Annotated in this window: 50 protein-coding genes, 1 tRNA gene and 1 pseudogene (1 of these 52 only partly in view); 23 read left to right on the top strand and 29 right to left on the bottom strand. The window is 55.7% G+C overall.

The window, feature by feature from the left end:
* The 5 genes from LPW13_RS17830 to LPW13_RS17810 form a co-directional block, all read right to left on the bottom strand.
* A protein-coding gene (locus LPW13_RS17830) for an ABC transporter ATP-binding protein (protein ID WP_230437343.1) crosses the window boundary here: on the bottom strand, positions 1–558 show its 5' portion. Its footprint begins 15 nt before the window's first position; only the first 558 of its 573 coding nucleotides appear in the window; the start codon lies at positions 556–558; the stop codon falls past the left edge of the window.
* Positions 559–876: 318 nt separating this feature from the next.
* Entirely contained in the window at positions 877–1,176 is a 300-nt protein-coding gene (locus tag LPW13_RS17825; RefSeq protein WP_230437342.1) for a hypothetical protein, read from the bottom strand.
* Between the two features lie 108 nt (positions 1,177–1,284).
* Positions 1,285–2,109 (bottom strand): CPBP family intramembrane glutamic endopeptidase, encoded by an 825-nt coding sequence (locus LPW13_RS17820; RefSeq protein WP_230437341.1) that lies wholly within the window; start codon positions 2,107–2,109, stop codon positions 1,285–1,287.
* A 225-nt stretch (positions 2,110–2,334) separates the two neighbouring features.
* The gene (locus LPW13_RS17815; protein WP_230437340.1) at positions 2,335–3,270 is read right to left on the bottom strand and encodes an anti-sigma factor family protein; all 936 of its coding nucleotides are present in this window, start codon (positions 3,268–3,270) and stop codon (positions 2,335–2,337) included.
* Positions 3,271–3,335: 65 nt separating this feature from the next.
* The gene (locus tag LPW13_RS17810) at positions 3,336–3,878 is read right to left on the bottom strand and encodes an RNA polymerase sigma factor (protein ID WP_230437339.1); all 543 of its coding nucleotides are present in this window, start codon (positions 3,876–3,878) and stop codon (positions 3,336–3,338) included.
* Between the two features lie 258 nt (positions 3,879–4,136).
* Between LPW13_RS17810 and LPW13_RS17805 the strand changes: the two genes are divergently transcribed.
* Positions 4,137–4,532: a DUF4168 domain-containing protein gene (locus tag LPW13_RS17805; protein WP_230437338.1), complete on the top strand. Its 396-nt coding sequence runs from the start codon at positions 4,137–4,139 to the stop codon at positions 4,530–4,532.
* 100 nt (positions 4,533–4,632) lie between these two features.
* Here the strand turns inward: LPW13_RS17805 and galE are convergent, their stop codons facing one another.
* The gene (gene galE, locus LPW13_RS17800) at positions 4,633–5,658 is read right to left on the bottom strand and encodes a UDP-glucose 4-epimerase GalE (RefSeq protein WP_230437337.1); all 1,026 of its coding nucleotides are present in this window, start codon (positions 5,656–5,658) and stop codon (positions 4,633–4,635) included.
* Positions 5,659–6,040: 382 nt separating this feature from the next.
* Here galE and LPW13_RS17795 point away from each other — a divergent pair, with 382 nt between their 5' ends.
* The 3 genes from LPW13_RS17795 to LPW13_RS17785 all read left to right on the top strand — a co-directional run bounded on the left by LPW13_RS17795 (position 6,041) and on the right by LPW13_RS17785 (position 10,892).
* On the top strand, positions 6,041–7,963 hold the full coding sequence (locus LPW13_RS17795; RefSeq protein ID WP_230437336.1) for a PrkA family serine protein kinase: 1,923 nt from the start codon (positions 6,041–6,043) through the stop codon (positions 7,961–7,963).
* A gap of 86 nt (positions 7,964–8,049) precedes the next feature.
* Positions 8,050–9,330: a YeaH/YhbH family protein gene (locus LPW13_RS17790; protein WP_230437335.1), complete on the top strand. Its 1,281-nt coding sequence runs from the start codon at positions 8,050–8,052 to the stop codon at positions 9,328–9,330.
* On the top strand, positions 9,330–10,892 hold the full coding sequence (locus LPW13_RS17785; protein ID WP_230437334.1) for a SpoVR family protein: 1,563 nt from the start codon (positions 9,330–9,332) through the stop codon (positions 10,890–10,892). The genes LPW13_RS17790 and LPW13_RS17785 overlap by 1 nt, the downstream gene beginning before the upstream one ends.
* Positions 10,893–10,973: 81 nt before the next feature.
* On the opposite strand, the gene LPW13_RS17780 is transcribed toward LPW13_RS17785, so the two are convergent.
* The gene (locus LPW13_RS17780) at positions 10,974–11,537 is read right to left on the bottom strand and encodes a response regulator (protein WP_230437333.1); all 564 of its coding nucleotides are present in this window, start codon (positions 11,535–11,537) and stop codon (positions 10,974–10,976) included.
* Positions 11,538–12,026: 489 nt separating this feature from the next.
* Here LPW13_RS17780 and LPW13_RS17775 point away from each other — a divergent pair, with 489 nt between their 5' ends.
* The 3 genes from LPW13_RS17775 to LPW13_RS17765 all read left to right on the top strand — a co-directional run bounded on the left by LPW13_RS17775 (position 12,027) and on the right by LPW13_RS17765 (position 14,674).
* Positions 12,027–13,259: a multifunctional CCA addition/repair protein gene (locus LPW13_RS17775; protein WP_230437332.1), complete on the top strand. Its 1,233-nt coding sequence runs from the start codon at positions 12,027–12,029 to the stop codon at positions 13,257–13,259.
* A gap of 73 nt (positions 13,260–13,332) precedes the next feature.
* Positions 13,333–14,058, top strand: coding sequence for a pteridine reductase (locus LPW13_RS17770; RefSeq protein ID WP_230437331.1), 726 nt, complete (start codon positions 13,333–13,335; stop codon positions 14,056–14,058).
* 40 nt (positions 14,059–14,098) lie between these two features.
* Positions 14,099–14,674: a phosphoribosyltransferase gene (locus tag LPW13_RS17765; RefSeq protein WP_377563992.1), complete on the top strand. Its 576-nt coding sequence runs from the start codon at positions 14,099–14,101 to the stop codon at positions 14,672–14,674.
* A gap of 32 nt (positions 14,675–14,706) precedes the next feature.
* Here the strand turns inward: LPW13_RS17765 and LPW13_RS17760 are convergent, their stop codons facing one another.
* The gene (locus LPW13_RS17760; RefSeq protein ID WP_230437329.1) at positions 14,707–15,183 is read right to left on the bottom strand and encodes a winged helix-turn-helix transcriptional regulator; all 477 of its coding nucleotides are present in this window, start codon (positions 15,181–15,183) and stop codon (positions 14,707–14,709) included.
* Between the two features lie 128 nt (positions 15,184–15,311).
* Here LPW13_RS17760 and LPW13_RS17755 point away from each other — a divergent pair, with 128 nt between their 5' ends.
* The 4 genes from LPW13_RS17755 (at position 15,312) to LPW13_RS17740 (ending at position 19,726) form a co-directional block, all read left to right on the top strand.
* Positions 15,312–16,424: an NADH:flavin oxidoreductase gene (locus LPW13_RS17755; protein ID WP_230437328.1), complete on the top strand. Its 1,113-nt coding sequence runs from the start codon at positions 15,312–15,314 to the stop codon at positions 16,422–16,424.
* 126 nt (positions 16,425–16,550) lie between these two features.
* The gene (locus LPW13_RS17750) at positions 16,551–17,255 is read left to right on the top strand and encodes a response regulator transcription factor (protein ID WP_230437327.1); all 705 of its coding nucleotides are present in this window, start codon (positions 16,551–16,553) and stop codon (positions 17,253–17,255) included.
* Positions 17,256–17,382: 127 nt separating this feature from the next.
* Positions 17,383–18,555 (top strand): sensor histidine kinase, encoded by a 1,173-nt coding sequence (locus LPW13_RS17745; protein WP_230437326.1) that lies wholly within the window; start codon positions 17,383–17,385, stop codon positions 18,553–18,555.
* 70 nt (positions 18,556–18,625) lie between these two features.
* Entirely contained in the window at positions 18,626–19,726 is a 1,101-nt protein-coding gene (locus LPW13_RS17740) for a type 1 glutamine amidotransferase domain-containing protein (RefSeq protein WP_230437325.1), read from the top strand.
* Positions 19,727–19,740: 14 nt separating this feature from the next.
* Here the strand turns inward: LPW13_RS17740 and LPW13_RS17735 are convergent, their stop codons facing one another.
* The 5 genes from LPW13_RS17735 to tsaD form a co-directional block, all read right to left on the bottom strand.
* Complete coding sequence (locus LPW13_RS17735; protein WP_230437324.1) at positions 19,741–21,765, bottom strand: CocE/NonD family hydrolase; 2,025 nt, start codon at positions 21,763–21,765, stop codon at positions 19,741–19,743.
* Positions 21,766–21,778: 13 nt separating this feature from the next.
* On the bottom strand, positions 21,779–23,098 hold the full coding sequence (locus tag LPW13_RS17730; protein ID WP_230437323.1) for an ATP-grasp domain-containing protein: 1,320 nt from the start codon (positions 23,096–23,098) through the stop codon (positions 21,779–21,781).
* A 108-nt stretch (positions 23,099–23,206) separates the two neighbouring features.
* Positions 23,207–23,698: a 2-amino-4-hydroxy-6-hydroxymethyldihydropteridine diphosphokinase gene (gene folK / locus LPW13_RS17725; protein WP_230437322.1), complete on the bottom strand. Its 492-nt coding sequence runs from the start codon at positions 23,696–23,698 to the stop codon at positions 23,207–23,209.
* 2 nt (positions 23,699–23,700) lie between these two features.
* On the bottom strand, positions 23,701–24,069 hold the full coding sequence (gene folB, locus LPW13_RS17720) for a dihydroneopterin aldolase (protein ID WP_230437321.1): 369 nt from the start codon (positions 24,067–24,069) through the stop codon (positions 23,701–23,703).
* Between the two features lie 53 nt (positions 24,070–24,122).
* Complete coding sequence (gene tsaD, locus LPW13_RS17715) at positions 24,123–25,142, bottom strand: tRNA (adenosine(37)-N6)-threonylcarbamoyltransferase complex transferase subunit TsaD (RefSeq protein ID WP_230437320.1); 1,020 nt, start codon at positions 25,140–25,142, stop codon at positions 24,123–24,125.
* A gap of 402 nt (positions 25,143–25,544) precedes the next feature.
* Here tsaD and rpsU point away from each other — a divergent pair, with 402 nt between their 5' ends.
* The 9 genes from rpsU (at position 25,545) to LPW13_RS17670 (ending at position 34,903) form a co-directional block, all read left to right on the top strand.
* A complete protein-coding gene (rpsU, locus tag LPW13_RS17710) occupies positions 25,545–25,760 on the top strand; it encodes a 30S ribosomal protein S21 (RefSeq protein WP_020411530.1) in 216 nt (71 codons plus the stop codon).
* 210 nt (positions 25,761–25,970) lie between these two features.
* Complete coding sequence (locus LPW13_RS17705) at positions 25,971–26,417, top strand: GatB/YqeY domain-containing protein (protein ID WP_230437319.1); 447 nt, start codon at positions 25,971–25,973, stop codon at positions 26,415–26,417.
* Positions 26,418–26,429: 12 nt separating this feature from the next.
* Entirely contained in the window at positions 26,430–28,493 is a 2,064-nt protein-coding gene (gene dnaG / locus LPW13_RS17700) for a DNA primase (protein ID WP_230437318.1), read from the top strand.
* 280 nt (positions 28,494–28,773) lie between these two features.
* Positions 28,774–30,633: an RNA polymerase sigma factor RpoD gene (rpoD, locus tag LPW13_RS17695; RefSeq protein ID WP_230437317.1), complete on the top strand. Its 1,860-nt coding sequence runs from the start codon at positions 28,774–28,776 to the stop codon at positions 30,631–30,633.
* Positions 30,634–30,885: 252 nt separating this feature from the next.
* A complete protein-coding gene (locus tag LPW13_RS17690; protein WP_230437316.1) occupies positions 30,886–31,275 on the top strand; it encodes a diacylglycerol kinase in 390 nt (129 codons plus the stop codon).
* A gap of 201 nt (positions 31,276–31,476) precedes the next feature.
* Entirely contained in the window at positions 31,477–33,420 is a 1,944-nt protein-coding gene (locus LPW13_RS17685; RefSeq protein WP_230437315.1) for an autotransporter family protein, read from the top strand.
* 262 nt (positions 33,421–33,682) lie between these two features.
* Positions 33,683–33,759 (top strand) — tRNA-Ile (locus LPW13_RS17680).
* A gap of 99 nt (positions 33,760–33,858) precedes the next feature.
* Positions 33,859–34,293, top strand: coding sequence for a Panacea domain-containing protein (locus LPW13_RS17675; protein ID WP_230437314.1), 435 nt, complete (start codon positions 33,859–33,861; stop codon positions 34,291–34,293).
* A 10-nt stretch (positions 34,294–34,303) separates the two neighbouring features.
* Positions 34,304–34,903: a hypothetical protein gene (locus LPW13_RS17670; RefSeq protein ID WP_230437313.1), complete on the top strand. Its 600-nt coding sequence runs from the start codon at positions 34,304–34,306 to the stop codon at positions 34,901–34,903.
* Positions 34,904–35,026: 123 nt separating this feature from the next.
* Here LPW13_RS17670 and LPW13_RS18295 read toward each other — a convergent pair whose 3' ends face one another.
* Positions 35,027–35,278 (bottom strand): helix-turn-helix domain-containing protein, encoded by a 252-nt coding sequence (locus LPW13_RS18295; protein ID WP_377563983.1) that lies wholly within the window; start codon positions 35,276–35,278, stop codon positions 35,027–35,029.
* An 83-nt stretch (positions 35,279–35,361) separates the two neighbouring features.
* Here LPW13_RS18295 and LPW13_RS17665 point away from each other — a divergent pair, with 83 nt between their 5' ends.
* On the top strand, positions 35,362–36,276 hold the full coding sequence (locus tag LPW13_RS17665; protein ID WP_230437312.1) for an InlB B-repeat-containing protein: 915 nt from the start codon (positions 35,362–35,364) through the stop codon (positions 36,274–36,276).
* A 386-nt stretch (positions 36,277–36,662) separates the two neighbouring features.
* On the opposite strand, the gene LPW13_RS17660 is transcribed toward LPW13_RS17665, so the two are convergent.
* The 9 genes from LPW13_RS17660 to LPW13_RS17620 form a co-directional block, all read right to left on the bottom strand.
* On the bottom strand, positions 36,663–37,040 hold the full coding sequence (locus tag LPW13_RS17660) for a hypothetical protein (protein ID WP_230437311.1): 378 nt from the start codon (positions 37,038–37,040) through the stop codon (positions 36,663–36,665).
* Positions 37,041–37,244: 204 nt separating this feature from the next.
* Positions 37,245–37,454 carry a hypothetical protein gene (locus tag LPW13_RS17655; protein WP_230437310.1) on the bottom strand — a complete coding sequence of 70 codons (210 nt, stop codon included), beginning with the start codon at positions 37,452–37,454 and terminating at the stop codon, positions 37,245–37,247.
* Positions 37,454–37,927, bottom strand: a complete 474-nt coding sequence (locus tag LPW13_RS17650) for a DUF5681 domain-containing protein (protein WP_230437309.1) — start codon at positions 37,925–37,927, stop codon at positions 37,454–37,456. The genes LPW13_RS17655 and LPW13_RS17650 overlap by 1 nt, the downstream gene beginning before the upstream one ends.
* A 36-nt stretch (positions 37,928–37,963) precedes the next feature.
* Complete coding sequence (locus LPW13_RS17645) at positions 37,964–38,128, bottom strand: hypothetical protein (RefSeq protein ID WP_230437308.1); 165 nt, start codon at positions 38,126–38,128, stop codon at positions 37,964–37,966.
* Positions 38,129–38,228: 100 nt separating this feature from the next.
* Positions 38,229–39,775 (bottom strand): IS3 family transposase gene (locus LPW13_RS17640; RefSeq protein WP_407941944.1). Its coding sequence is split into 2 segments (ribosomal slippage): positions 38,229–39,304 and positions 39,304–39,775, totalling 1,548 coding nucleotides; the frame shifts between segments, so codons are not numbered across the junction.
* Between the two features lie 36 nt (positions 39,776–39,811).
* A complete protein-coding gene (locus LPW13_RS17635) occupies positions 39,812–40,357 on the bottom strand; it encodes a hypothetical protein (RefSeq protein WP_230437307.1) in 546 nt (181 codons plus the stop codon).
* Between the two features lie 625 nt (positions 40,358–40,982).
* Complete coding sequence (locus LPW13_RS17630) at positions 40,983–42,353, bottom strand: DUF3987 domain-containing protein (RefSeq protein WP_230437306.1); 1,371 nt, start codon at positions 42,351–42,353, stop codon at positions 40,983–40,985.
* Between the two features lie 375 nt (positions 42,354–42,728).
* Positions 42,729–42,938 (bottom strand): helix-turn-helix domain-containing protein, encoded by a 210-nt coding sequence (locus LPW13_RS17625; RefSeq protein ID WP_230437305.1) that lies wholly within the window; start codon positions 42,936–42,938, stop codon positions 42,729–42,731.
* Between the two features lie 289 nt (positions 42,939–43,227).
* On the bottom strand, positions 43,228–44,511 hold the full coding sequence (locus tag LPW13_RS17620) for a tyrosine-type recombinase/integrase (protein WP_230437304.1): 1,284 nt from the start codon (positions 44,509–44,511) through the stop codon (positions 43,228–43,230).
* A gap of 636 nt (positions 44,512–45,147) precedes the next feature.
* On the opposite strand from LPW13_RS17620, the gene LPW13_RS17615 reads away from it, so the two are divergent.
* Positions 45,148–45,879 (top strand): NUDIX hydrolase, encoded by a 732-nt coding sequence (locus tag LPW13_RS17615; RefSeq protein WP_230437303.1) that lies wholly within the window; start codon positions 45,148–45,150, stop codon positions 45,877–45,879.
* A 203-nt stretch (positions 45,880–46,082) separates the two neighbouring features.
* On the opposite strand, the gene LPW13_RS17610 is transcribed toward LPW13_RS17615, so the two are convergent.
* The 4 genes and pseudogenes from LPW13_RS17610 to LPW13_RS17595 all read right to left on the bottom strand — a co-directional run bounded on the left by LPW13_RS17610 (position 46,083) and on the right by LPW13_RS17595 (position 51,165).
* The gene (locus tag LPW13_RS17610; RefSeq protein ID WP_230437302.1) at positions 46,083–47,498 is read right to left on the bottom strand and encodes a nicotinate phosphoribosyltransferase; all 1,416 of its coding nucleotides are present in this window, start codon (positions 47,496–47,498) and stop codon (positions 46,083–46,085) included.
* 358 nt (positions 47,499–47,856) lie between these two features.
* Positions 47,857–48,918 (bottom strand): annotated as a pseudogene (locus tag LPW13_RS17605) (bifunctional nicotinamide-nucleotide adenylyltransferase/Nudix hydroxylase); the annotation flags it as partial.
* 134 nt (positions 48,919–49,052) lie between these two features.
* Positions 49,053–50,306, bottom strand: a complete 1,254-nt coding sequence (locus tag LPW13_RS17600; protein ID WP_230437300.1) for an MFS transporter — start codon at positions 50,304–50,306, stop codon at positions 49,053–49,055.
* 73 nt (positions 50,307–50,379) lie between these two features.
* Complete coding sequence (locus LPW13_RS17595) at positions 50,380–51,165, bottom strand: DUF3298 and DUF4163 domain-containing protein (protein WP_230437299.1); 786 nt, start codon at positions 51,163–51,165, stop codon at positions 50,380–50,382.
* A 168-nt stretch (positions 51,166–51,333) separates the two neighbouring features.
* Here LPW13_RS17595 and LPW13_RS17590 point away from each other — a divergent pair, with 168 nt between their 5' ends.
* The gene (locus LPW13_RS17590) at positions 51,334–54,555 is read left to right on the top strand and encodes a DEAD/DEAH box helicase (protein ID WP_230437298.1); all 3,222 of its coding nucleotides are present in this window, start codon (positions 51,334–51,336) and stop codon (positions 54,553–54,555) included.
* Positions 54,556–54,602: 47 nt separating this feature from the next.
* Here the strand turns inward: LPW13_RS17590 and LPW13_RS17585 are convergent, their stop codons facing one another.
* Positions 54,603–55,121, bottom strand: a complete 519-nt coding sequence (locus LPW13_RS17585) for a hypothetical protein (protein ID WP_230437297.1) — start codon at positions 55,119–55,121, stop codon at positions 54,603–54,605.
* 365 nt (positions 55,122–55,486) lie between these two features.
* A complete protein-coding gene (locus LPW13_RS17580; RefSeq protein ID WP_230437296.1) occupies positions 55,487–56,686 on the bottom strand; it encodes a hypothetical protein in 1,200 nt (399 codons plus the stop codon).
* Positions 56,687–57,671 lie beyond the last annotated feature (985 nt).

Genomic DNA, 57,671 nt, shown 5'->3' with positions numbered 1-57,671 from the left:
CTCTTCCGGAGGAGCCACCCCTCTATGATCCACATAAATCAATTTCCCTTCATAACTTTCTAAGTAATTCTCTATCGCAGCAACAGACCTGCCATCCAATGCATTGAACGGCTCATCCATAATCAAAACCCCGCGCTCCTTGCGCACCGCACAAACAATCGAGACCCGTCTCTTTTGTCCCTCTGACAGTCCTTCATACTTCTCACTAAAATTTATTCCCCTTAGAAGCGAAGATTCAAGCTCCTCAAAGTGACACCCACTCCTAGGATCAAAAAAAGATAGCGTCTGCGCAACAGTCAAATACCCCGGAACTTGAATTGCAGACGAAAAAAACCCGCATAGTTTACGCCTATTCGACGGCCGCACACTACCTTCCAAAAAAATAGAGCCAGATGCCACCGGAATCAGCCCAGCCAACGCTAACAGCAATGTCGTTTTTCCGGCCCCATTTACGCCCGTCACCCTAACCCTTGAACTACTGGACACAAAGTTCAATCCACGAACAACGCTTTTTCCAGACCGTTTTATCTCTAGGGATGTTAAGTTAATACTTGTCATAATCTGGCCTTTTGAATTCAGGTAATAACTGCAATTCTTTACGCGGAGGGCGGATCATGTCGCTAGCCTACAAATAGTTCAATCGGTGATTTTCCGCTTCTGGTTTCTCTCGACCTGTTGCTCAGCCAGTTGATAAAAAAGAGCCAGCCTCTCAGAAGCAGCGAATGTGTATACCTTAGGCGCAATGAAAATTCAGGATGCAGATGAAGAAAATCCAATACCGAGAAAATATAGTGGACCATGCGCAAATTTCTGTAACAGTTCACTGCGCCTTGGTTAAAGAGTCCCACGCACAACTCATTAACTGTGATCAGGAGGTTATCGAACTGTGACGCGACTGGAGGGCGATGTACTTTTCTGCGCGGATTGCGCACTGTAAGCGGCGAGATCACCAATATCCGACAGGATTAATCGATGAATGACACCAGCAGCCCACCACAGATAGGCGGCACCTGCTGGCAGTAGGGGGATCCAGAATAATGTCCCCGATTGCCCTTGCGCCTGCTGGATAAAGTTGAATATCCATAGAGCGCCGAGGGCAAAAAATATCAGGCATGCGGAAAGTAGTAAAAACAGGATTTCATACTTCAGCCTTACGGTATCTCTCCAATCCTTCAAAGCCACCTCCTTGTACTTTTCTATCTTATTGTCTTATACCGCGGTTATTTTCTTATACCACTATTCCCGATATTAGCGCACGCACTTGGAATTTTCTTTTTAATACTTTTAAAGAATCCCAAAGTAAATTACCACGACCGCGCTGGTCAGGTTATTGAGCAGATGGAGCAACATCGGCAGTAGTACTGAACCACTTTTTTCACGCGCTACCCCGAGAATAAGTGCGAGCACAAAAATAAAGCTCAATTGAATCCAGTGATACTGGCCCGCATGCAATAATGCGAAGAGGATGGAGGTCAGTAACAGCGTGCCGCTGAACCCAAGCCGGGAGTGACGCCAGGCGCGGAAGAGATAGCCACGAAAAACCAACTCTTCCAATAGCGGCGCGGCAAATACGATGATCAACGCCAGTAGCAGATGCTTGCTGCCGGCAAGGGTCTCCATAAATTGGCCCGGCTCGATATCAAACCATTGAACCGCAGCCACTTCCAGCGCGATAAAGGCAAGCAGCACACCAATCCACGGCAGTAATTGCTTTCTGGGAAAGGCCTTAACGGCCAGGGTATCCAGCGCCGGTTGTGTCCTGAACCGCGCCACCAAAAGCAGAACCGGCAAAATAAACACAAACTGGACAAGATACATTCCGGCCATCGCCGTCGGTGTTGTGATATGCGCGGCCACTTCGGCCTGGATGGCCGCGGGGTCCACTACTTGGCCAGCAGCCCCCAGTTTGGCACCGAGATATCCACCGTAACCTGCGATGTACAGAAAAACACCGACAAAATGCAGCAGGGCAAAAACCATAAGCCAGCCGGTTGCACGCCAGGGCTTGGGGAGTTGTTCCACAGCCGAATGGACTCTCGCCGCAGCGCCTCTTTCCGCGTTATCGCTTACCGTATTTTCCTTATCAGAAGCTCCCACAGCAGGTTCCATTGCCATCTCCTTTCCATCCAGTCTGACAACCTGACGCAGTATTCGCCAAGCACAATTTGCATCCTATATGACGCATAATTGATTGATCTGGATTAAGAATCAATAGCAAGCCATTACAGACCATTACACTTCACCACGACACTTCACGACGAGGCACGCCAACACCAGACAATCTGCAGCTGCAGTTACCCCTCTTTGGTATCGAGCAAGACTTCCACGAAGTGATCAGAGACTGTGCAATGGTGCTTCCGAGCGTACCGAGGCTGACTCGGTCGTTGCCGTCGGTTGCTCGGCAGTGGTGCCGGGAGTTGCCTGCAATCCTGCGCCCGCTGCACCGGTGCCATTGCCAGCGTTTTGCGTCTGCAGCTTCATTGCCACAAGCAATAACCCTGCCGGATCGAGATTACCGGTTAGTGTCAGGACATTCTCGCCCTGTATCCATCGGACTTCGTCCGTACCGCCGATGGAAGGGGCTTCGATTGCGGTTTCATCCACGGCACTGGCGAGGCGTGATTTGATCAGCGTCAGCTGGACACCATCGGCACCCGTGAAATGGAACGTCTGGGATTGCGGCGGAGGGGAAAGCTGACTTTTCGGCAGCATGTCAGGTTCGGGCAGACTCAACGCAGGCTCGTTAGACAATGTAGCCACACTGGGCTTGGGCGGCACTGGAGCGCCTTCCTGCTGCAGGGCGGGGATTTCCCCGGCATCACTGACCGTTATTGGTGCAACCGCCTGTTTTTGGGGAACAGCTGGGGCCATTTCAACCAGAGGACCTCCCACGCCGTCATCGCCTGATGTCGAAGCGGGGGCTTCGCCAAGCCCGGGGATAAGGTCTGACGCACCGCCAACCACGATACCGGAAACAAATAGTACGGATGCGGCTACGGCGCGAAACCAGCCCAGGTCCGGATTCCGCAGGCGCGGTGGTAACTCACTGTCGCGCGCTGCCGATGTTTCATCGTCCAGACCAGAGAAGCTGCCCATCAGCTCAGCGTCCTGACACCAATACTGGTAAACCACGTCGGCACTATCCCGGTGGCGACGCAGATGTTCAGCCACGACTCGCGCCCGCGATGGGGAGAGAGCCCCGTCGGCGAACGCACTCAGATCCTCCATCTGCACTGCTGGTTTTTCCTGCGCTTGGTTCCGGCCAAACATAGTGTTGCCTCTTCTGACGACCCTTTCCTGATTACTGTCTGCGCACTATCAATTACGCTGGCGATTTACTTTACGCGACGTAACATCGCTCCCTCAGAGCCTGATACGGCACTTGCCGTGCGGGGGGCACGGTCTGCAGGCTGGCAATATTCGCGTACAAACTCCCGGGCCCGGGATAGCCGCGAGCGCAGCGTTCCCACTTTGATTCCCAAGATATCTGCTGCCTCTTCATAGCTGGGGTTTTCCAGCACGATCAGCATCAGTGCTGCACGCTGCTCCACCGGCAACCGCTCAATGGCTGAAGCGGCATCCCTGCACAGTAATTGCGCGTCGTGATCCGCTGTCACGTGAAGGTCCTCCCCCGGGTTGGTTGAGGAGACTTCTCTTCGGGTCGCCGCACTGCTGCGGTGATTCAGGAAAATTCGATATAGCATCCGAAATAACCAGGCGCGGACATTGCCGCTGCGGCGCCAAAGTAAGCGCTTGCGCAATGCGCGCTCCAGGCAATCCTGTACAAGGTCTTCAGCAGCAACCGAATCATTGGTCAGGCTCTGTGCGTACCGACGCAAATGGGGTATTTGCTTGCACACGTTTTGTTCAAAATTCATAGAGCGCTCGCTGCCAGTTTGCTGTCATCTGTAAAAGCTAATGAGCTCTCACACAGTACCACTAACAGGTATCTATGAATAAAGTTCCCGAAACTCCGAAATATGGTTGCTTTTCAACCAATACAGAGGGAAATCGGGTTTATCAGAATTTTTTGGAACCGGATGGAAGCTGTCTTGTTTGTGTAAGTGATGGCGGCAGCAAAAGTTGCCGCAGATCAAATTAAGACAAGTTAACTGCAATAATTGGAGTCATCCGAAATGAAAAAGTGGACGTCCACGATTACCTGTCACCTGGCTACCGCACTGTTACTGACTTTCGGCATGTCCGTTCACGCCCAGCAATCCGACACCAACGCAGATGCCGGTGCCTACGCACAACCGTCCCAGGCAGCGACGCCTACCACTTTCACCGATAGCGACCTGACCGCATTCAATGAGGCCCAGAGCAAGGTGGATGCGATTCGCACCGAGATTTCTGCCAAGTTACAAACCACCCAGGATCCAGAGGAAGCGCAAAAGCTGCGTGAGGAAGCCAACTCCAGAATGATTTCCGCTGTGGAATCCGCCGGACTTTCACGCTCAAAATACAATCAGATTGTCCAGGCTGTGATGAAAGATCCCAAACTGGCTGAAAAACTTGCACAACTGAAATAACGTCTTCCCTGCTTGGCAGGGCGTGTTACGGGATCCTAGCGCGCCCTGCTGATTACAGCCTGAGCCAGTGAGCCGGGCTCAGGCTGTAATCTCACATCAATCAGCTTTTGTACCCGTTTGGATTCTGCGACTGCCAGCGCCAGGTATCTTCCACCATACGTTTTAGATCGAGCTCGGTTTTCCAGCCCAGCTCCTGTTCGGCATAGGTCGGGTCTGCGTAACACTCGGCAATATCTCCGGGCCGGCGGGGTACGATCTTGTAGGGAATTTCTTTGCCGGACGCCTCGGCAAACGCGCGCACGATTTCCAGCACAGAGCTACCACGGCCAGTGCCCAGGTTGTAGGTATAACAACCGGCGTCCGTATCTTCCTGTTTAAGCTTGTTGAGTGCCGCCAGATGTCCGCGAGCCAGGTCCACCACATGGATATAGTCGCGCACGCCCGTACCATCCGCAGTTGCATAGTCGTCACCAAATACCTGTAGTTGTGGGAGGCGACCGACGGCGACTTGTGCCACGTAGGGCAGCAGGTTGTTGGGGATACCTGCAGGATCTTCGCCGATGGTGCCGCTCTTATGGGCACCGATGGGGTTGAAGTAGCGCAGCAGGCTCACTTTCCACTGACTATCCGGTGCCTGACACAGATCCCTGAGCATATCCTCCACCATCAGCTTACTGGCCCCATAGGGGTTGGTAGCGCCGGTAGCGAAGTCTTCGCGGATGGGCACAGAGGCCGGATCGCCATAAACGGTAGCGGATGAGCTGAATATCAGCTGGCGTACACCAAAGGACTCCATCACTTCACAGAGGGTGAGCGTGCCTGCGACATTATTCTGGTAATAACGCAAAGGTTGAGCAACAGATTCTCCAACCGCCTTGAGGCCGGCAAAGTGGATCACTGCAGCAATGTCGTAATGACGGAAAACGTCGCCCAGTGCATCCGCGTCCCTGATATCCACCTGATGGAACGGGACCGCAACACCGGTGATCGCCTCAACCCTACGCAGGGCCTCTTCACTGCTGTTACAGAGGTTGTCCACAACCACCGGCTCAAAACCGGCCTGAATCAACTCTACGCAGGTGTGGCTGCCGATATAGCCCGCGCCCCCGGTTACCAGAACTTTCATGCTTTTCCTTTCCTGTTCGCGAATTTTGCCTTCCGATGGGTGAATTTGAAGGCGGCGGCAGTCTAACCTGCCATTTGTGCGAGCTATTCTACGCCTTCCAGGGGTTTCGCAAAACTGGCGCAACATTCAACCCATCTTTGGCCGATTCAACATTGAAGACCACAGCGGTGGCTATCCTGAAAGTGCGGGGATAGCAGTCCCCTGTTGCGACAGCAGCATCGTCGCGCCATTAATAGGTAATAAAGATAGCGTTCTCGCGCGTCAGCGCTCTTCAGCATTCGTTGCGAGATGTATTCGCGGTCACCACCACGCTGCAGCGCAGTTGGCACTCCACGGCTGGAGGCCAGTTACTGTCGCGGTACGCTACAGGGAGTCGTACACCATGTCGATATTCAACCACTACCTGGAACGCTACGAGTCGATTCAGGAGGAAGAACTCACCATCCAGGAATATCTGGAGCTGTGTAAAAATGATCGCAGCGCCTATGCATCCCCCGCCGAACGCATGCTGATGGCAATCGGCGAAGCCGAGCTGGTAGACACCTCCCGCGATCCACGACTCTCGCGCATCTTTTCCAACAAGGTCATCAAACGCTACAAAGCATTCAGCGAATTCTACGGAATGGAAGAGGCCATCGAGCAGATTGTTTCTTTCTTCCGTCACGCGGCACAGGGGCTGGAGGAGAAGAAACAGATTCTCTACCTGCTGGGCCCTGTCGGCGGCGGTAAATCCTCACTGGCCGAGCGCCTCAAGGCATTGATGGAGCAGGTGCCGATCTACGCCATCAAAGGCTCGCCGGTGTTTGAATCGCCGCTGGCCCTGTTCTCTCCCTCGGAAGACGGCCAGATCCTGGAGGAGGACTACGGCATTCCACGCCGCTACGTGAATACCATCATGTCTCCCTGGGCGGTCAAGCGCCTGCATGAATACCAGGGCGATATCAGCAAGTTCAAAGTGGTCAAACTCCGCCCCTCGATTCTCGACCAGACCGCGATTGCGAAAACCGAGCCCGGTGATGAGAACAATCAGGATATTTCCTCCCTGGTGGGCAAGGTGGATATTCGCAAGCTGGAGGACTTCCCCCAGAACGACCCCGACGCTTACAGTTTCTCCGGCAGCCTGTGTCGCTCCAATCAGGGGCTGATGGAGTTTGTGGAAATGTTCAAAGCGCCGATCAAGGTGCTGCACCCACTGCTGACCGCCACCCAGGAAGGCAATTACAACAGTACCGAAGGGCTGGGCGCGATTCCGTTTAACGGCGTGATTCTGGCGCACTCCAACGAGTCCGAGTGGCAGTCATTCCGCAACAATCGCAATAACGAAGCTTTCCTTGATCGTATTTACATCGTCAAGGTGCCCTATTGCCTGCGCGTAAAAGAAGAAATGAAAATTTACGACAAGTTGCTGGAGCACAGTTCCCTGTCCAAAGCGCCGTGCGCCCCGGACACCCTGCGAATGCTGGCACAGTTCTCCGTACTGTCGCGGGTCAAAAACCCGGAAAACTCGAGCATCTTCTCCAAGATGCGGGTGTACGATGGCGAGAACCTGAAGGACACCGATCCCAAAGCCAAAACAATCCAGGAATACCGCGATAACGCCGGTGTCGATGAAGGCATGAACGGCCTGTCCACCCGCTTCGCATTCAAGATTCTGTCCAAGGTATTCAACTTCGATGCCACCGAGGTGGCGGCCAACCCGGTCCACCTGCTGTATGTACTGGAACAGCAGATTGAACAGCAACAGTTCCCACCGGAGCAGCAGGAAAACTACCTCGGGTTCATCAAGGAATACCTGGCGCCCCGCTACGTCGAGTTTATCGGCAAGGAAATTCAGACCGCTTACCTGGAATCCTACGCAGAGTATGGCCAGAACCTGTTCGATCGCTACGTGACTTACGCAGACTTCTGGATTCAGGACCAGGAATACCGCGATCCGGAAACCGGCGAAATCCTCGACCGTGCGGCGCTGAACGAAGAGCTGGAAAAGACCGAGAAACCCGCGGGCATTTCCAACCCGAAAGATTTCCGCAACGAGATCGTCAATTTTGTGCTGCGCGCCCGCGCGGGCAACCAGGGCAAAAACCCGGATTGGCGCTCATACGAGAAACTCAAGGCGGTGATCGAGAAAAAAATGTTCTCGAATACGGAAGATCTGCTACCGGTTATCTCGTTCAACACCAAAGCCTCTGCAGACGACCAGAAGAAGCACGCAGACTTCGTCGAGCGGATGGTGGAGCGTGGATATACCGAGAAACAGGTACGCCTGCTTTCCGAATGGTATCTGCGGGTGAGGAAGTCTCAGTAACCTCTGCGTGGTTCCGTCGAGATTCAGTGGCGGTGCAGATGCCGCCACAAAATGACCTTATTTTCCAACAGGTCTAAGGCAGTACTATGAGCTACATCATCGACCGTCGCCTGAACGGCAAGAAAAAAAGTACCGTAAACCGTCAGCGTTTTTTACGGCGCTATAAAGCCCATATTAAAAAGGCCGTTGGCGAGGCCATGAACAGCCGATCCATCACCGATATGGACAAGGGTGAGAAGATCAGTATTCCCACCCGCGATATCAACGAACCCATTTTCTCCAATGGCCGCGGCGGTCACATGGAGCAAGTGCTGCCTGGCAACAAAGAATTTGTTACCGGCGATCGCATCCCGCGCCCCGGGCAAGGACAGGGGCAGGGCAGCGGCGGCAGCGGTGCCAGCGACAGCGGCGAGGGGATGGATGAGTTTGTGTTCCAGATCTCCCAGGAAGAGTTCCTTGACTTCATGTTCGAGGGGTTGGAATTGCCGAACATGGTCAAGCGCAAGCTCGCCGGCAACGATTCTTTCCAGGTAGTGCGTGCGGGCATCTGTAACGAAGGCACACCGGGAAGACTCAATGTGGTCCGCTCCATGCGTTCGGCAAACGCCCGGCGGATTGCCCTTTCCGGTGGCAAACGTCGCAATCTAAAATTGCTCGAACAGGAGCTGGAACTCGAGCAGAGCAAAGATCCAGCGCTCAGGGATCAACGCAAAGTCGAGCAGTTGCGACGCGATATGGAAGACCTCAAAAACCGTATCAAGCGTATTCCATTCCTCGACGATTTTGATCTGAAATACAACTTGCTGGTCAAGCAGCCCCGTCCCAGCTCCAAGGCCGTCATGTTCTGCCTGATGGATGTATCCGGGTCCATGAACCAGGCCACCAAGGACATGGCCAAACGGTTTTTCCTACTGCTGTACCTGTTTTTGCAGCGCAGTTACGAATATACCGAAGTCGTATTTATTCGCCATCACACCAGTGCCAAGGAAGTAGATGAACAGGAATTCTTTTACTCCCGTGAGACCGGTGGCACCATCGTTTCCAGTGCCCTGAAGATGATGCGCGATATCATGCGCGAGCGCTACCCAGCCAGCGAGTGGAATATCTACGGTGCCCAGGCGTCGGATGGCGACAACTGGAACGACGATTCCAGTACCTGCCATAAAATCCTGATCGACGACATCATGCCCCACGTGCAGTACTACTCGTATGTGGAAATCACGCCCCGGGACCACCAGGCACTATGGGATGAGTACCAGAGTGTGTCACACGCCTTTCCGGATCACTTCGCCATGGAGCAGATTATCGACGTACAGGATATTTACCCGGTATTCCGCCAACTCTTCAGTGAAAAGGTGGCCGCCTGATGCTAGATACCACATTGGAAAAATCTCAGCCAATTTCCACGACCTCCGAGTGGACCTTTGAGCTTATTCAGGAATACGACCGCGAAATCGCCAAAATCGCCAAAGAATTTGGGCTGGACACCTATCCCAACCAGATTGAGGTGATTAGCTCCGAGCAGATGATGGACGCCTACTCTTCTGTGGGTATGCCTGTGGGTTACAGCCACTGGTCCTTCGGTAAACAGTTCATCAGTGTGGAAAATAATTATCAGCGCGGTCGCATGGGCCTGGCCTATGAGATCGTCATCAACTCGAATCCCTGCATTGCCTACCTCATGGAAGAGAACACCATGACCATGCAGGCGCTAGTGATTGCACACGCCAGTTACGGCCACAATTCTTTTTTTAAAGGAAACTACCTGTTCCGCAGCTGGACCGATGCCGGCAGTATTATCGATTACCTGTTGTTTGCCAAAAACTACATCGCCCGCTGCGAAGAGCGCTACGGTGTGGATGAAGTGGAGGCGCTGCTGGATTCCTGCCACGCACTGATGAATTACGGCGTGGATCGCTACAAGCGCCCCTATCCGATTTCCGCCCACGAGGAGGAACGTCGCCAGAAAGAGCGCGAAGAGTACCGCCAGCGGCAACTCAACGACCTGTGGCGTACGATTCCGAAAATGAACGACGATGAAGCGGAATCTCAACCCCATAGATTCCCGGAAGAGCCACAGGAAAACCTGCTCTATTTTGTGGAAAAACATGCGCCGCTACTGGAGAACTGGCAGAGGGAGCTGGTGCGCATCGTACGCAAACTGGCCCAGTACTTTTATCCACAACGCCAGACGCAGGTTATGAACGAGGGCTGGGCAACCTTCTGGCACTACACGCTGTTGAACGAGCTATACCGGCGGGGCAAGGTAACCGACGGCTTTATGCTGGAGTTTCTGCAGAACCACACCAGCGTCATCTATCAACCCTCCTACGACAGCCCCTATTACAATGGCATCAATCCTTATGCACTAGGCTTCAGTATTTTTACGGATCTCCGCCGCATCTGCGAAGATCCCACCGAGGAAGACAGGGAGTGGTTCCCGGATATCGCCGGCAGTAACTGGGTGGAGACCCTGCAGTTCGCCATGCGCGACTTCAAGGATGAAAGCTTTATTCTGCAGTTTTTATCACCCAAGGTGATGCGGGATCTGAAGCTGTTTTGCATTTCCGACGACGATCGGGAAAAAGAGATTGTGGTGAATGCCATCCACAATGAGGATGGCTATCGTGAACTGCGGGCAAAACTGGCTGGCCAGTATAATCTTGGGAATCGCGAGCCCAATATCCAGGTATTCTCCGTCGATACCCGTGGCGATCGCTCCATCACGCTGCACCACACGCAACACCAACGACGCCCCCTCGGGCGCGATACCGGCGAGGTATTGCGGCATTTACACAGATTGTGGGGATTTGATGTACATCTGCACAGCCTGAACGGCGATGAGATTACCGAGAGTTTCCACTGTCCGGAAGCCGGCAGGGATCGCTCGGAAGAAGAAGAGTCAATGCTGGTACCTAGACCTATTTGAGGTCGGTACCGAGCATAGACAGGAAGGAAGAGACGGTTAGGCAGAGTTCCACTCTACCTGATTTGACTACCGCACGTCAGATCAGGCATCCAACAGCAGCTTGATACGACCTGCCAGCTCGCTGCCATCACAACTGGCATCCACGACGGCATCGGCGCCGGCATCCAGCCAACGTTGTTGATCCGAGTCCTCTGTCGGTGCCACCAGTAGCACGCTGACACCAGAGAATTCACCGCGGGAGCGGATTGTATCCAGGATCTGCATCCCGTTAACCCCCTCCAGATTGGTATCCAGCACCAGCATCGCCGGCTTGCCGCAGGCAAGCATGGCACCCGCGGAAAAGCTGTCGGAAGCAATTTCAACCTCACATCCAGCTTGCTGCAGTATGTGCCGCCCCTCGATCAAGGCCGGAGAAGCCGTTGCCAACAGCACTTTACGACTGGCAGCCGCCAGCTCGGTCGGTACCGGCATGGAGTTGTCCCTCAGGAACCCCACAAAATCTTCCACACAAATCCGATGGTCACCGCGCCCGGGCAATTTGTATGCCTTCAGCTGACCTCGCTCGATCCAACGGATAACCGTCCGGAAGTTGACCCCGCAATACCTTGCGGCCTCACCGGTTGTAAGAACATGCACCTCGCTCATTTATGATATTCCCCCACGGATCGCATTTTTATTTATCAATTATCCTGAATTAAACCAGACTTGCAGGCATTAATTCTATGCCCTTATATATTTAACGAACTAACCGGGACATCCCTCAATAAAAGTTTGTTATCCACAGTTGACAGGTATGACAGGTTAAATAAAATGGCTAGCAAGTTGATCAAGGTCACATCGTGATCAAAAACTTGGCCAAACAGTCACTAAAAATCGCAGATCTGCTGCGATTTGCTTGCATCTGTTTCTAACCGGGCACATACGAGTTTGTCAGGTTATCTCTCTTGGTGAATACCCTAAGACCCTGGGCCCCCTTGTATTTTCGGGGCCTTTTTTTTATCTTCCCCGACCTGCAATTTCCTAGTATTTACCTGACGGCAGCGAACTTTCGTCAGGTTTCGTGGCGTATATGGCATCTCCGGCCCCTTCTATAAGCCCCATCTCACCGACAGCTCTTACGAGCGGAGCGAAACAGTGAAGACCTACTTGGTGGGCGGTGCCGTCCGCGACAGACTGCTGAGGCGCCCGGTTCACGAGCGCGACTGGGTAGTAGTCGGTGCCAGCGAACAAGATATGCTCTCCCGGGGTTTCCGCCCGGTAGGCAAAGACTTTCCGGTTTTCCTGCATCCCGACTCCGGCGAGGAGTACGCACTTGCGCGCACAGAGCGTAAGAGTGGTCACGGCTACGGCGGCTTTACGGTATTTGCCAGCCCCGAGGTCACGCTGGAAGAGGACCTCCAGCGTCGTGACCTGACGGTCAACGCCATTGCGGAGTCCCCGGATGGCGAACTCATCGATCCCTATGATGGCCGCGCGGACCTGGAAGCCCGCCTGTTACGCCACGTTTCCCCCGCCTTCAGCGAGGACCCGCTGCGCATCCTGCGGGTGGCCCGATTTGCCGCGCGCTACCATTCACTGGGTTTTACCGTCGCACCCGAGACTATGACGCTGATGCAGGGCATGGTGGATGCAGGGGAAGTGGAACATCTGGTGCCAGAGCGTATCTGGAAGGAAGTCAGCCGCGCGTTGATGGAACCGCACCCGGACGTATTCATTCAGGTACTGAGAGAGTGCGGGGCACTGAAAGTAATTTTGCCAGAGGTAGACCGCCTGTTTGGGGTGCCGCAACCACCGCTGCACCATCCGGAAGTGGATACCGGCGATCACGTCCTGCGCGCACTGCGCCAGGCACCGGCCGATCTGCCGGTGCGTTTTGCGGTACTGGTGCACGACCTCGGTAAGGGCATCACTCCGGAAGAAATCCTGCCCAGCCACCGCGGCCACGAACGCGCCGGGCTACCGCTGGTGAAAGCGGTATGCGAACGGCTACGGGTACCCAATCCCATTACCTCTCTGTCTCTTGGCGTCTGCGAGTACCACCTCCACTGCCACAAGGCGTTTGAGCTCAACCCGAAAACCCTGCTCAAACTGCTGCGCACTCTGGATGCATTGCGCAAGCCGGACAAATTCGAACAGTTTCTGCAGAGCTGTGAGGCGGATGCCCGCGGCCGCCTCGGGCTGGAGGATCGCGACTACCCACAGGTCGACTACCTGCGCGCGGCCCGGTCTGCCGCGGCTAATGTGGATCCACAAGCGTTGATCGCAGAAGGCTTCGAGGGCGCCGAGCTGGGCAAGGCCCTGGACCGCGCACGGCTCCGGGCACTTACGCAGCTGAAGAATAGTTACGACACCCCCGGTAAACCCTGATCACGGCCACACAGCTAGCGATCCCGCGCCACCCATACGCAGCACACGAGACCCGAAACACGAGAAATACACCATGGCTACAGCTCTGATCACCGGCGCCGCCGCCCGCCTGGGCCGGGCCATCGCCGAAGAACTGCACCGCGATCACCGGGTCATCGTCCACTACCGTCACTCCCGCGACGCAGCCCAATCCCTGGTGGATCGATTCAACCGTGAGCGCCCGGACTCCGCCGCCGCACTGCACAGTGACCTGTCGTCCGCCGCAGATTGTAGACGGCTGGCCGAAGCCGCGCGGGACCGGTTTGGCGAGATCAGCACCCTGATCAACAATGCCTCCGCCTTCTACCCCACCCCCATCGGCGGCGCCGATGAATCGGATTGGGATACCTTAGTCGGCAGCAACCTGAAGGCGCCGTTCTTTCTCAGCCAGGCCCTGGCGCCAGCTCTGTCCGAGCAGCGCGGCTGCATCGTCAATATGGTGGATATTCACGCGGAGCGTCCCATGCCCCAGCACACCGTCTACAGTGCCGCCAAGGCCGGCCTGGCGATGGTCACCAAGAGCCTGGCGCGGGAGCTGGCACCGGCGGTGCGGGTCAATGGCGTCGCCCCCGGTGCGATTCTGTGGCCGGAACAGGAGAGTGAAGGCTATAACAGGGAAGAGATACTGGCGCGCATCCCCCTGCAACGTAGCGGCGCCCCATCAGACATTGCCCGGACGGTGCGCTTTCTGGTGAGCGACGCGCCCTACATCACCGGCCAGATCATTGCCGTGGACGGCGGCCGCAACCTGAACCTATGAATTATGAATCCACAATCCAATCGAAGCTCGAGGTATGTCAGTGAGCGATAAACAGTTTATTTCCGCCCAGTCCCTGCTGGAGGATTCCTTCACCCTGGCGATGAAAGTGGTCGAAAGTGGCTTTCGCCCGGACTATATTGTCGGCGTCTGGCGCGGCGGTGCCCCCATTGGTATTGCCGTGCAGGAGATGTTCGATTATCTCGGCTTCCACGCCGACCACATCGCCATCCGCACTTCTTCCTATTCTGGCGTCGATCAGCGCAGCAAGGAAGTGATCGTGCACGGCCTGACCTATCTGATAAAACGGGTGGAATCGCACCAGAAACTGTTGATCGTCGACGATGTCTACGATACCGGCCTCAGTATCCAACAGGCGATCAGCGACCTGCGCAGGGCGTGCAAGAAAAATACGCCGGAAATCCGTATCGCCTGCCCCTACTTCAAACCGGGCCGCAACCAGACCGAATTCGAACCGGATTACTACCTGCACAAGACCGAGGAATGGCTGGTGTTCCCCCACGAGCTGAAAGGGCTGACGGAAGCGGAGATCCTGGAGAACAAGCCGGAGCTGCGCCGCCACCAGGATCTGCTAAAGAAGGTCAAAAAAACACAGTAATGGCTGGCCACCAGTGAGCAGGCGGCACCGACTCAGCCCGCCTGCTCCTGTGACGGCTCGCCTTCCCCGGCCTCGCCCTCCTCGACGAAAAGTACATCCCGCACACTCAGGGTACCGCCATCGGCGCCCTGTACCAGCAACGGCGCAACAGGCACGCCTGACTCCCGCGCCACCAGCTGCATCGAATCTTTCTTGCCGTTCCAGCGCTCGCTCCACTGGCGCAACGCCACCACCACAGTAAACAGATCCCGGCCCTTGTCGGTCAGACGATACTCGTAGCGGGTCCCGTGCTCGCCCACATTGACACGGGTCATCACTCCGTTTTCTACCAACCGGGACAGGCGGTCACACAAAATGTTTTTCGCGATCCCCAGTCCATTCTGAAAATCCACAAAACGACGGGTACCCAGCATCGCCTGCTTGATTACCAGCAGGGACCACCAGTCACCGACTTCATTCAGTGCGCAGGCCACCGAGCAGCCCATATCGTCAAAGCGTTTGCGTGTCATATCGCCAGTATACGGGAAAAGCGGTTGCATTAAAAAACCAAATCCGGTTTCATTACGCAACCTTAATCGCGGGCCCACACCGTCGAAGCCGACCTTGCCCGCCGAATTCCTGTCAACGGGAGACCGTTATGAGTACTGACCTGAATAGCCTGCTGAGTCCGTTTGAACACAAATCCCTGAAACTCCGCAACCGCGTGGCCATGGCCCCCATGACCCGCACCGCCTCTCCCGGCTATACCCCCAATGACCAGGTTGCCGGCTACTATCGCCGCCGCGCCGAGGGTGAAGTAGGCCTGATCATCACCGAGGGCACCTGGGTGGGCCATCCTGCCGCCAACGGTTATGAAAACGTACCGGCCATTCACGGCGAAGAAGCGATGGCGGGCTGGAAAAAGGTCGTGGACGAGGTCCACGCCGCCGGCGGCCAGATCATTCCCCAGCTGTGGCATGTGGGTGCCGTGCGCAAAGAGGGTATCGGGCCGGACAAATCCGTTCCCGGGCATTCGCCTTCCGGCCTGTTCAAACCGGGCAAGCCCAACGGCCACGCCATGACCCAGCAGGATATTCAGGACACCGTCAAAGCGTTTGCGGATTCCGCCCGCGCGGCAAAAGAAGTCGGCTTCGACGGTGTGGAAATCCACGGCGCCCACGGTTACCTGATCGATCAGTTTTTCTGGGACGGCACCAACGTGCGTGACGATGAATACGGCGGCTCGCTGGAAAATCGCTCCCGCTTTGCGGTAGAGGTCGTCAAAGCCGTGCGCGAGGCCGTCGGTGAGGACTTCGCCATCGTGTTCCGCTTCTCCCAGTGGAAACAGCAGGACTATGAAGCCAAGCTGGCAAAAACGCCGGAAGAATTACAGCGCTTCCTGACGCTGCTGGTAGATGCCGGTGTGGATATCTTCCACGCTTCCACAAGACGGTTCTGGGTGCCGGAGTTCGAAGGCTCCGATATGAACCTGGCAGGCTGGACCAAAGAGCTCACCGGCAAACCGGTCATCTCTGTGGGCAGTGTCGGCCTCGACGATGACTTTATCGGTGGCAACAACCAGGGCATGGGCGGCACCGCCAATCCCACGGGCCTGGACGAGCTGATTCGCCGTATGGACGCCAATGAATTCGACATGATCGCCGTGGGCCGCGCGTTACTGCAGGACCCGAACTGGCTGAAGAAGGTGAAGGAAGGGCGCGAGGAAGAAATCGTGCCGTTTACCAAAGAGGCACTGGCAAGCCTGAGCTAAAAGCAGCACGGGCACCCGGAGATTTCACTTCAACTTCACTCGGAACTTGTCACAATGGCCACAGTCATCCCCGACATGTGACAAGTCCGAGGTAAAAATAAAACAGTGAAAACCCCAGGTGCGCCCGTGTCCCCGCTCTGCATCCTGCTGATCGAAGACAACCCGACTATTGCCCGGCAGACCGGGGATTTCTTGCAGTCCCATGGCTGGCAGCTGGACTTTGCCCACAATGGCCAACTGGGTACGGAACTCGCCTTACAAAATCAGTACGACCTGGTACTTCTGGATCTCAACCTGCCGGATATGGATGGCCTTGAGGTCTGCCAGCAAATCAAGCGGGATGCGCCGGTAAATATTCCCGTACTGATGCTTACCGCCCGGGATGCCTTTGCCGATAAAGTACAGGGATTCAGTACCGGCGCCGACGACTACCTTTGCAAACCCTTCGACTTGCGCGAGCTGGCGTTGCGTTGCCAGGCATTGGCACGACGCAATAAATTGCACCAGAGCCGGCAGCTATGCATTGGGGAACTGAAAATAGACCAGCGACAGCGCAGTGCTGCTCGCAACGGACAATCACTGCAACTCACCACTATCGGCTTTGATATTTTGTGGCTTCTGGCACAGGCCTACCCGCAGCCGGTTAGCCGGTCCACTTTGATTCACAGCATCTGGGGCGCCGAGCCGCCCGAAAGCGACGCCCTCAAATCCCACATTTACAGCCTGCGACGTACGTTGGACCGCGGTCACAACAGTCCCATGCTGAAAACCCTCAATAACGTGGGCTACCGCCTCACCTCAGAGGGAGGCAGCGACCTTGGGCACGCCTGAACCCACTCTCAGCCCTGACACGTCATCCACACCAACGGTCAGGCAGAGTTTAAAGCAACGCTTCTTTATCACTTTTGGCCTATTCACGCTGCTGCTGTGCCTGGTGTATGCCGGTATCTGCGCCGTCGTGGCTTATGTTGTTGAAGACACCCTGCTGGACAATCTGGTGGCACAGGAGGCCGGTTTCATAACCCGGCATTATAAAGAACGCGGCAAAATCCCTGCCCCCAGACTGCCCGGTTTTCAAATCTACGACCAGCAACACCCACCACCGGCAGACCTGTTGGCGGCACTACCCGAAGGGTCCAACCGTACAGAATGGTTTAGCGATAGCCAGCGGCACTTCCACCTGCGGCGACTGGAACTGGATAACGGACGCAGCCTGATCCTTGCCGCCGAAGTCAGCAATCTACTGGCGGTTACTCCAATGTCTGGCCGCCTCGTCTGGTTACTGGTAGCCGCCTTGGCAGCCACCTCTTTTCTTTCGCTCTGGGCCGCGCACCGCCTGACCTGCCGCACGGTGCAGCCACTGCTGACACTGGCGGATGAAGTTCAGAAGCGACATCCGGAAAGCCATCAAAGCGCAGTGACTTTCTCGGCGGTGGATGCGCCGGACGAAATCGGTTTTCTCGCCAGAACACTGCAAACCACTTTTTACCGCCTGCAACAGGCGCTACAGCGGGAGACAGAATTTACCCGCGATATCTCCCATGAGCTGCGCACGAATCTTGCCATCGCCAGAAACGCTCTAGCCGTAGCACCCAGCTCCGGCCTGAGCGTACAGGACACCCAACTCCTGCAGCGCACAATGCAGGAAATGGAAAATACCGTATCCGCCCTGCTCGCTCTGGCCCGCTCCGAGTCCACCACGCTGGAAACGTTTGACTTACGCGCCCTGCTGGAAAAACGCCTGCTGGCGCGTACTGCCCAACTTGAAAAACGAGAATGCGAGCTTGTATTCGAAGTGCCGACAGCGCTTGCGGTTTTGGGCAATCCCACGCTGGCGGCGCTGCTTATCGACAACCTTGTCGACAACGCCCTGTACCATGCCGCGCCACTGAAACTGAGCATCACGTCTGATGGGCAGACCGTACAATTTGCAAACCCCATTGCAGAGCCAGTCGATACGATGCGTTCATTTCTGCGCAGCGAAAAGGGTCCCACCAGTACAGGGCTGGGCCAGGGACTTTTTCTGGTAGATCGCATTCTGGATGCGCTCGGCTGGCAGCGTCGTATCGATTGCAAGGAGGAACCAAACAGCTTCTGTATCACTATCGTTCCTCGACCCGCGACAGAGTAAAATCCCTGTATTTCACCTCGCTTTCACCGCCACATGGGTATGTTTCCCCAACCTCAAAAGGAGACACCCCATGACAAAAAAACTTCTGATCAATTCCCTGCTTTCTCTGGCAGCGGTGTTACTCGTATTGACTGGTATCGGCTTCTGGCTCGCCAGCCTGGTTCCGGCGGCTCCGGATCACGACACCCTCGCCCTAACAAAGCCAGAAGACCTGACTTACTTGCAACAGAAGCCAGATGCGCATCGCGGCAAAATTTTGATGGTGGTCAGCAGTACGCAACAGATGGGAAATACCGGGAGAAAGACCGGCTACGAACTGACGGAACTGGCACGCCCCTACTATGTATTTACCACCAACGGTTTTGAGGTGGACATTGCCAGCCCGGAAGGTGGCGAGCCGAGAGCCGTCATCGATCGGGATGACATGGGCCCCTTCGATTACAGTTTCCTGAACGACTCTGTTGCTCAGCAAAAAACCATAAACAGCCTGCCAGTTGACGCTGTCGACCCCGACGACTACCACGCGGTATTTTTTGTCGGCGGCAAGGCCGCCATGTTTGATTTTCCCGGCAATAATGCCATTCAGGAGCTGGTTGCAAGTATCTATGATGCAGGCGGCTTTATCGGCGCCGTATGCCACGGACCCGCCGCGTTGGCCGGGGTGACCCTGAAAAACGGACAACCCCTGTTACACCGCCGCCAGGTCAGCGCTTTCACCAATGAGGAAGAGCTGTTTTTGATCCCAGATGCGGATAGCGTTTTTCCGTTTCTGCTGGAAGATGCCTTGCGGCAGGATGGCGCAGTGTTTAAAGCGGGTCCAGCCTACCTTGAGCAGATCAGCGTGGACGGCCGGCTTCTTACAGGGCAAAACCCCTGGTCCACCTGGCAACTGACAGAGGCGATGATAGGCGCTATGGGTTATCAGCCGGTACCCCGCACCATCACGCCCGCCGAAAATACCGTGGCCCTGCTGCTCACCTATGAGAGACAGGGGATGCACGAAGCCCGCAACAGGCTTCAGCAACTGGACGGCAACAGATTGGATCGACGACTGCTGGCTATGCACGGTGTGGTGGCAGCAATGAAGGGGGAACTGCTAAAAACTCTGGATATTATCCGACTACTGGCGCGGGCTAAGGCCGCGTCAAACAAAATCAGGGAAGGCTCATAAACGACCACCAGAGTTCACAGAAAATCTCGCGGGATTTTGCGCAGCCAATTCTCTGTAAACACCCGACAGTCTCCCTCCCACGCATCCAGTTCCGCGTGAATATAGAAATGCTCACTGTCCGCGGTGAGCACCGTGCGGGTAGTGGTGCGCACATGCCAGTCGCCACGGCGAAAAATGCGCTCGGTGCGGGTCTCGCCGCGCAGGCTTTCAAAGTCATCGCCCTCGAAGCTGTACCAGTTCCAGATCCGGTTGGCCACTTCCAGATCAATCTCATCGATCCGTTTCAGCCCCTCATCCTTGATGACTTCCAGCACCGATCGGTCCAGCGCCAGGTCCACGTGCACCAGCCAGTTTTGTTCCACCGGTTCGATCATATGAATGGATATCGGCGCGGCGCCTTCGGGTTTTTCAAACTGGATCTGTTCGTCTTCCAGTCGCGGGGCCCGCTGCGGCAGTACCAGCCTGCTGGCCGCGGGGTAGACCGTCAGGCATACCGGCTGCGGTGGCGGCCAGGCCAACGCCCAGTAGGAAGTAGACAGGCTGAGACGTATACGGTGGCCAGCGGGAAAGTTCTGACCGATAAAATTCATGGGTACCCGCATTCGGTAGACCTTGCCGGGCACCAGCTTTTCGGGCTCGGCGTGACTGCGGTGATGCGTGAGGTTGAACAGGCCGTAGGTCACTCGCGTGGCCTTGCCATCCGGGGCGACGTCGGAAAGCCGCGCGGCAACCATCGCCACCGGCTGGTTGCACGCCAGCTCCAGCTCCACTGCCGGCGCCCCCAGAATTTCCAACGCCTCTTCCAGCGGTGCGCTCTCGAATACCAGGGAGCCGCCGTCTTCCTGGCGCTGGTCGTGGGGCAGGTCCGGGGCGCAGGTGTAGGAACACCACTTGCCGGCCATCAGGCCGACGGACAGCGGTGACTGCACATGCACGCTTTCATCGCCCGGGCAGGGTTCATCGCCGGGCATCAGTATCCGGTGGCTGTCCAGCCCGTAGGCCACTTCGCTGATTCGCGGTGCCGGCCAGGTTGGCTCGCCGACCCAGCGGCCCGGGCGCTGCCGGTAGTACGTGGTGGGCGGTACACTTTCCTGCATCCAGGCGCGTAACATGGGCTCCGCCATCACCCCGGTGTCACGCCCCTTGAGCCAGAGATCCCACCAGCGCAGCGCCTCCTGCAGAAAGCCGATCGCCGGGCCGGGTACGCCCTGATGTGGGTATTTGTGGCCCCAGGGGCCGATCAGCCCCAGACGGGGGACCTGCAGATGTTCTAACAAGCGGAAAATCGCATTGGTGTACCCATCCGCCCAACCGCCCACCAGCATCACCGGGCAGCGGATCGCTTTATAGCGCTCGCTGACGGAGCCGTGCTCCCAGTATGCGTCCCGGTACTGGTGACGCAGCCAGGTATCCAGCCACAAGCCACTCCCCTTGAGGCGCTGCATCCACATTTCCCGCCAGCGATCCCCCACCAGCGCCGGATCCGGCGGACTGCTGTTGGCGGTGAACATGGTGGTGGCCTCGGACAGATTGTCGGTGAGCAGACAACCGCCCATGTAGTGCATGTTGTCGAGATACAAATCGTCGGTAGAACAGGCGGAGATCACCGCTTTCAACGCCGGCGGCGCCAGCGAGGCCACCTGGAGCCCGTTAAAACCACCCCAGGAGATCCCCATCATACCCACGTTGCCGTCGCACCAGGGCTGCTCTGCCAGCCATGCGATCACGGCGGCGCCGTCATCCAGCTCCTGCTGCCGGTACTGGTCGCGCATCACGCCTTCGGAATCGCCGCTGCCGCGCAGGTCGACCCTCACGCAGGCGTAACCGTGCCCGGCCAGATAGGGATGCATAATCGAATCCCGCAGACGGGTCAGGTCGCGCTTGCGGTAAGGGATATATTCAAAGATCGCCGGCACCGGCTCCCGCTCGGCGTTGTCCGGCAACCAGATGCGCGCGGCGAGTTTGCAGCCGTCGGGCATGGGGATTTCGACATGCTCGCGGGCTTCCACCGGATACGGGAAGTCGGTGACGATTTTCATCTACGGCAACCCATCAGTAACGCACACACTTGAACTGGAACGGTTCGGGCACACCATCGTCGCCGAATCTGAACTCCAGCGCATCCGCAAGTTGGTGGTACTGCTCCAGAAGCTGATGCTGGCTCTGCGCGCCAAGCCATATATTGGCGATCTCGAAGCTGTAACTGTCCGGCATGGACTGCTCTGACAGACTGCGCCCTTCCTCCGCAGTGATCACGATTTTACTGTCGGGAAAATCCCGCTCGACACATTCGATCTGCGCAGGTGTTGGTGCCCGCTCCAGCACGGTGTCGCGATAGCGGCGCAGCATGAATTTCGCCGCGGTGCGGTAGTCGCCGCGATAGTGACTGAGATCAGGAATACGGCCAAAAGCGAGATCAATAGGTACCTGGTGATTGGAAACACCATGTACCTTGATGAATTGGTCACAGTGGGACTGTGAGATACGAGTATTGATTTCCAGGATCTTGAAGCTGTCGTGGCGCTTGTCCCAGAAAAATTCGATACCGAACGCCGAGTTATCGAACCCCATATGCCGCAACAGCCTCTCCCCCGCCTCGCAGATTTTTTCCTGCGCGTGTCGCGGCCATACAGAGGGATATTCGTAGCGAGTGAAGCTGAGGTTTTTACTGTCTTTGACCGTATCGATAATGCCGTGGACGCGATACTCGCCATCCAGCAGTGACCCTTCGATACCACACTGCTTACCGGTAAGAATCTCTTCGGCAATACACCAGTTGCCATCCACATCTTCGACCTCGTCCGGCACCGGGATATGCGCAAGCGCCTGATTGAAAGGATCACCGCAACTGTGCACGGCGGCGCGGATTTTTTTCAGCGCATCGGCGAACTGCACTTCATTTTCGATCCGAAATCCCAGGTACGATGAGTGCGCCTTGATTGGCTTGATCCAGAGCGGAAAACCTATGGTAAGTTGCGTAAGCGGGTTTTCCGCAAACGGGTCCACGGCACAAAAATCCGGGGTCCATTCCGGCATCAGTTTACGCTGTTCCAGTCGGCTCCAGTATTTGTGCTCACACTTCAGTACGGCTTCTAGGGACGCCGAGCGTAAACCAAATATCTCGCTCAGATGCGCCAGCAACACACTGGTAGGAAAGTCCCAGTGACCGATAATACCGGCGATCGGTCCGGGAAAGGCTTCGAGCTTCTGACGCGCAATATCCAGCATCGCGTCATAGTCAAATGTCATCGGGTTGACGACTTCCTCCAGGGCGAACAACGGATGAAAGCGGTAGTCACCGGCATCCGGCACGCACCTGAGGAAGGACAGACGCAGAGAATCGAGCCCCAGGACGAAAAAGTGCTTGGGCATTGACTGCTCCCATAGCCTACTAAAATCAGCCAACAATATGTTATTGCGGCGGAATAACCGTAAGTAGGTCGCAGTCTAGTGTGGAGAGACGTAAAAGCGTGGTTCGATTCAGGGCCAGTTAAAGGCTACCGGCCAGAGTTTCTGGGATGCCTGATCATAAGCCTCCCACAGTTGTTGATAGGTAGCGCCCTCGACAGGATGGCGCGTGTCCGGTGCCAGTTCTGATAGCGGCAACAGCACAAAAGCATTCTTGAGGATTTCCCCGCGTGGCAGTTTCACACCGTCAATCTCACCGGTGAGATCGTCATAGGTGAGGATATCGATATCCAGCGTGCGGGCGCTGAACTTGGGGCCACTGCGCAGGCGGCCATTGTCGTCTTCAATCTGGCGCAACTGCAGGGCCAACTCGCCCACCGGCAGCGCCGTTTCGATCCCGACAACCAGATTGTAAAAATTGTCGCCGTCAAAGCCCACCGCTTCACTCTCGTAGACCTGCGACATGGTCAGGTCACCAAAGCGCGCCACCAGCGCATCCAGACCCGCACACAGGTTCTTGCTGCGATCGATATTGCTGCCGAGACTCAGGTAAACGCTTGCCATGATCAGCTCCCTGCAGACTGTTTGTCACCACGCTCGATCACCACGCCCACATCGCGGGCACCGCGCACCGCGCCGGGTTTGGACAGGCGCAAGCGCAACCAGCTTACGTTGAACTCCTCGCGCACGATCGCCGCCGCCTGCTCGGCCATGGTTTCCACCAGCAGAAATTCACTGCCTTCAATAAAAGCGATCAGGCGCTTGGCCACCGCCTTGTAGTTGAGGGTGTGCTCGATATTATCGGTGCGTGCGGCCTCGCGGATATCGAATGCCATTTCCAGATCCAGGCTCACGGTCTGACGCACTTCCCGCTCCCAGTCGTAAATACCGATAATGGTATCCACCTTCAGATCGCGTATATAAACAATATCCATCATCTACTCTTAAACACTTATTTAGGCTCGGAACCTGGAAACGCGGTGGTTCTTCAAAGCTCTGTTAATGGCCAGCGTGGGCGGACGTCTATATCCAGGCCGGTCCGCTGCCCACCCTGCAGGCGCAGACATCCGGCGTAGGCAATCATCGCACCGTTGTCGGTACAGAATTCCTGACGCGGGTAATAGACGGTACAGCCGTCTTCGACGAGGCGCGCCTCCAGCCGCTGACGCAGCAGTTTATTCGCCGACACGCCGCCGGCAATCACCAGAGTTTTACGACCGGCCTGCTTCAGCGCCCGACGACACTTGATCACCAGAGTGTCCACCACCGCTTCCTGGAACGCGGCGGCGATATCGGCACAGGTCTGATCGTCCGGCAGGCCGTCGTCCAGCATGTGCTTCTGGACCGTGGTCAGGGTGAAAGTCTTGAGGCCGGAGAAACTGAAATCGAGGCCGGGGCGATCGGTCATCGGGCGCGGAAAAGTAAAGCGCAGTGGATCGCCCTGTTCCGCCAACGCCGCCAGGCGCGGGCCGCCGGGGTAATCCAGGTCCAGCATTTTGGCGGCCTTGTCGAAGGCCTCGCCGGCGGCGTCATCCAGAGACTCCCCCAGCAGTTCGTACTGTCCGAGCCCCTGCACATCCACCAACTGGGTATGGCCGCCGGAAACCAGCAGCGCCACAAACGGGAATGCTGGCGGATTATCTTCCAGCATCGGCGCCAGCAAGTGGCCCTCCATATGATGTACGCCGATGGCGGGTATATCCCAGCCGTAGGCGATGGCGCGCCCGGCACAGGCACCCACCATCAGCGCGCCGATCAGACCGGGGCCAGCGGTGTAGGCCACACCGTCGATATCTGCCGGCACCGTGCTGCTCTGGGCCATCACCTCCTTCACCAGCGGCAACAGCTTGCGCACGTGGTCACGACTGGCCAGCTCAGGTACCACACCGCCGTAGTCGGCGTGCAGTTTTACCTGACTGTACAGGGTGTGTCCCAGCAGGCCCTGCTCGGTGTCGTACAGGGCTACGCCGGTCTCATCGCAGGAGGTTTCAATTCCGAGTACTCGCACAGATATCTCATTCATTTCAGGATGCACGGTCACCATTGACCGCCTATTCAACCGCTCCGCGCACTGCGGGGCCGGCCGCGGGGGCGCTATCATACTCTTTAGTGCAGACCGGTACTAAACCCTATGCACTGGGCCATGCACCTGAATCGGGCACCGGGCGCTCATCGCGGCGCCAACCGCCCCCATTCTAAGGTGCGAAATACCGACTATATTTACGAACCCGGTATTCAGGCAGGATTTCATGACCCGGCTGTCACTGGAATCATTCCGCAAGGCTTGCGAAGGCCAGATCATCTGTATAGAATTTGCGCCCTCGCTGTGGACCGGCCTCCGGATTGCCCCTGCGAGACAGAGCAATTTGCCGGAATGGCCGAGAGAAACGAATTTTTTACAGGTAACCTAATGCCCTCAGTACGCATCAAAGACAACGAACCGTTCGACATCGCCCTGCGCCGCTTCAAGCGCTCCTGCGAAAAAGCCGGTGTACTCTCCGAAGTACGTCGCCGCGAGTTTTACGAGAAGCCCACTGCCGTTCGCAAGCGCAAAGCTGCTGCCGCTGTTAAGCGTCACGCCAAAAAGCTTCAGCGCGAAAACCGCAAGTTCCAGCGTCTCTACTGAGTTAGAGTCCTTTCTCTCGCTCACAGCACGCTGCGCGAACCCGGTTCGCGACCAGAACGGCGCCCGAGTATGACTCGCGCGCCGTTTTTTATTGTCTGGAGGTCGCATAGACCACTGGACAGAAAGCCTATCGCCCCCGGCGGGCTAGGGCTATGATCTGCATTCACCCCGAAACCCCATACCCATTCAAACAGGATCGGACCCAACACCATGACCACGACGCTCAAGGACACCCTGGCCACCGCCACCAAAGACGCCATGAAGGCCCGCGACAAGGCGCGCCTCGCCACGTTGCGACTGATCAATGCCGAGATCAAACGCGTGGAAGTGGATGAGCGCATCGAGCTGGATGATGCCCGTATCCTCGCCCTGCTGGACAAGATGACCAAGCAGCGCCGCGACTCCATCACCCAGTACGAGAAAGCCGGCCGACCGGAGCTCGCCGCGGTGGAGCAGCAGGAAATCGAAGTGATCCAGGACTTCCTGCCGGAACAGCTGTCGGAAACCGAGATCCAGGAAATCGTCACCGCCGCCGTCAAAGAGACCGGCGCCAGCAGCATGGCCGATATGGGCAAGGTAATGGCCATTGTGAAGCCCCAGGTACAGGGCCGCGCCGATATGGGTGCGGTCAGTAAGCTGGTTAAAGCTTCTTTCTAAGTATCAGGCTCTATGGCAGGCAAGATTCCGCAGTATTTCATCGACGACCTGTTGGCCCGCGCCGACATCGTTCCGGTGGTCGATAGCCGGGTAAAACTGCGCAAAACCGGGAAAAACTATTCCGCCTGCTGTCCGTTTCACGATGAAAAAACCCCCTCTTTCACCGTAAGCCCGGACAAACAGTTCTATTACTGCTTCGGCTGTGGCGCCAGCGGCAATGCGGTCGGCTTCCTGATGGAGTACGATCGCCTGCCCTTTCCGGAAGCGGTAGAAAAGCTCGCCGCCAGCCTCAGCCTGGAAGTACCGCGCGAGCAACTGGCGCCGGGGCAGGTCAAACGCCAGCAGGAGAGCCAGAGCCTCTACCAGCTGACAGAGCAGGCCGCGGAGTATTACCGCGCGCAACTGAAAGACCACAAGGTCGCCGCCCGCGCCATCACCTACCTGAAAAACCGCGGCCTGTCCGGCGCAATCGCCAAAGAGTTCGGTATCGGTCTGGCCCCGCCCGGCTGGGACAATCTACTGAACCAGCTCGCCACCAGTGCGGAAAAGGCCGATCAGCTGGAGCGGGCGGGCCTCGCCATTCGCCGCCAGGACAGCGATGGCGGCCAGGGCAAGCAGGAGCCGGGAAGACGCCACCACTACGACCGCTTCCGCAACCGCATCATGTTCCCGATCCGCGACCAGCGCGGGCGCACCATCGCCTTCGGCGGTCGGGTTCTGGGAGACGACAAGCCCAAATACCTGAACTCCCCGGAAACCCCGATCTTCCACAAGGGCCGCGAACTCTACGGCTTGTGGGAGGCGCGCCAGGCCAACCGCGAACTGAAGCGGCTGATCGTGGTAGAAGGCTATATGGACGTGGTGGCCTTGGCACAGCACGATATCCGCTGCGCCGTAGCCACGCTCGGCACCGCCTGCGGAGAGGACCACATCCAGCTCGCCTTCCGCCACACCCAGGAACTGGTGTTCTGTTTTGACGGCGACCAGGCCGGCCGCACCGCCGCCCGCCGCGCACTGGAAGCCGCATTGCCACAGATGCAGGACGGCCGCAGCCTGCGTTTTCTGTTACTGCCGGAAGGGGAAGACCCGGATACCCTGGTGCGCCAGATCGGCGGTGAACGCTTTGACCAGCTGATCGATGAGCAGGGCCGCCCGCTGGAAGACTTCATGTTCGACCTGCTGGGAGAGGGTATCAACGTCCAGACCATGGACGGCCGCGCGCGCCTGTCCAAGGCCGCCGCCCCGCTGCTGGACCTGCTGCCCGCCGGCGTCTATCGCCAGCTGATGTTCCAGCAACTGGCGCGGCGCACCGGCCTCGAACAGGACATGCTGGAAGAGATCATCGCCGCGGAGAAAGCCCGCACGGCGAAACTGGCCCAGCAACCGGTGCAGCCCCCACAGCTCCATAAACAGCCCCACGAACGCTCGGCGCGCTCCGACGTCCCGGCCGAACAGCACCAGCCCACAGGCGCACCACCGCCAATGCCAGGCGCTGGGGATGAATACGAGGGGTACGAAGGCAGCTATCAGGACTTCGCCCCTCCAGCGGATTATGACTACCCGGACGAAGGGCAGCCGACCGCCGAGAGTGAGCGCTCACATCAGGCGCCAACACGCCGCAGCGGCCAGTACCGCCTGCCTGCAGAGCGCATGCTGATTGCGCTGTTGCTCCACCACCCGCAACTGGCGCAGCTGATCGACGACGACACGCGATTTCGCAACAGCGCAGATGCCGATCTGCAGCTGTTCGCCGAGCTGGTAGAGGTACTGAAAACCCGGCCGGAGTACAACCTCAACCAGCTGCTGGGACACTGGCGCGCCCACCACGGAGCCGACTCCTTCGACACGCTGGCAAAACTGGCCAATTCCCAGCTTGTGACCGGCGCCCGCATGCTGGCGATAAACGGCCAGTATCAGGAGTACGACCCGCAGACCGAGTTTTGCGATTGCCTGCGCAGCCTGGATCAGGCCACGGAAAAACTGCGCAAGCGTGAATTGCTGAACCAACTGCGCAGTGCCGGCAACCAGCTGGGAGAGGAGCAACTCGCGCTGCTGGCGCAGTTCCGCCGAAAGTAAATACGAAGGCGCTGATACCGGGGTATTCTTGTGAGGCCCGTACAAAATTTCCCAACCTCCCCCTTGAATTCCCAGCCACCGGCACCATATACACTGACCCGCCGCTCACAGGCGCCGGGCTGTCCGATGACAAGCGCGCTAATACACCCTGAACCACCCACCTGCCTTGACAGTCACTGTGGTTATTGCTATCGCAAATAAGCTATAATCCCGCGTCTTTGTCCAAAGAAAAGCCCAGACAAAAGTCCCGACTATCAATCCCCAGAATTCAGGGTTGTGCATGACCGACAAAACCCAGCATCAGCAGACCACTTCCCGTATCAAGGAGTTGATCGCCCGCGGTAAAGAGCAGGGCTATCTCACCTATGCGGAAGTGAATGACCACCTCCCGGAGGACATCTCCGATCCGGATCAGGTGGAAGACATCATTGGCATGATCAACGACATGGGCATCAAGGTGTTTGAACAAGCACCGGATGCCGAAGAGTTGTTGATGGCCGAAGGCGATAGCTCCGCCGATGAAATCGCCGCCGCCGAAGCCGCCGCCGCCCTGGCCGCGGTTGAATCCGACGTTGGCCGAACCACCGACCCGGTGCGCATGTATATGCGCGAAATGGGTACCGTGGAGCTGCTCACCCGCGAAGGCGAAATCGCCATTGCCAAGCGTATCGAGGAAGGCCTGCGTGAGCTGATGGCCGCCCTCGCCTACTGGCCCGGCGCCGTACAACACATCATCGACGAATACGCGCTGATCGAAAAAGAAGAGCGCCGTATTCCGGACATCATCGCCGGCTGGCTCGACCCGGCCGACGAAGTGCCTCCCGGTGCCCAGGCGGGGCAGGCTGCCGAAGCGGCCAAAAAGAAAGAAGATAGCGACAGCGACGATGACGACGACACCTCTGACGAAGAGGAAGATGAAAATGTCGGTGGTATCGATCCGGAAGAGCTCGCCGAGCGCATGAACGCCCTGATTGCCGCCCAGAAGAAAGCTGACGCCGCAATCAAGAAGCACGGCCGCGACTCCAAAGAGGCCGGCAAGGCGCTGGAAGACGTTGCCGAAGTGTTCCGCTATTTCAAACTGGCCCCGCGCCAGTTCGATCCGCTGTACACCTCCGTGCGCAACATCCTCGACGAAGTACGCGCGCAGGAACGCAGCGTGATGAACCTCTGCATCAAGCGTGCCCGTATGCCGCGCAAGACCTTCATCAAGGAGTTCCCCGGCAACGAGACCAACGATGACTGGATTCCGTCCATCATCAAGAAGAAGCGCGACTACTCCGACGCCCTGCGTCAGGTTGCCGAAGAGGTTCAGCGCTCGCAGCGTAAACTGCTGCAGGCACGGGAAAAGGCACAGCTGGAAATCGGCCAGATCAAAGAGATCAACCGCCGCATGTCCATCGGCGAAGCCCGCTCCCGTCGCGCCAAGAAAGAAATGGTCGAGGCCAACCTGCGCCTGGTGATCTCCATTGCCAAGAAATACACCAACCGCGGCCTGCAGTTCCTGGACCTGATTCAGGAAGGCAACATCGGCCTGATGAAGGCAGTCGACAAGTTCGAATACCGTCGTGGCTACAAGTTCTCTACTTACGCCACCTGGTGGATCCGTCAGGCAATTACCCGCTCCATTGCAGACCAGGCGCGCACCATCCGTATCCCGGTGCACATGATTGAGACCATCAACAAGCTCAATCGTATCAGCCGCCAGATGCTGCAGGAGATGGGCCGCGAACCCACGCCGGAAGAGCTGGGCGAGCGCATGGAAATGCCGGAAGACAAAGTGCGCAAGGTACTGAAGATCGCCAAAGAACCGATCTCCATGGAGACACCGATCGGCGACGATGAAGACTCCCACCTGGGTGACTTTATCGAAGACCAGAACCAGTCTTCCCCGATCGACACCGCGACTTCCACCGGCTTGCACGATGCCACCCGCTCGGTGCTCGGCGGATTGACCGCACGGGAAGCCAAGGTGCTGCGCATGCGTTTCGGTATCGACATGAACACGGACCACACCCTCGAGGAAGTGGGCAAACAGTTCGACGTTACCCGCGAGCGTATCCGTCAGATCGAAGCCAAGGCGTTGCGCAAACTGCGCCACCCTTCGCGCTCCGAACACCTGCGCAGCTTCCTGGACGAGTGAGTCTTATAAGGAAGGGGCGCCTATAAATCGTAGCGAGCGGGCGGCTGGTGGTGGCCGCCGGAGCGCAGGCAGCGGAGTGTATGTTAATACATGAGCAGCCGAGCACCGCCGGACGCCGCCAGGCGCACGCGCAGTAGATTTAGAGTCGCCCCAGGTCCATACTAAAAAAGCCCGGTTAGCCGGGCTTTTTTGTGGACGACCACTTTGTTACAAACCGATGAACCCGCCCGCAACAGAGATTGACAGAGAACAATGGAAGAGCAGTTCGTGAACAAACCCGGTAAGACCGGCATTTCCCGCCTGATCGATGCCACTGGCTATTCCTGGGCCGGCCTGATCGCCACCTGGCGCAATGAAGCCGCATTCCGTCAGGAAGTTTCCCTGGCGATATTCCTGATTCCCGCCGCCCTGTGGTTGGGGGAAAGCGGTATCGAGCGCGCGCTGCTGATCGGCGTCACCCTGCTGGTGATGATCGTGGAGCTGCTCAACAGCGCGGTGGAAGCGGTGGTGGATCGCGTCAGCGCGGAGAAACACCCACTTTCGAAAATTGCCAAAGATACCGGCTCCGCTGCCGTCTCTATTTCCCTGTTACTGTGGCTGACCACCTGGGGATGTATCCTGCTTCCACGCTGGATTCCCTGACCGATACCCGGGCTCCGGCATACAGGCGGGAAACCCCGACAAAATTTCCCCCGACCCGCCACTGGAGCCTGCCGCCCCCCTCCCCTTGGCTAAGATTATTGGCACTGCCGTACCACCCGATGTGTAACAGTTTTGTTGCCCCAGCAGTAAGGCATCGCAAAGGATTTGCGAAGCTGCCAATAACGAACCAGGGATGGAACTATGTCGTATCGCCGTGCGGGATCCGCGCTCTTTGCCTGTGCCCCTGCCCAGCTCCCCACAATACTTGCACCATTTGTCGCCGTGCCCGCGCTGATCGGGTCATTGATGCCGATGGGTGCCTCAGCCGACATCATCCTCGATGCCGGCAATAATCAACTCACCCTCGATAGCGACAGCCGCATTGCCGGCAGCAGCGTCACCTTGATCGACGGCGGCACCGGGCGCGACCGGCTGCACCTGAACGGCGTCACCCTGAACAACCCTGCCCGCCTGAAACGCTGGGAGCACATCGTGTTGCGCAGCGGCAGTCAGCTAGAGCTCGATAGCGATCTCACCCTCGGCGACAGCGACAGCCTCGACAGCAGCCTGGAGATCGACCGCAGCAGCACCCTGTTATTGCCCTACTTCAGCACCGGCATCCGCCCCGGTTCGGGCCAGCCGGTGCGCATCATCAACAGCGGCACCATCGACATGCGCGGCACCAGCGCCAACCAGCTGCTCATTGACGGCAGTTACCGCGGCTCCGGCCGGATCTATATGGATATGGTCGCGGGGGATGACGACAGCCCGGCCGACCGCGTGATCATCGATGGCGGTCATGCCAGCGGCACTACCGAACTGGTGTTCCAGCGTCTGGCCGGTAGTGGCACCGAAACCAACGATGGCATTATGGTAGTAGAGACCCGCAATGGTGGTACCACCAGTACCGGCGCCTTTTATATGCCCCGGGGCATTTCCGCCGGCCCCTACGAGTACTACCTGTTCCGCGGCACCGGCGACCCGCAGGACGAAGACAACTGGTATCTGCGGTCTACGGTGCAGCCCGGCGAGACGCCTGCCACCAGCCCCCAGCCCGACGTCGACGTCCTCGCATTTGGCGGTCACACCGATGGCGGACGTTTGGCCGCACACTCAGACACCGAAGTTATCGATACCGGCCATCCCGAAGATTCTGTCATCGCACTACCCACAGCAGGCAGCGAACCTATCCGCCTTTACCGCCCGGAAATCCCCCTCTACGCCCAGGCCAAATCCCTCGCCCGTGTTACTTCCCTGCAGGAAATCGGCAGCTACCACAAACGGCGGGGAGAGCAGCGCAGCTGGTTTGACGGCATCAACCAAGACTGGATTCGCATCCACCATATGACCGCGGACTACAACTGGTCCGGCGATATCGACAACCGCTTTGACGGAGACATCACCGGCTTTCAGGTGGGTACCAATCTCTGGTCCGGTCCCACTTGCACCGGCGGCGCACGGGAGTCCGGCATCTTCCTTGGCAGCACGCGCGCCAGTGGAGACGTCACCGGCTTTGCCCGCGGCTTCAGCAACTACGCCTCCGGCAGCAACAAACTCACCAGCACCCATATCGGCTACTACTTCAACGACTACCGGCCGGATATGAGCTACTTCGATATCACCCTGAAAGTCGCTTACCTGGAACTGGAAAGCCGCTCTTCCCGCGGCGTCGATACCACGATCTATGGCCCGCAGCTCACCGCCTCCATTGAAAAAGGATTGACCTACCAGGCCACAGAAAGCTTCAACCTGGAACCCCAGTTACAGGCAGTAGTGAACTACAGCAACCTGGGTGCATTAAACGATGGCATCTCCTGGGTAGAGTCGGATAAGACGCCGGAAGCCAACTTCCGCGCCGGCCTGCGCGCCTACAATAACGACGGCGAAATCGCCGGCCAGCACCTGCGCTTTTACGGTTACGGCAACCTCTGGCACACCCTCGGCGGCAACGACCAACTGCTATTCAATGCCAACCTGCAACTGGATATGGAGCGACGCTCCACCTGGGCGGAGTTTGGTGGCGGCGTGGTCCTGCTGGAGCACAAACTGGGGAGCGCGTTTTTCAATATCGGCTTCCAGCGCTCCCTGGACGACCTGGACTGGTCCGGGGGCAGCGCCAGCCTGGGGTTCAACTGGGCCTGGTAGCCGTCTCATCAGAGCACGATATAGCGCGGCAAGGCGTTGATTTGGCGGGGAAAATCGAGTACTTTCCCAATCCGCGCGCAAGTCCTTGCTCGCGTCTCCTGTGTGGGCCCCTAGCTCAGTTGGTTAGAGCATCCGACTCATAATAGAATGGGCTAAAGGACCACAAGACAGGAAAAAACAATAAAAACAAGGGATTACAAACCCATAGATTCTGCCTTAGAATCACATGTGTAAGCAGTATGTAAGCTTTCATAAAGAAAAGGGGCCCATAGCTCAGTTGGTTAGAGCGCTCGACTCATAATCGATCGGTCGCAGGTTCAAGTCCTGCTGGGCCCACCATTAAAGCAGTTATACTGCGCACAGACCATCTATCGACTTGCTACACTGCAAACACATTCCTGCAAGATAGCTCTATCACAGGACCCCTGGGGAACGGACATGGCTACAATATTCGATATCGCACGCTATATCACCGATGTCATGGGCGAGATGTCTGCCATGAAGCTCCAAAAGCTCATGTACTATTCACAAGCGTGGAATATGGTATGGGAGGAAGACCCTCTTTTTGCCGACGAATTCCAAGCTTGGGCTAACGGTCCTGTTTTACCCGATCTATACGCTCGGCATCGCGGCCTATTCAAAGTAAATAGCACACTCTTTAAGGACGGAAATCCTGACAATCTCACTGATGCTCAAAAAGAGAATATCGGAAAGGTTTTAGGTTTCTACGGTGATAAAACCGCGCAATGGCTGAGCAACCTTACTCATCAGGAAGACCCTTGGCTCCTCGCCCGCGATGGCCTTCCTCCTAGCGCTTCCTCTACTAAGGTAATCCCTCAAGGTTCTATCCACGAATATTACTCATCTCTCTAAGATAGTAAGTATGGTCAGTAGGAGGGAAAAGCGGCTTCAACGAAAGGCTGCAAAGCAGCAAAAATTTGAGGAAGCTAAAAAGAAGCTGCTAGAGCAAGTACAGCTTGATGACAAGCCCAGATTTTTAGATGAGCCCAAAGTAGATAAAATTCCCCATCTTGCCCCCCATCTGCAGCGGGCGGAAGTTGAGAAAGCCAAAGAGCCTAGGGCAGTGAAATCCGGTAGCCGCTTCGGGGAGCAGGTAACCTGGTGTATATCACGCTCAGATAAAGATGGAACATGGTCATGGGGAGAACCCAGAGCTTGGGGACAACATGAATGGGACAATGAAATCTCACCTAAGTTTCTCGAGTTCGAAAAGCTAACCTGGGCAGAAATAGACCAATTCTCTTCTGAGTCTGGCCACAAAATGCATCACGGGCACGAGTTTGAGGAGCTTGTCGATGAAGCTCAACTTAGATGGATTGACCTGGATCTAGAAGAGTTCGCAGACAATATTTTCCGTTTTCGTCTGGAAGGAACAAAGCGAGCTTGGGGCTTCATTCTTCAGGCACATTTTCATTTCGTTTGGTGGGAGCGAGACCACCGAATTTACCCAGTTAGCAATTAACCTATAGTCACTGCACCACCCACGCAGAGTCTCGATCGTCGCCTGTGCGGCGGCACAGCGGCCCCCAGCGCCATAAACGGTGCCTCTTAACCACACCAAATACCTAGCCTGCTTATTCCGAGCCTATCGAGCAGCCAGATAGATTCTCTCGACTTCGGCCACCAGCTCAGAAGCTGACACCTCCAAAGCCAGCCCCAGGCCAATAAGCGTGGTGATTGTTGGCTGACGTACACCCCTCTCAATCCGAGACACATAAGTCCTATCGACACCCGCCCGATGAGCAAGCTCTTCTTGAGATATGCCTATATCGGCACGACGCCGCCTGATAACGTCTCCGAAGATTGCGCCGATTGATGGGGTATCTGCATTCGCCATGCAGCGAATGTCGTTTTGTTGTAGCCTATAGTCCACGGCCTATAGGCACGTTCTATCAATATCAGCATAGGGAACCAATAAAAATGAAAGGCATCATCTGCTCTGTACTGGCTGTAGTTCTCCTACCGGGGTGCGGTGGAGGTGGAGAGGGTAATTCACCCGATGATACCCCGCCAGACCCACCGCCAGCGCCGGTTACATACACCATAACGGCAACTGTATCCGAGGACATATCGGGAGAAGTAGAGGGCACCGGGGAATACAACGAAGGTGAAACGGCAGCTCTGACAGCCACCCCGGCAGATTGGTATAGGTTTGTTAGCTGGGAGGAAGGTCAACAGGAAATATCCACCAGCCCCTCATTGGAATTTACCGTTACGGAAGATAGAGAGCTTTTTGCTCGATTTGAAGAAATCCCCTGCGAAGAAAGCGATGGCACGGAAGCAGAAATTGGGTACGACTGGCAATCCTCGAGTAACCAGTTCACCATCACGAATCATAACCGGTGCGATGGTCTATTTTTTTGGGCGATACTAGACACCCAATTTTTGGATGACCCTAGCCGCCAGGAAATAACACCTATCTATTTATCGCTATCACCGGGTGAGTCTCGATACATGCAGACCAAGACCCCCGAACACTCCAAGCCAGTACTTATTTACAGTCGCGAGAATGGTGAATCATTTGAGTTTGTCAATCTGGAGCATTTGCCTGACACCGAAAATCAGCACAACCCAGTAGCTCTTCTGGATTATGAAGAAGATCACGTTGGCCAGATAGAAAGGGAAGATTCCCAGCAGATCGGTTCCGAATGGGACTCCTATGGAGATTGCCACAACTTTAGCTGGCTTGACATGGAAAATGGTCATTACCAAGTGGCACCAGACCCCACGGAAGAAGACTCATTCTGTGAAATCTCAATAGATGACCAGCAGTCTCAATATCCAATCATGTTTCGCTACTATGTAACCGATAAATCGCAAAGACCAATAGAGTAGACTATGCAAGTAATAGGCTTCTTCTGCCAGTGGTAACTGCAACCCCATTACGACAGCGCCCCGCGACATTGCTGCCACGGGGCGCCGAAGGTTGGGTCACAGGATTCCAAGCTGCCCCAACTGGTTCCGATGGTTTAGCGTCCGTCGGTTTCCTGTAGGACGTCGCGGGAGGGAATTGTGGTTATCGAAGTCTCAGCTGCTTAAGGTGAGGTACCAGCCGCAGCCGTGGGAGACCACTGTAGTCGGGCGCCGCATGTGTCTTGACGTTCTTTTTCAAAATCTCCTGCTGAATGGCCGCTGTGGCTTCCCACTCGTCACAGGTCATCAGGCGCGGCACCAGCATTACCGGCCGGTTCGCTAGGGCGCCCCGGCGCTGTTCTAGTGCCTCAATGCGGCGCAATAGGGCCGTAGGCTTTCTCATATGCCTGCGCTCCAAAAACAACCCTTCGTAGGTGGGCTCTCATATTGTGGTAAGCGTCCAGCCTGCGCCCCCGCTCTTGCTCGTTGTGCGGCGGGTCAACACAAATTAAAACTGCGCGCTCACCAACTGGCGGGTAGAGCCCCACACTTTCATACATGACGAATTTATATTGGTGCAGAGCCTTTATCGCCTCGGTGACAGCGTGGTGATAGCTGGTCGATTCGATATAAAACTTGTGGCCATCGTAGCTCATTTCAACAATGCGGGTTCGGGGATTATCGGTATATAGAATCGCCCTACCCTCGTCGATAATTTCGTGTGATCCATAAGGATTTCGTTTCATTGTTAAGCCCTCCCGAGTCTGCTTTTTGCTTCAGCTATGTACGCCTTGACCACAGGGGTCTGTGGCTGCTCTTTGGCGTGTTCAAGCTGGAGAATTAGCTCTAGCCTTGTATTCGCCAGCGGCTGTAGGGTCGGCTCATTTTCAGTTACTGGGGGGTGCAGCAGCCTTCATAAAATCATCCACCCATTTGAGATTTCCCATTGCTCACCCCCTCAGTTGTCGTTTAACAGTTTCGATATATTCCCAGTAGGGCAACCATCCATCTTCGTGCGCCAGCAGCATTTGCTCGACCGCCCCATCCAGCAGTTTTTTCAGGTATGCCGGGTCAGTACCAAAAGGTGGCGGCAGCTTGTGCGCCGGTATCGGTTTGGGGTTGAGGTACATCATCACCGACGGTCTAGCTGCGATAATCATTATCGCCCCTCCAGTGCTGCCAGGCGCTGCTCCAGCTCGTCGATTTGCTTGATGCCTGCCAGCGCAGATATTGCCTCTATGATCTGCTTCCCAGTGTCGGGGGACACTTCGCCATCCGCGATACCCTGTAACACTGCCTGCACTTGGTCGGTCATGGGTGCGGATGCATCAAACTCAAAATTGACCTTCTCAGCCTGTGCTTTCAACGTGGGAGTAGTCCGCCCAAGGATCAGCGCTGCTGCTTGAATGTCTCCTTTCTTGGCTTTCTCGATTACCACATCAGCGATCTTTTGCGCCTCTTCGAGCAGCTTTTCCGTGACCCGAGTACGCTTGTCCTTCAGCCCACGAGGGCGACCAGCGGGGTTCGGAGACGGCATTCCTTTGCACCAGTTTGGGTTGCCGATCTTAGGTGCATCTGGGTCTGGCTTCCAGTTCTCCATCCACTCTGGCTGATTGGTTTTTGGTTCAGTCATGATGAATACCTTGATACGATTGAATACAGCAAAGAATCAATTTTCCATAGGCTCGAACTGCTTCATCACCAAAGCCTCCTCTGCCGCATTGTTGGCAGCTTTTAGGCGCTCCACTTCAAAGCGGTTTGCACCGACTGCTTTTTCCAGTTCACCAAGAAAGACATCTTTTGCCCGCTCCAGCTTTTCTCTCGCCTCCTTCATCGCATCAATGCGGGCGACCAGTTGCGGAGATGCTTTAGTGTGGTAAAGGCGAGTGAAATGGGTATGCGGTGTTTGTCAAAGAAGATGTCGCGATCAGCGGTTAAGCGGCTTGTTTTTCTTGTGGTGGGTTAAGCCAGACGCCTCTAATAGGATTCCAGTTCCTGGTGTGGCGTGGCCACCGTCTCGGGTTCTTCCGTTTCGCCTCTTCGTACACGGTTTTACGGCGCTTTAGTAGTTCAATCTCTTCGCCACTATGACGCTGGCTCGGCGTCACAAAGCGGATCGCGCTGTGGCGATGTGCATTGTTGTACCACTGCACGAAGCTATGAACCCATTGCCTTGCTGCGGAGATACTCTCAAACGGTTTGCTCGGATAGCTCGGTCCGTATTTCAAGGTTCTGAACAAGCTCTCCGAGTACGGGTTGTCATTGCTCACTGAGGGCCGACTGAACGATGCCACCACCCCGAGCTTTTGCAATGTGGCCAGCATGGTGGCGCCCTTCATCGGCCCACCATTGTCTGAGTGCAGAACCAATCCATTCTTGACGGCGCCCTCCGCAAGCTGCGCTTTGCGAATCAGGGTGCTGGCATGTTCTGACGACTCTTCAGTATGCACTTCCCAGCCCACTATTTTGCGGCTGAAGACATCGAGTATCAGATACAGCCGGTAGAAGGCTCCTCTTACACTGGACGCTAGGAAGGTAATATCCCAGCTCCACACCTGGTTCGGGCGATCTGCCAGGTACGCATTCGGTTTCGCGACGTTACGTGGCGCCTCCGCCTTACCTCGGCGGTGCAGCTGATTCGCTTCGTGCAATACGCGGTAGAAGCTGGATTCAGAGCCGATATAGATTCCTTGATCGGCCAGCATCGGGACAATCTGTGATGGCGGAAGGCTGCGGTATTCCGGCTGGTTGCAGACTGCCAGTATCTTTTGTCGCTCTTCGATAGTGAGCTTGTTACCCGGGGTACGTGCCTGAGCCGCGCGCTTGCGCTGATCGACCAAGCTTCGCTCCTGCAATGCTTTCTCCCAGCGTTGCAGGGTACGCACAGTGAGGTTCAATACCGCGCACGCTTTGTACCGGGCAGCGCCTGCCGTCACCGCTTCTTCGATAAGCTCTATCGCCACCTGACGGTCTTCCGAGGCGATCATTCGTCCTCGCTTTCCCCCCAGATGGCTTGGGCCTTTTTTTGCAGCACCAGTAACGCAGCCGCCTCCGCCAGCGCCTTCTCTTTGCGCTTGAGCTCTTTCTCTAGCTTGCGGCTTTTCTTGCGCTCTTTCTGCAGGTCGCGCCGCTCCTCCATGGACATCTGGTCGCGACTACCGGCCCCACTAATCGCAGCTTCACGCCAGCGCTGTATCTGCTCGGCGTAGAGCCCTTTCTTGCGGCAATACTCCGCCAGCTCGGCTTCATTCAGCGCTGCGGTCTCAAGGACTACGGCGAATTTACTCTCCCCGCTCCAATTTTCGGGGTTCTTTGGATCAGCTGGCACGGCTACACCCTGTTCACGAAATTGATTTCGCCAATTGTACAGGGTTGGCTCTGAAACGCCGGTTTCCCGGCTAACCTCCGCTATCGACTTCGCGTTCGGCGGCATCATCATCTGAACAGTGCGTTCTTTAAAGCCATCGTTATATCGTGGCATCCTTCACTCTGTTACCACCCCCTGATACATTGCTGGTTAGAAAGTGAGCGCGACATCTATCCTGACACAGGGGGTATGTTCAGGCTCACCCATTCCAGACAGATATCCGGGAGCGCCAAGAGCGGATTTGATAGTGCGCTCGTCTCCCTTATCCAGCGCCTCAGATAGAAATTTCATCCGCTCGCCCTGTTTCATATTTTTCAAATGGGCGCGGATTTCAGTTGCCACATTTCCAATACCCGCATACTCCTCGACAGGCTTTGTAAGTTCCTTTTCCGTGTAGTTGATACCATCGGTCAATCTTTGCCAGCTCAGCTCAGCCTTCTTGCGCGCCCTCTCGGAATACTTATCCGCAAGCTCCGCCGTCTGGATAACCTTGGCGCGGTCAGTCCTGCTATCGTCGAGCCGGATCTTTTTCCGTGCTTCAATCACCGCGGCAACGGATTGATAACACTCGCTCAACGCCTCGGCAGCGTGGTCGACAAACCCCTGCGTTTCATCGCTATAATTTTTCATGCCGGTAATGTTGCCGGGGTGTAGTGTTGGGGAAACGTAGCTTTTCACTTCCTTGTTGATAGACATTTCGCGCTCCTTTCTTGAAAAAAATTACTTATTGCTTACAAGCATGCACGAAAACAAAAAACATCACCAAATAAACTTATTAGAAACAGGTATTTATCACCAAAGAACATATTCCGCCCATTTTATTACCAGTTTCTTGTTCTGGAATAAGCTGCGATCTGTACCAGTGGCGGAAGCTCCATGGCATTTCTGGGCGGGTGAAGATTGGGTTATAACCACAATTTTTGGAATGGATGCCTTCGGCGTGTTGTAGTGCGCGTAGTGAAATTTTTATACGCCCGCACTACACCCCAAACCCAGTAAAACTGGGATGTGTAAGTATGTTTGTAGTAGTGTAGTAAGTGTAGTAGGCAGGTATATATTTAATAGTTTATTGTTCATATTTTATACGGCCAAATTTAGAATTATATGTATACCTACGCCCCTTTACAGCCCCCTACTACAATTACTATATTTACTACGGAAATAAAAAGCCCAGTAAAAATAGCCACTTATCGAACCCCTAAGCTACTACAGGAAAGTGTGGGGTTGCTACAGTGTAGCAACTCGCAAATTGTGGTCATAAATGTTCCCATCCTGCGCTCAAGAAAGCGGAGCTATTCCGGCCCCGCTGATTGGTGAGTAACTATTCCACACGTAACAATTGAAAGCACCGCCCCTGATAACTAAACTCCTCCGCGGCCTTGATCTTGTCCTTCTCCCACAAATACCCATCGTCGACCAGAGACTTGATAGCTGCCTCCATTGCCCTAGTAGCTCCATCTCTATGATTTTTAAAAGGTGCGAGTTTGCAGGTGTTTAATTGAATCACTCTACGCGGAATTACTTGAGGATTATGATCCGGCAGTCCTCCTTTTAGCTCCCCAATGATGACCCTTTTGCAAATTTCAAGAACCTTCTTCTGCCTCACATCGTCCCCATCCCCAACATCACCAGCCTCTACTCGATCGAGGAAGGTGCGAGCATCCCGTTGCACGAGTCCTATCGCCCATACAGTATTGGCAAGATTGATTTTTGGTTGCTGGCAATTATCAGCTACTGCCAGAAGCGAAGCGACTTTTAGTGCCTTGATATGCGCCCGGTTCCAAACCGCCGCACCGGTAATGTCGTCATCTCTATTTGCGGCGATGACCTTTTGTCTGCACTTCTCCTCAAACTCATCAAACCTTTCTTCGGTACTTGGACCATATTCAACTGTTATAGGCTGTAGAGGTTGGGCGCGGTCTAAAGTTAGCGATTGCCCAACAAGGGACACCCAAGCTCTACGAGTGGGTGGATCAAGATATAATATCCCCTCTTTATTTGACTGCGGCCTATCTGTGGTCACCGTCATAGTCAGAAACCTAGAGAAGAATCCGTCCTCCATCATTTCCGGGGTCAACGCTCGGTAGAGCGCTCCGGGCGTAGTGTCTCCTACGAAGGACAAGGCAGGCCATTCGACACCCGAGAACGAATCCTCGGCTTTGGCTCTAGTAATGCCCTCTAGAAATTGCTTTTCATATGCTTCTGTGAGCATATTCCCGAATTCATGATCCGGCCCTCCTTGGGTTCTTGGTGAGGCTATTGTGGCGAACCTTTTACCGACTTCCGGGTGCATTGCCAGAAATCCCGGACTTTCCAGAAGGCGTTTGTGCAGAGCTTGTCGACTGACAAACCTTTCTTGCATGATGAACCTATCCGCCGCTGGCATTTTCGAGTAACGGATCAGCGGGGGAATATGCTTGTGCAACTCGTCCTTGCCAGTGCCGGTCTTTGAAACCAACAGGTAGTATTGGCTAAGGGTTGCATTCGTAGGAGTTCGATAGACCCGACCTGTCACACCTGACAGCAGTGCGAGGGTTGCCAAAATGGAGACCTCTTGCTGTGGTAAATAGCTGGCGCAGTAGATTGACTTTGCTAGTTCTCCTGCAACCCCGAGAGGCCATTGCATAGGCCATTCATCTTCTGCCAGTAACCACTGCCGGTGTCCCTGGGTGGCAAGTAGCTTTTCCGCCACTTGCTTTCCATGCGCGGCACTGGGCTCCCCCCACTGCGCTCCCTGTGCGGCGGCTGGGGCCACTTTCGCCCCCTCGCCAGTGCTACCCCCCTTGGCCTACATGCTGCGGGACCTGCGCGCCGCTTTGTGTAGCTGCGCTTGTACCTTGCTTCACCACGGGAGTTTGCTCTACATTATTTCCGTTCGGCATACTGAATCACTCCTGTCGAGCAAAGGGCTACTGAATCGCGCCACAGTCTTGCCAGACAGTGCGTTTCAGTGGCCCTTTTTCGTGATTTGTTTACAGCGCAGTTACTCGACCCGCCGGGAGTGACGGTAAAGGGTTGGCGCACTTCTAAAAAGTCGGTGCTGAACATAGTCTGTGACATACCATGTTCAGTAAGTTTGGAGGTTTTGGTGACTGGTTCCAGTGCGGGCTTGTTGCTCTAGGTACTCCAGCAGGTCGGCCTCGGCATAGCGCACTAGCTTTCCCACTTTTCGGAATTTCGGGCCCACCTTTCGGTAACGCCACTGATCCAAAGTACCTTTCTTGCCCTCAGGACCAAAAAGGAATTTTGCAGCTTGTTCAGTAGTGAGCAGATTCATAGGTTTACCCTTGATTCTTTGCTGCACTACCAAAAACGAAAAATGGGCAGTGCAGCGAAACTGGCAACCCGTTTCTTGGTTGCCCGAATTCCGCGACACTGCCCATGCGTTGTGTAGAGTCCAGCTAAACCGCTTTAGCGGCCATTGCATCACGCTTAACTGGATAGCGAAAACAAATTGTGCTTTTACGTTAACGGCTCTTCTACATGTTCGCAAGCACTATTTTTTGGATTTCCCTTTGAAAACATCAACTTAGCGAAGCAGGCGTTTCAAAACAAGAACGCCTGCTTTAGGCTTTCAGCGCTATCACGTTTTCACCCGTAGCGGCTGCCCGCGCTATGCCACCTTGGTCCGTGATCCACTCACCAATTTTCTTCATGGCAGGCATAAGCACCCCCGGATCAGGGTTGTTGGCATAGTTCTGCCCGTGTACGTCACTGGCAAGGTGGTTCAGTAGCTGCCTGCGCTTGTCCGAGTCAATCCCGACAAGCTGGGCGACGTCCTCAAACGTACGGCGTAGCGCATGAGGGTGGAGATGGACGCCCGCCACTTCGGATACCTTCTTGAACAAAGCACGGGGGTCGCTCAAGTATCCTTTCCTTCCCCGCAGGGCGGGAAAGACATACTTATTGCCCTTGAGACGTCCTGCCCAGCGCCGGCCTAGTACGTCGTGCAGCGCTGAGCTAATTGGCAGAGTTATCGAGTTGTGGTTCTTCGTTTCCGCCAGATGAAAGGTCGGGAGCTTGCCGTCCAGGTTTACATGATCCCACGTTAGCTTCGACGTCTCGCCAACTCGAGTCCCGGTCAACAGCATAAAACTAATCAGATCAGCGCTGATACAGGTTGTGGTTATATTTTGATCAGGGTTTGCGTGATCCTCTAGCATCGCCCACACCGCGCCAATCTTGTCTTTCGGTATACGTGTGGCGCGCGCCCTCTCAGGGTTCCATTGCACCAAGCCGCCTTTCCTAAACATCTGAGACACAGGGTTCACCGGCAGAATCGGATATGTCCCGTCAGCGGTCGCATTTTTCTCCCGCGCCCAGTTCAGCAGAGCTCGGAGATTGCGAAAAGACTGATTGGTCTGAACTGGAGCGGTCCTGGATAGCTCTCGAAACTTCCTGATACAGGCATCGCGGCTGATTGTGGCCACAGGCTTGTCCGCCCAGTCTGAAAAAGTGCCCTCAACACAGCGCCGGATGTCATCTTTGCTGGTTGGGCGGAGAGGACCATGCTTGGTGCGTTTGTGCTCGACGTAGTCCTCCATCACCTCACGCAGCGTCTCACCCTGCGCCTTATGCTTCCTCTTCTCCACCTGAGGGTCTTTCCCATCATACATTTCGAGAAGTTTGGCCTGCGCCCGCTTCCGGGCTTCGTCTGCCGACAGCAGTTCAAACGGTCCCAGCGTAAAACGGCGGGTCTTTCCGTGGACACGTCCTTGAACTATCCAGCTCTTGCTACCCGCCGAGGTGATGCGCAGGCCAAAGCCCCGCGTCTCGCTGTCCCAGTGGAATACCTGCCCCTTGTCAGTCGGAATCGGGAGGCTTTTGACTTTTGTGTTTGTGAGCTTCATCCCTGCGCCCTCCAGCGGTTAGCCACGGGGGCAGAGAATCCAGTTAGAATTGTCATATCGGCGTTGCTCCTACTAGTTGGAACGTCGGTCACGCGGTCGGGGCTGTTGGCGCAGTCGCCGACCGCTCTTGTTACATGCTCCAGAAGGGCCATGTAAGCAGCAGTGTAAGCAATCTACCGTGAAGCGCACAATAGCACGTAGTATTAAAATGTTCGTAAGCTACTGATTTATATGAGGTCATATGCTTACATTGAAGGTGATAGAGGCAGGTAGAACACCTGTACGTGAAACTCATAATCGGCAGGTCCTGGGTTCAAGTCCCGGAGGGCCCACCACTTTTCCTGTGACGATCTGTCCTCAATTTGTGAATGTAGCAACAAGAAGTCACATTGCGACACCTTCGTGCCCTTCCCGGTTCGCCCCCAGAAAATTAAACATTCACACATAGACCAGAGTTTGTCGCTCTCTCGCGCAAGGTCCCACTCCATTTGAGTAAGGTGCGGGACACCCTCATCTTTCAATTCCGTAGTTACGTGGGATCAGCCACAAAGTCTTCTTTTAGCAACAGAGGTACAGTATCAAGCCACTCCACGGCTGTTGCGTGCATGGTTTCTTGGCGCTACCATAAGTGACCAATTGACACTTTCCGGTAAGATGAACGAAAAACAATTTCTTGCGGCGTATGATAAAAGCGCCTTTGATGCGCCGTTACTAACGGTCGATGCGGTGCTTTTTACCTACCACGAAGGCTTACTGAAGGTCTTGCTTGTCGAGCGCTCGAATCACCCAGAGCAAGGCAAGTGGGCTCTACCTGGGGGATTTATATCCGAGGAGGAAGACAAGACCCTCGAGGACACGATAATTCGCAAGCTGAAGGAAAAGACCGGGGTTGTACCACCTTACATCGAGCAACTGCGTACATTTGGTGGGGCAACAAGGGATAAGCGTGGATGGTCGGTAACCGTGTGCTACACAGCATTAATCGCCCACCAGGCATGTGAGAGCCACATTGATACCGTGAGCGATACTGACTGGATCCCTGTCGAGAAAGCCAAGAAATTGAACCTAGCTTTCGACCATTTGAAAATTATCCAAAGTGCACATGAACGATTAGTCCAAAAAGCACTTTACAGTATCGTGCCGGCATATGCGCTCCCAGAGTCTTTTACTTTGCCTGAACTACAGCACGTTCACGAAGTAATTATTGGCAAGCCACTTCAGAAAAAGTCATTTCGCCGTAGGATTGAGCAGGCTGACCTTCTCATTGAAGTTGGCGAAAAGCGAACAGAAAAAGGTCGACCAGCGAGCCTGTACAAAATGCGGTCTGATTCCGGGACCCACAAGTTTGTTCGAAACTTAGAATTGTAAACTGTCACATCAAGTTCAGGAGTCGCTCAACCGTTACACAACTTTCCGCCTGGACCACCAGGGAATCTGCGCGATCTCCAGGCTCATCCGGGTGTTGTCAGTGTATCGACCAGCATAATCCTTACTCAATCAAATAGCCGTTAAAGAATTTAATCTGAAATAAAACGCAGCCGGAATAAACCGGCTGCTAATTCTCTGTGCAATTATCCAGCTTTTGCCAGTGGTTCATCGGTAACTGGCACTGCGGCCAATTCCCTGACGGTTTCGAGATTCTGCTCAATGAGCAACTGGCCGTTGCGATATACAGCTTTCAGCAGATTCTCGCGATCCCCCAAATCCTGCTCCCGGACGGTACGGTATTGGCCATCACCGTGGCGGATCAAGGCTAACCTACCTTTCTTGGAGCGCTTTCCGATATCGGTGATCGGATCTTTGTAGACGTCGCGCCACAGTCCATTTACGCGCACCGCGCTCGCCTTCATTGCAAACTTCATAGTGTCGCGGTTGACCTTCTGCAGCAACTCGCCCCCCATACCAAAGGCCACATTGTCTGCACTTTGCTTTCGAGCCTTCATCGCGGCCAAAATTCCTTCAATGGTATGGAGGGATATACCATCGCCCTGGATAACCCGGATAAAGTCTGGGAGTACCCGGTAGCCTTTATCATTGATTCGCGCGCCAAAAATACGCATCAGGCGCTCGATGGTTTGCGTTACGACATCGACGGGATCCCCGCTGTCAGGGCGAATAACCAAGGTGCCGCCGTTGTTCTCGACTTTCTCCTTGAGTTCGCCACCCCATATATTTTCGATTGCACTCCAGAGATCGTAGCTATCGCTCACTACAGCGACCAGGCGTCCTTCACCGGCAAATTGTGTCAGCATATTCCCGTAAGCATCCGCCTCATGCTCGCGGCCCCAGCTGGTCATGGTGCTGTGTTCCGCTGCAGGGATAGAGAACCCCGCCATCGGCGCATTGTAGTAGCGGCGCCCTGCAGTCAGAGCGGCAATCGTATCGGTGCCCTGGAAGTTGACCAAGTGTGCAAGACCACCAAGCGCCGCGGTCTCCTGGCTGCTGGTGCCTCGCGCACCGAAGTCATGCAACTTGAAGGGTAAACCGGCGAGAGAATCTGCCGTTTCTTCCAGGTACCGCTGAATGATTTTTTTCGCTTCACGGCTCTGAGTGGCAACGGTAGTCGGGTACCACACCGCTCGCAGCAGGGCTGTCTCAACGTAGCTGGTGAGCCAAAAACAAACGGGGTCGGTATTGATCACTTGAGCGAGTACATTTTGCACTGGCACTACGGTTCCCTCTGGGACTGCCTGTATCTCAATCGGAAGGTACCCATTATGTTCGCGCAGAATGTATTCCCACCCCTCCCGATTGAACGGCACTCCATGCACTGTGCAGAGTTCTTCGGCCTCATCAATATCAGCAGCGGTGATTGGCTTGGTCAGGTATTGCTTGATAAACGCCTGCAGACCAAAAAAAACACCTTCTTTAAACTGACCACCGCGGCTTTCGATGTAGCTGCTTACGTACTGTGTGCCCTCCGGGTACTGGAGGTAGTGGCTTGTTTTGTAGCTGTCGACATTCAGGATTGGGTTGTAGTCTTGCATCGCGGAAATCCTCCGTGAATATAATTTAACGCCGGTCTATCCAGCGCAGTTCAGCCTATCGCTTTCATTTAGTGTCTTTCCGACACCCACAGCATAATAGTGTCGTTTAGACACTTAAATGTCAAATTTATTTAGCTGTTTTCTTTAAGAAACTTTAAGGCGGGAACCATTTGGTCAAATTTGACCAATCAGACTATCAGCACCTGATTCCTCGCAGAACCTGAAATCGCGCTTATAGAAAATTATACGGCTATCTGAAGGGCAGCCTGAGGGAGGCTGCCGTTGAGGTTAGCGGGGTACCGGAGAGTCAATGCAGCGGATACTCAGCTCATCACCTGCATCCCCGCATATGATGTCTTCAGCCACCACCAATGAGCGACTGGATAATGTAGTAATGGTCTTCAAACATCTCTTGTGGGTGCAGGTTGGCGAGAGGTACCCAACGCGCACTTTTTGCGTCATCGCCGCCTTTCACCTTGGGTAATTGCTGACTCGGTTCGAGCTCGAAGTAATAGGCATGGGTGATAGTTCTGCCGCGAGCAGAGCGATTGGGCTCATCGAAAACATCTTGTCGCTTGATAGATCCCTTCAGTACAGGCGCGGGCACTTTAAGACGAGTTTCTTCCCGGAGTTCACGCAGGCACGCATGAACCAGCCTCTCACCGGGATCCACGAAGCCACCGGGCAGCGCCCACAACCCTTTACCTGGATACGCTCTTCTTTCAACCAACAAAATGTGTCCAGACTGCACAACCACCGCATCAACAGTGACATGTGTTGGCGGATAGGGCGCGGCAGCCCAGGAAGATCGATAGCGATTGATGAAGGCCATTTCCTCACGCATGGCCCCATAAGCAGGGTCGGAATCGATATACCGAGCAATCTCCTCCCCTACTGCGCTTGGGATAACCTCAGTTTCAATGAGATTATCGAGGAAAGTGTCAGCCTGGTCCGCAAAAAGCCCTTCGCGCAGCGGGGTAGCACTAATTTCGCGATGGTTATCTACGGAAAGAGATTCCCATTGTGGAAACAAGCTCAAATAAAACCCTGTCTGGTCTTTACGGTGGCCGATAAGCGCGATTTTCGCCGGCCTGTGTGGAACTGCATGGTGTGCCGTAACTATGCCAGCTACAGAATTCTGTACATTCCTCACCCATAGCTCATCGTTATAGGGTACATCCATCAGGGGCAGGCAGATGAGTCGCTTGTTATCGGACTCAGACAAGCATGACCGGATGAAAATCTCACGCTCCTGATGTGTCCACGGGTTTCTGGGATTGCGTGGTTGGTAGGCCGAACCAATGAGGACCACTAGGTGCTGAGCTTTCGCAAGCCCTTCTTCAACCACCCTCAGATGCCCGGAGTGAAACGGTTGGAAGCGACCAATAAAAATCGCAAAATCGTAGTCTTGAGACATAGCAGCAAGCTCCTTGCTGTGAACGTGGGCCTCGGTCTATCCAAGGCCTTGTTGACGAGCAAATTATTGACCTTAAGACACTAAAGGTCAATATCAGGCCCAATTTCATGCAGCAGTCATGATGACTTGCCGCCGATCTAAACCTCTGACGGTTGCTCCGAAGATTTTTCCCGTACCCTTCTGACCTGCAGTACCACCAGCGCAATCACGGTCAATGCCAGCGGCGGGAAGGACACCCACAACACGGTATTCCAGCCGTACACATTCAGAATACCGCCGGATGCAAAGGACCCCAGAGCCATCAGGCCGAATACGATAAAGTCGTTGACGGATTGCACCCGTGTTTTCTCCGCTTCGGTGTGACATTGCAGCACCAATGCGGAGGCACCGAGGAAGCCGAAATTCCATCCCAGCCCCAGCAGGATCAAGGACCACCAGAAGTGTGCCACCCCCGTACCACCGAGACCCACCGCGGCGGAGATACCGATCAGCAGCAGCCCCAGAATCATGATGCGCTCGGCGCTGAAGCGGGCGATGAGTTTACCGGTGAAGAAACTGGGGGCGAACATCGCAATCACATGCCATTGCAGACCGAGATTGGACGATGCCTGCGAGTGACCGTGCATATGCATGGCGAGCGGTGCCGCGGTCATCAGAAAATTCATCAGGGTATAGGAAATGGCGCCGCAGGTGGCCGCGGCGATAAAGCGCGGTTGCCTCAGGATAACGCCGAGTGGGCGCCCGCCGCGCTTCTGTTCGACTGTGGGTTTTGGCAACTGCACACCGAACAGGATGACAGCGGATAATGCTGCGACCACGGCCTGTGCCAGGAAAGTGGCAATGAATATCGGCTGTGGCAGCAGATCCATGGTCCAGGTCACCAGCTGCGGCCCCACCACCCCGGCGGCGACACCGCCCGCCATGACCATCGAGAGCGCCTGCGCCTTGCGCGCTGGCGCCACCGCATCGGCGGCAGCAAACCGGAACGACAGCACTACTGCAGCGTAAGCACCCCCAAAGAAGGTGGACACGCAGAATATCCAGAACCCTGCCACACCGCCCAGCATCGTCGCATACATGGCCAGCAATCCCGCCAGCACACCGGCACCCGCACCGGTCAGAAATGTCGCGCGACGACCATAGCGGCCGGCAATTGCCCCCATCGGCAGGATGCATAGCGCCATGCCCACCACAAAGATTGTCAACGGCAGCGTGGCCAGTATCGGGGTCGGCGCCAGTTGATTGCCGACAATGGCACCGGTGGCATACACCACCACGGAGTTCGCGCCCGCCAGCGCCTGGGCAATGGCGAGCCGCCAGATATTCGCGCGCTGCCGGCGCTCATCGGGACCCGACAGGGGGGCGTCGATCGCGGGGTTATTGGATTCCATTCGCTCCCACTCAATTCAAAAAAGTCAGAAGTAAACCAGAAGGCCGTGGTGATTGGCGGTCGCTCCAGTGCGATCAGTAGTGCTCGTGCAACACGTCCGCAAGCTTCTCCCGGGGCAGGGTCAGTTCCACATCGCCCATAGCATAGGGGCCGAGGGTATACACACCGTAGAGCAACACCAGGCCATTATCTGTCAGCCTGAAATCATCTGTGCGGGCGAAAGGCCAGTTTTCGCGGAAATCTGCATCCGCATTCTGGGCGTCCAGCCACTTTTCGTGCTGTTGCTGCGCAAGTGACCAGAACTTTTGATCCGCGCCCGGTTTAATCAGGTCTGCCAGGACAACCTGAGATGCCTTCGCCAGATCCCAGTTCAACCAGTGGGTCACCGGCATCCCGTGGGCGCCGCCGCTGTACAGGTAACTGTTGATCGCCACGGTGAGCAGGTTGCCACGACGGCCGAGGGATTTGGCCTCGCCGATAAGTTCCCACGGCGCAGATGACATACCCGCAACCTTGCCTGCTTCGGCAATAAATGCCTTGGCGACCTGCTCGATGCTGTCGTCGCTACCGGCCGCCGCCGACTCGCCATTACCCTGTAGTTGCTCGCGCAGTTGCTGTTCCACCGCGCCATTCAATGCCGGGCGATCAGCGAATACTTCTCGCTTGATGGATACGGTGCTGCATTTATCCTTCGCAACACAGTTCGGCGCACGCCATTCCCGGGCTTCGATCTCTGACGATAACGGGGCTTCGCTGGAGGCACCCGGCCTGTCACAGCCATTCAAGGTCAGCAGGCCGAGAAAAGCCATACCGGACGCCAGTCGAGCCACACAATGACGCTTCTTACACCATCTGTTCATTACACACGTCCTGTTCACTAAAAGCCGAGGATTCTCACCACCCAGAATACCGTGCAAACGCGCCCTCCTCCAGACGCCCCACCTGTCGTGGAGCACTTGTCGTCGTGGTAAGCTGGCGGGTTAACGTCAAATCCCCTTGCGTACCGTCAACGCCGCCTGGAGTTCAGTTTGATCACCTTTACCCTCAACGATATCCACAGAATGGCCAATGAGCGCTCTTTTGCCCGCGGGCAGGACTATTTCGAGCGCGGACGGGTACTGCAGGCGTATTACGACGAAGAGCAGAATACCTACTTCGGACGGGTGAAGGGCTCCGCCCGACACACCTACCGTGTGGAGCTGGATGTAGACGGTGGCAGGTTGGTAGGGCTCTGCTCCTGCCCGGTCTCCCTCAACTGCAAACATGCCGTGGCCACGGCCCTGCAGTTACACCACGAAGCGCACGATGGGAAAAGCCCGGACCTGCGGCTCGTACGACAGCAAGTGGCTCAAGCCGCAACCGCGCTATCCGACTGGCAACAGTGGCTGGCGGACCTGCCGGCGGCCCCGCGCCAGGAGCCGGAAGTATTGGAATACGGCCGCCACTATCTGCTGTATTTTCTCGAGCCGGATACACGGGTTTCTCCCGCACACCCGCGGCTGACCGTCAGAAAGGGCTACCTGAAAAAAGACGGCAGCTGGAGTCAGCTGCGCTATTACCAGCCGGAGTCTGCCTATCTCGGCTGGAACCGCCCCAGTCATATGCTGGATGAGGATGTCAGTATTCTGGAGTTGCTCCCCCGTATCGGCCCAATGGGGAAACTGGAGTTGCGCGGCGAATCCGGTCAGCGTGCACTGGTACACCTGCTGAACTGTGGGCGTTTCTATTTTGAAGACAGCATTATCAAAAAAGGCCCGGCCAGAAACCTGAACTGGCAATGGGAGAAACAAGAAAGTGGCCAGCACCAGTTGACCCCGGAGCTGGAGGGCGTGGGGTCAACTGACGACTGGCTGCCAATTCCCGTCACACCACCGTGCTACCTGGATATGGAATCCGCCACCATCGGCGATATTCTCACCCCGGTGCCCAGCAATCAGCTTACACACCTGTGCGCCATGCCGCCGGTATCCGAAAAAGAGCTGTCGCAAATGGCCATTCAGGTACGCCAACTGATCCCGAAAGAGCAACTCCCGTTGCCGGTAGAGCCGGCCTTGACCCGGGTAAACGAATTTGCCCCGCAGCTGACGCTGATGACGCTGGAAGTGGGCAACTACCGGCTGCCGGCACTCAAGCTCAGTTTCAATTATGCCGGCTTCCCGCTTCCGGCGCCCTACAGTCACGAATTTACCGGTATTGAAGACAACCGCGAGCGCGATGGCCACCACTACCTGATTACCCGCGACCTGGACGCCGAACACGCCTGTTGTGACGAGATTTATGACTTGGGTTTCTACCTCGTCATGGACGAGCTGGGTGGCCAAGAGGAAATCTGGCTACTGGAAAGTAAAGGCCCGGCGGAGATTCCCGAAGCCTGGAATCATTTCCTGCAAGAGACACTGCCGGAACTGGAAAAAAGTGGCTGGCAGATAGAAACCGACCCCAGCTATCACTTCAAAACCAAACAGGCGCAGTTTGCCGTCACCGTCGCCGATGCCAAAAACCACTGGTTTGAACTCGGCGTCGACCTCACCCTTGCCGACGGCAGCAAGTTACCCACTGCCACCCTGCTGGAGCACTGGCTGGAAGCCGGCACGCCGGACGAACTCACCCTGAGCGTGGACGGCGACTGGGTACAGGTCGACACCAGCCCATTGCAGAGCATCCGCACGATCCTCGCGGACCTGTTGAGTGAGAAAAAGCTCGACAAGCCCATGCTGATGCCCGCCTTCCAGGCCGCACAACTGGCAGATATCCCCGACCTCGATCAGCGCAAGGCACCGCTTACCCGCAAACTGATGCAGCGCCTGCAGGACTTTTCCGGGCTGGAAAATATTCCCGCGCCCGAAGGGCTCAACGCCGAACTGCGCGGCTACCAACAGGAGGGTCTCAACTGGCTGGTGTTCCTGCAGCGCTATGGCTTCGGTGGCATTCTCGCGGACGATATGGGCCTGGGTAAAACCCTGCAGACCCTCGCCCTGATACAACATATGAAACAAAGCGGCACACTCAAAAAGCCCGCTTTGGTCGTAGCGCCCACCAGCCTCACCGGCAACTGGTTACACGAGGCCGCGCAGTTTACGCCAGATCTGAAGACCACCCTGGTGCACGGGCCAAACCGGGATCCTGCATTCCGACAGATAGCCAAAAGCGATCTGGTGATCACCACCTATCCGTTGCTGGTACGCGACAAAGCCCGCTACGAAAAACGCAAATTCAGTCTGGTAGTATTGGATGAGGCACAGGCGATCAAGAACCCCACCACCAAAGTGGCCGAGTGTGTACGCCTGTTGAAAAGCGAATTCCGCCTGTGCCTGACCGGCACCCCGCTGGAAAATCACCTGGGAGAACTGTGGTCGCTGATGGACTTTGCCCTCCCCGGCCTGCTGGGCGGGCGTAAGACTTTCAACCGGCTGTACCGCAACCCGATTGAAAATGACGGCGATGTAGAACGTCAACAGGAACTGGCACGCAAGGTCAGCCCGTTCATGTTGCGCCGCACCAAGACCGAAGTGGTCACCGAACTACCACCCAAAACCGAAACCATCCAGCATGTGGAACTGGGAAACAAGCAGCGTGCGCTGTACGAGAGCGTGCGCGTAAGTATGGAGAAACGTATCCGCGAACTGGTGGCGAGCCAGGGCATGGCGAAAAGCCATATCGAATTTCTCGATGCACTGCTGAAGCTGCGACAGGCCTGTATCGATCCGCGACTGGTCAAACTGGATAAAGCCGCCGGCATTCAGGAAAGCGCGAAAATGGAATGGCTGGCGGAAACCCTGCCGCAACTGTTGGAAGAAGGCCGGAATATCCTGATCTTCTCCCAGTTCACCCAGGTTCTGAAACTGATCGAACAGCAGCTCACTGCACAGAAAATCAAATTCACCAAACTCACCGGACAAACGCGCAAAAGACAGCAGGCGATCGACAAATTCCAGAACGGCGAAGTGCCGGTCTTTCTGATCAGCCTCAAAGCCGGCGGCGCCGGCCTCAATCTCACCGCTGCGGATGTGGTCATCCACATGGACCCCTGGTGGAACCCGGCGGTGGAAAACCAGGCCACCGACCGCGCCTACCGCATCGGCCAGGACAAGCCAGTATTCGTATACAAGCTGGTGGCGGAAGACACGGTGGAAGAGCGCATCAATGAAATGCAGCAACAGAAGCAGGCGTTGGCAGACTCCCTGTTTGATGCCACCCGGTCGAGCAAACTGCCGGGCAGCAGTGAGGATTTGCTGGCCTTGTTGTCGTGATTGCAGTTATCCACAACCCTGGTTCACGCTGATAGAGCCTTTATCTTTCAGCTGTATTCCGGGTAACGATTCCCGTCGTATTCGACGATGGTGATACCGTCCTTGTCCACATGCGCCGGCCACTTTAGAGGCTGGCATTCAGGAGACACGGAGAGGTCTGGACACTGTTGCTTGACCTCGTCAATCGCTTGCTGGAGTTCCGCGGAGGGAGTGAAGTGCATACTTGCGATGACATTGTCGATCAGCTCCAGTAGGGGCTTGGGGCTGATTTTGGAGTCACGTTCCTCCAGCGGACCGGTGCAGTACTGAGTATAGGAAAAGGAAAATACGACTATGCGCTCTGCCGAAATGGGAAAGAACAGCAGCCGATAGTTACCTCCACCGTGGTAGCTGGTTTGCCGCACGTCGAATACCACAGCGGGAACCGACATATCTTCTATTGAGCGCCAATTCAGTGGACCGCGCTGGAAAGGGGTTCCGTTGCTCTCATCGGCAACGTGCCCTGATTCGGCGGTAATGTAGCCGAGCACAGCGCTTTCGAAGGCCCTGGGGTGTAGAAAATTCATGGACTTTCCGGAGTCCTTTGGGTGGATGATCACCCCTCGGCATTGGACTCTGCCCGTACGGCCGATGAACCAGGGACCAAAGAAATCCCAGGTCCTCGAGAAGAGCGGTGATTCCTCCCAGCTCTCACTGGGCATATGCCCGCATGTACGATCGAAAAAATCGTCGGAATGCGGATAGGAGATAGGCCCTCTCTTGACGTTTGCACGGTTGGGCGCCGGTGCATGCCCAGGCGCACGGAATTCGAGCCGGCTGCCGAGCAGATTGATCCGGCGCTTCCAGGCAAAACGGAACGAGGGACCGGCGGGAATGCAGTAGTCCCGGCGAGGCTTCAGCTTCAGAGAAGGGTACTTGATAAAATTGCGCATCAGAATTTGTTCTTAAGCCGGTTATGGAGCCTGGGAGCAAAACCCTCCAGGGCAGTATTGGCGGTTTTCGCAAACAGCACGCCCTTGCCGGCAACAGCGGCAGCGGCCCCCAGAGCGGTAAGAAAGGCGCCGGCGGCGGCCGGGGCGGTCATACTCAGGCCGGTCGTGGCCGCCAGGGTACCGGCGAAGGAACCGAAGCCCTGCAGGCTTTTACCGTGAGCCACCAGATCCGCGCTGGCCTTGCGGAGCTTGTAGTCCACTTCGCGTTCGTTCCTCACACGATTCGCTATGACGGCAAGTTGTCCGCGATTACCCACAATATTTAGAGCGTTGGCTTTACTGAACTTGCGATCCAGTGTCAACTCCACCGCCTGGGCAGCCTTGATAACCTGGCTTGGGGGAGTGGTGGGCTCGTACAGAAAAACCTTGTGCTTCTGCAACTTGATGTTCTGATCGGCGAGCATCCTGAGGGCCTGGGTCAGCACCGCCGAGCCACCGTACTCCGCGATCCAACTCACCCCCTGGATATCGCGAGCCTGGTACATGCTTCTGGCCAGCAACTGGGCGGAATCGTGTAGTTTTTCCATCTGCAGTGGGCGTATGGCCTCGCGATAGTTGCGCAGGCCTCCGATGCGCTTCTCGCCCGGCGTATAGTGCATATCGAAGCCATCTGCGTTTACTACCGCCCCTCCACCGGTGAAGGGGCTGGCGGCCAGTCCCTGTGAGGCCGACTCTGCCGCATCATCAGGGCCATCATAGCCGCTGTCGCTAATGGCCACCGAGCGGTTTCTCTCGCTGCTGACGGTTTGTTTCTTTTGCGGGCTAGTTTTCCAGTCGTCACCACGCTTTTCGGCCCTGAACAATCCCGGTTTCTGAGCTTGCTTTATTAACTCCCCATACTGCAGATCCGCCTCAAAGCACAAGACCCTGAAAGCATCACTGGAGAGTTTTTCCGCAGTCACCTTACAACCCGGAAATATCGCCACAAACTCCTCAGTACCGTCCCGGTGCACGGCGTCGGGTTTGACAAAAATATTATTCTGATGCAACCGCCCTGCGGCCAGCTGGCGGATACCGTTGACAGTGATCTGGGCCCAGTGATTACCGCGGCGGGCGAGCTTAACCAGCTCGTGGTAGACGGGTTCGGCCTGAGGGGTAATGGTGACGGGCTTGCCCGAGTTTTGCCCGGCAACATACAATTCGCGTTTAAAACTCTTTGTATTGGTAAATATTCACACTCTTCCCTGATAAAAATCCCTACAAAACAGGGGCGAATTCTACTGTGCCTACAACGCAACATCCAGACAGTGCGTGACTGCAATCATGACTGGTACGGTCGTTCCATCTCGATATTTAATCAGAGAAAATACTCTGATCGAGCCTGCTCATCGTGATGTTCATTCACAACCCGGACGAACGCCCAGCTGCATCATTACGCCGAGTAAAACCCAGATTTCCTTATGCTCACCACAGCGCAAGTTACATCCGCAGTAATCTAAATTATTTCAATAAAGCGCAGTCAACTGAAAAACAAGCAGCCAGCAATATCCTTTCTGATCAAAGCGCGCCAGCCCTTATTCCGAAAGCTTTCGCTGGAAAATCAACATAAAGCGCTCGGCCACGACCTCATGGAACCGGATCCGAATTCTCCAGATTGCGGGATTGCGCTTTCAGGGCACCCAGTACGATTGATGTTATCAGCGAGGTTACAATTTTCTCTGCACACATACCTGATCACCGTAATAGTTGTCGGCGTAGTTACACTTAAAGCTACTCACGGGCTCCTGCCCCAATTTTTGTCGCGATTCCTGACATCTTTCGGTTTCCGTTTTGCGATTCTGCATGACTGTTCTCCCTGACCCCCGCTGAGCCCATTGTTGGTTGCGTGGATAAAGTGTTGGTTACGGGATTAACGATAAGCCTGCACCCGCCATTACTGAAATCAAATATTCCTTTCGTCTTAATACCCTGTAGCTATCAACACTACCTGACCGATAGATATAATCGTTACGCACGATCGCTTTCACCCCAAATCCACTGCCTGAAGCTCTGGTAATCCCCACAAGACTGAGGCAGACTAAGCACAAAATGAAAACGTTTACATTTTCTGTCGAACCCAAACCCGGCTCACCACTACCGGCCAAAAATCGATGGAAAAACAGCGCGAACGATGGGGAAACCGAT

The organism is Microbulbifer celer, assembly GCF_020991125.1.
In the GTDB taxonomy this organism is placed as follows: Bacteria; Pseudomonadota; Gammaproteobacteria; order Pseudomonadales; family Cellvibrionaceae; genus Microbulbifer; species Microbulbifer celer.
This window is presented reverse-complemented; position numbering and strand designations above follow the sequence as displayed.

Excerpts from the sequence above, each read along its gene's own strand:
- LPW13_RS17820 (WP_230437341.1), bottom strand. The coding sequence starts at position 2,109 with ATGGAACCTGCTGTGGGAGCTTCTGATAAGGAAAATACGGTAAGCGAT.
- LPW13_RS17815 (WP_230437340.1), bottom strand. The coding sequence starts at position 3,270 with ATGTTTGGCCGGAACCAAGCGCAGGAAAAACCAGCAGTGCAGATGGAG.
- LPW13_RS17810 (WP_230437339.1), bottom strand. The coding sequence starts at position 3,878 with ATGAATTTTGAACAAAACGTGTGCAAGCAAATACCCCATTTGCGTCGG.
- LPW13_RS17805 (WP_230437338.1), top strand. The coding sequence starts at position 4,137 with ATGAAAAAGTGGACGTCCACGATTACCTGTCACCTGGCTACCGCACTG.
- galE (WP_230437337.1), bottom strand. The coding sequence starts at position 5,658 with ATGAAAGTTCTGGTAACCGGGGGCGCGGGCTATATCGGCAGCCACACC.
- LPW13_RS17795 (WP_230437336.1), top strand. The coding sequence starts at position 6,041 with ATGTCGATATTCAACCACTACCTGGAACGCTACGAGTCGATTCAGGAG.
- LPW13_RS17790 (WP_230437335.1), top strand. The coding sequence starts at position 8,050 with ATGAGCTACATCATCGACCGTCGCCTGAACGGCAAGAAAAAAAGTACC.
- LPW13_RS17785 (WP_230437334.1), top strand. The coding sequence starts at position 9,330 with ATGCTAGATACCACATTGGAAAAATCTCAGCCAATTTCCACGACCTCC.
- LPW13_RS17780 (WP_230437333.1), bottom strand. The coding sequence starts at position 11,537 with ATGAGCGAGGTGCATGTTCTTACAACCGGTGAGGCCGCAAGGTATTGC.
- LPW13_RS17770 (WP_230437331.1), top strand. The coding sequence starts at position 13,333 with ATGGCTACAGCTCTGATCACCGGCGCCGCCGCCCGCCTGGGCCGGGCC.
- LPW13_RS17760 (WP_230437329.1), bottom strand. The coding sequence starts at position 15,183 with ATGACACGCAAACGCTTTGACGATATGGGCTGCTCGGTGGCCTGCGCA.
- LPW13_RS17755 (WP_230437328.1), top strand. The coding sequence starts at position 15,312 with ATGAGTACTGACCTGAATAGCCTGCTGAGTCCGTTTGAACACAAATCC.
- LPW13_RS17740 (WP_230437325.1), top strand. The coding sequence starts at position 18,626 with ATGACAAAAAAACTTCTGATCAATTCCCTGCTTTCTCTGGCAGCGGTG.
- LPW13_RS17735 (WP_230437324.1), bottom strand. The coding sequence starts at position 21,765 with ATGAAAATCGTCACCGACTTCCCGTATCCGGTGGAAGCCCGCGAGCAT.
- LPW13_RS17730 (WP_230437323.1), bottom strand. The coding sequence starts at position 23,098 with ATGCCCAAGCACTTTTTCGTCCTGGGGCTCGATTCTCTGCGTCTGTCC.
- folK (WP_230437322.1), bottom strand. The coding sequence starts at position 23,698 with ATGGCAAGCGTTTACCTGAGTCTCGGCAGCAATATCGATCGCAGCAAG.
- folB (WP_230437321.1), bottom strand. The coding sequence starts at position 24,069 with ATGGATATTGTTTATATACGCGATCTGAAGGTGGATACCATTATCGGT.
- rpsU (WP_020411530.1), top strand. The coding sequence starts at position 25,545 with ATGCCCTCAGTACGCATCAAAGACAACGAACCGTTCGACATCGCCCTG.
- LPW13_RS17705 (WP_230437319.1), top strand. The coding sequence starts at position 25,971 with ATGACCACGACGCTCAAGGACACCCTGGCCACCGCCACCAAAGACGCC.
- dnaG (WP_230437318.1), top strand. The coding sequence starts at position 26,430 with ATGGCAGGCAAGATTCCGCAGTATTTCATCGACGACCTGTTGGCCCGC.
- rpoD (WP_230437317.1), top strand. The coding sequence starts at position 28,774 with ATGACCGACAAAACCCAGCATCAGCAGACCACTTCCCGTATCAAGGAG.
- LPW13_RS17690 (WP_230437316.1), top strand. The coding sequence starts at position 30,886 with ATGGAAGAGCAGTTCGTGAACAAACCCGGTAAGACCGGCATTTCCCGC.
- LPW13_RS17685 (WP_230437315.1), top strand. The coding sequence starts at position 31,477 with ATGTCGTATCGCCGTGCGGGATCCGCGCTCTTTGCCTGTGCCCCTGCC.
- LPW13_RS17675 (WP_230437314.1), top strand. The coding sequence starts at position 33,859 with ATGGCTACAATATTCGATATCGCACGCTATATCACCGATGTCATGGGC.
- LPW13_RS17670 (WP_230437313.1), top strand. The coding sequence starts at position 34,304 with ATGGTCAGTAGGAGGGAAAAGCGGCTTCAACGAAAGGCTGCAAAGCAG.
- LPW13_RS18295 (WP_377563983.1), bottom strand. The coding sequence starts at position 35,278 with ATGGCGAATGCAGATACCCCATCAATCGGCGCAATCTTCGGAGACGTT.
- LPW13_RS17665 (WP_230437312.1), top strand. The coding sequence starts at position 35,362 with ATGAAAGGCATCATCTGCTCTGTACTGGCTGTAGTTCTCCTACCGGGG.
- LPW13_RS17660 (WP_230437311.1), bottom strand. The coding sequence starts at position 37,040 with ATGAAACGAAATCCTTATGGATCACACGAAATTATCGACGAGGGTAGG.
- LPW13_RS17655 (WP_230437310.1), bottom strand. The coding sequence starts at position 37,454 with ATGATTATCGCAGCTAGACCGTCGGTGATGATGTACCTCAACCCCAAA.
- LPW13_RS17650 (WP_230437309.1), bottom strand. The coding sequence starts at position 37,927 with ATGACTGAACCAAAAACCAATCAGCCAGAGTGGATGGAGAACTGGAAG.
- LPW13_RS17645 (WP_230437308.1), bottom strand. The coding sequence starts at position 38,128 with ATGAAGGAGGCGAGAGAAAAGCTGGAGCGGGCAAAAGATGTCTTTCTT.
- LPW13_RS17635 (WP_230437307.1), bottom strand. The coding sequence starts at position 40,357 with ATGTCTATCAACAAGGAAGTGAAAAGCTACGTTTCCCCAACACTACAC.
- LPW13_RS17625 (WP_230437305.1), bottom strand. The coding sequence starts at position 42,938 with ATGAATCTGCTCACTACTGAACAAGCTGCAAAATTCCTTTTTGGTCCT.
- LPW13_RS17620 (WP_230437304.1), bottom strand. The coding sequence starts at position 44,511 with ATGAAGCTCACAAACACAAAAGTCAAAAGCCTCCCGATTCCGACTGAC.
- LPW13_RS17610 (WP_230437302.1), bottom strand. The coding sequence starts at position 47,498 with ATGCAAGACTACAACCCAATCCTGAATGTCGACAGCTACAAAACAAGC.
- LPW13_RS17600 (WP_230437300.1), bottom strand. The coding sequence starts at position 50,306 with ATGGAATCCAATAACCCCGCGATCGACGCCCCCCTGTCGGGTCCCGAT.
- LPW13_RS17595 (WP_230437299.1), bottom strand. The coding sequence starts at position 51,165 with ATGAACAGATGGTGTAAGAAGCGTCATTGTGTGGCTCGACTGGCGTCC.
- LPW13_RS17585 (WP_230437297.1), bottom strand. The coding sequence starts at position 55,121 with ATGAATTTTCTACACCCCAGGGCCTTCGAAAGCGCTGTGCTCGGCTAC.